Here is a 57,671-nt window from a genome sequence, read left to right on the forward strand (position 1 = left end):
TGCTGCTTACGAAAAGGTAGCAGAAAAAGGATATAGAGAGGAGAAAATGTTCCAGCGACTGGGTAATGCCTATTATTTTAATGGCGAGTTGGTGAAGGCCTTAAAATGGTACAAAGCTCTTTTCGGAATGAATGATCAACAGGAATTTGAGTACTATTACCGATATGCCCAAACACTAAAAGCAACAGGAAATTATGCCAAAGCCGACAAAATATTAGAGCTTTTCAATCAAAAAGCAAGTACGGATAAAAGAGGATTGTTATTTGAAAAGAATAAAAATTATTTGGAGCAGATAAAAAACAATTCAGGTCGATTTGAAATAGCCGATGCCGGAATTAATTCAAGATACTCCGACTATGGAAGTTCTTTTTTAGATAACAAATTGGTATTTGCGTCTGCCAGAGATACGGGCGGAGTTGCCAAAGTAAAATTCAAATGGACTAATAAATCTTTTACCAATATTTATTCGGCAGAATTAAACGCCGATGGTAGTGTTGGAACTCCGAAGCGATTTGAAAATAAGATCAACTCAAAATTTAATGAATCGACTCCTGTTTTTACAAAAGACGGATTAACGATGTATTTTACCAGAAACAATTTTCTGAACGGTACAAAAGGGACAGACGACAAGAAAGTCACTTTGTTGAAATTGTATAAGGCAAGTTTTATAGAGGGTAAATGGACGAATATTGTTGAATTGCCTTTTAACAGCGATCAATACAGTGTAGCGCATCCGGCATTAAGTATAGATGAAAAAAAGTTATACTTTGCTTCAGACATGCCGGGTACTTTTGGACAATCAGATTTGTATAGTGTGACGATTAATACGGATGGCAGTTTTGGTAAACCTGAAAATCTGGGAGCCGCAATTAATACAGAAGGAAGAGAAACTTTTCCTTTTATATCAGGAGATAATGAATTGTATTTTGCCAGCGACGGACGACCGGGATTAGGAGGACTTGATGTATTTGTTTCGACTATTAAAAAGGACTTGACGTTTAGTGAAGTTCAGAATGTTGGAGCTCCTATTAATACAAAACTGGATGATTTTGGTTTTATAATTGACAATAAAAGCAGAACCGGTTTTTTCTCCTCCAATAGAGATGGAGGACATGGTTACGATGATGTCTACCGCTTTTCGGAAACTAGAAAATTACCTTGTGAGGAGATTTTATCAGGTACTGTTATAGATGCCGAAACAAATTTGGTACTCGAGAATGCTAAAGTAAACTTACTCGACAATCAGCTTCAGATAATAGGAGAGGTAATAACCGGAGCCGATGGGAAGTATAGTTTTAAAGTAAATTGCAATAAAGAATACTTTGTTCGCGCTGCAAGACAAGATTATGATACTAACGAATTACCTAAAGCAATCGATAAAACAAGTTTGACATTACCTTTGAAAAGAACACCTCAAAAAGTGGTCGAAAAAACGATTGAAAAATTAATTGTTGGTGATGATTTAGCGAAAATTTTACACATAAAAATGATTTACTTCGATTTAGGTAAATCGATTGTTCGAAAAGAGGCTGCCATTGAGTTAGAGAAAATCCGTCAGGTGATGCTTCAAAATCCAAACATGAAAATTGATGTTCGCTCGCACACCGATAGCAGACAAACTCATGCTTACAATGAAAAACTATCCGACAGAAGGGCCAAAGCAACAGTGGCATGGCTTGTTAAAAAAGGTATAGCTGCTGATCGCATAACCGGAAAAGGATATGGAGAAACACAATTACTGAATAAATGTGCTGATGGCGTAAAATGTACTACAGAAGAACATCAGGCAAATCGAAGAAGTGAGTTTATTATTGTTTCGATGTAATAAAGAGTTAGCTTTTTTAATAAAGTTGAGTTAATTAATTGTTATGAAGGCTGCAGGGTAATCCTGCAGCTTTTTTTTGTGCCGTACAAAGAGATTTGTTTTTTAATGATAGAGATAAAAAATGATTGTATTTAATTTCTTAAATTTATTCTATTAAATGATTTAGAGAAAAAATTAAACAGAAAACATCTGCTAAATCTGCAGACCCGAGCGATAGCGAACAGGCGAAGCAATCAGTGTGAAAATTTAAACCCAACAGTATCTAATTATAAAAAACAATAACTTTGAGTACAACAGAATTTCTAACCCGACTTATAATTGCACTGTTTGCCGGACTAATTATTGGTTTCGAAAGACAGTGGCACCACAAAGAAACCGGTTTAAAAACCAATATGCTGGTAGCAACAGGTGCAGCAGCATTTGTTTTGTTATCGATTAAAGTGGCGGCAACAGCGCCCAATATTGATGTAACCCGTATTACAGCTCAGGTGGTCATGGGGGTTGGTTTTTTGGGAGCCGGTGTTATTTTCAGAGAAGGCCCTAATGTACACGGGCTAAATTCTGCGGCCACAATATGGTGCAGTGCGGCTATTGGATGTATTGCCGCATCGGGTTATTTTATCGAAGCTCTGATTTGTACCTTTCTCGTTACCTTTGTCAATACCGTTTTGGAACCAATTGAAAGATGGCTGCGAAATCGAAAGTAAAAGCAAGCCTTTAAATGTTTTAGAACAATAAAGTAATCAAGGCACCCGACCTGTTTTTCTTCTAATTTTTATAACTTGATTTTTCCAAAAGACTCCTTCTGTTTGTATCAGATACCTAGACAATTGGAGGCTTCGCTATGTCTTGCTGTTTCTCCTTATCGGATAGGAGGCGGAGCCTGATTTTCTGAGAAGCAACAGCAATTGTTTTCTGATCCCGCTTTTACCGTTTATACAGAGTACTGTACCACTTATTACGTCTTTTAATCTGTCTGTCTAATATGGCTAATATGCAGTAAATGAGTGTGGTAAATTTGTACCTGAATTTAAAGGTTAAGCTTAAAGATGAGAAAGATAATTTTGTATGTTATACTATTAGTTCCTATCGTTGCACTTTGCCAGACAGGCACTCAAAAACAAATGTCAGATGTATCATCCCGTTTCGATCTAATTTGTAAAAATAAAGAAATCATGATTCCAAGAGCAATATTAAAAAGTAGGATTGACAGGTCAACAGTAGTAGATAAGGATACCCGATTTATTTTGGTTTTTAATACACTAAGTACTGTAAATCTTTTGTCTGGTTATTATTACTGGTACAACAATAAATGGAACAATCTAAAAAACATGACCGAAGAAAATGGTATTCCAAGAGACAATGGGATGGCAGGAGACATTTTTATAGATTTCTCTACAAAAGATGTTTACTTTTGTAATGGAACAATGTGGCTTTCGATGACAACGCACAACGAAACTTTTATCGGAGCAGTATTTGAAAACAAGAGCGGTATTCTGAGTTACAAGAATAGTGCTGGTGAGGATATTGTAATTCATCTTTCAGAGATAGTCCCTTACTTCAATTACCCGAAGACAATTTCTCTAAATGCAGATAAGGAAACGCTTAATTATATTGACGAAAACGGGAGACAAACCGTTTTAAAACTTGATATTTTGCTGGAAAAGAGCAAAAGTAGCCATCTCACCTCAGTATTTTAAGAAAAAGAGATTCACATAAATATAAAATAACACCATCAGACCCGACAGTTTTTGAAAGCTGTCGGGTCTGATTTTTAAAAGGATACAGTGAAGTTTTGTTCTCTAAAACGGTTTAGTTTCGTAATGTTCGAGTAATGAATTGATAATCATTTGATTTTGTTTTGCTGTTAAGAATAAATGTATTAATTTTGCAGTCCTTTTGGCAAAGAAGAGTTTCCATTAGGTATCAACTATTTATGTAAAACAACTTCTGTTTTTTCTACTGCTTTATGAAACTCGAGAAAAACAGAATACAAATTTTTTATCAGCATGTCTGAACAATTAAAATCACAAGAAGAGTTTTTAGCAAATTTTAACTGGCATAACTTCCAAGAAGGAATTGATGCAGTAGATGAGAAAAACTTACAAGAGTTTGAAGAACTAGTATCAAAAACTTTCATCGCTACAGATCAAGAAGAAGTAGTTGAAGGAGTTGTTGTTAGAATTACAGATAGAGACGTTATCGTTGATATCAATGCTAAATCTGAAGGTGTTATTTCTTTAAACGAATTCCGTTACAACCCAAACTTAAAAGTAGGTGACAAAGTAGAAGTATTAATCGACATCCGTGAGGATAAAACAGGTCAATTAGTATTATCTCACAGAAAAGCACGTACTATCAAATCTTGGGATAGAGTTATTGCAGCTAATGAAACTGGAGAAATCGTTAACGGTTTTGTTAAATGTAGAACTAAAGGAGGTATGATCGTTGACGTATTCGGTATCGAGGCGTTCTTACCAGGATCTCAAATTGACGTTAAGCCAATTAGAGACTACGATGTATATGTAAACAAAATGATGGAATTCAAAGTGGTAAAAATTAACCACGAATTCAAAAACGTTGTTGTATCTCACAAAGCACTTATCGAGGCTGATATTGAAGTACAGAAAAAAGAAATCATCGGTCAATTACAAAAAGGACAAGTATTAGAAGGTGTTGTTAAAAACATTACTTCTTATGGTGTGTTCATTGACTTAGGTGGTGTTGACGGATTAATTCACATTACTGACCTTTCTTGGAGTAGAATCAACCACCCAAGTGAAGTTCTTGAATTAGACCAAAAATTAAACGTTGTAATCCTTGATTTCGATGATGAGAAAACAAGAATTCAATTAGGATTGAAACAATTAAACGCTCACCCATGGGATGCTTTAGATGCTAATTTAACAATTGGTGATAAAGTAAAAGGTAAAGTAGTTGTAATCGCTGATTACGGTGCATTTATCGAAGTTGCTGAAGGTGTTGAAGGTTTAATCCACGTTTCTGAAATGTCATGGTCAACTCACTTACGTTCTGCTCAGGACTTCGTGAAAGTTGGAGATGTTGTTGAAGCTGTTATCTTAACTTTAGATAGAGATGACCGTAAAATGTCATTAGGTATCAAACAATTGACTCAAGATCCATGGACTGATATTACTTCTAAATACCCAGTAGGTTCTAAACATACAGGTATCGTTAGAAACTTTACAAACTTTGGTATTTTCGTAGAATTAGAAGAAGGAATCGATGGATTAATTTACATCTCTGACCTTTCTTGGACTAAGAAAATCAAACACCCATCTGAATTTGTAAATGTTGGTGAAAAACTTGATGTAGTTGTATTAGAATTAGATGTTGAAGGACGTAAATTATCTTTAGGTCACAAACAAACTACTGCTAATCCTTGGGATCAATACGAAGATTCTTTCGCTGTAGGAACTATCCACAATGGTGAGATTTCTGAAATCGTTGACAAAGGAGCTACTGTAGAATTCGGAGATGATATCGTTGCTTTCATTCCAACTCGTCACCTTGAAAAAGAAGACGGAAAGAAATTGAAAAAAGGTGATACTGCTGATTTCAAAGTAATCGAATTCAACAAAGAATTCAAAAGAGTAGTTGCTTCTCACACTGCTATCTTCCGTGAAGAAGAAGAGAAAAACGTGAAAGCTGCAACTGAAAATACTTCATCTGCTTCTTCTACAAATGCACCAGCTGCAACTTTAGGAGATAACAATGATGTATTAGCTGCATTAAAAGCTAAAATGGAAAAAACTGAGAAAAAATAATTCTTAGTTTCCTCTAAATAGAAAGTCCCACAGCAATGTGGGACTTTTTTTTGTTTCATTATTTTTCTTATTTAAATTTTAACAGAAAAAGTTGTGTTATTGTGTTAAAGGGTTATTTTTGTGTAAAAATACCACTTATGAAGAAACTCTACTTTTTAGTTTTATTGTTATGTTTTTATGGTGCTAATGCACAGGTGATTACTTTTGGAAGTACTCCTTTTAAAGATAGATTACTTTCGGCAAATGCAACCAATGGATTTGCAAAAGATATAAACGGAAATAATATCGTTGTCGACACCAACTTTGATAAGGAAATTAATGCTGTCGAGGCATCAAAAGTTTATTTTTTGGAACTGGGTGGAACGAAATCGACGATTTATAACTTAATGGGAATTGAGTTTTTTGTCAGTTTAAAGACTTTGAATTTTTACGGACAAAGAGTAACCGCTGATTTGAGACCGTTGAAAAATTTAGAAAGAATAAATTGTGGAGGGGATTTAGTTACTAAAGATCTCAACATTAACGGGCTTAACTTAAAAGAAATACGCGCAGAAAGTAGCCTTTCAATAATGCCCTATTTATTGGATAATGGCCCGACAGGAATTTCTCAGTTTACCAATCTGGAAACTTTGTTTTTAGGGGGAGATCGATTAGAATCAATCAACCTTCAAAGCCTAAAATCGTTAAAAACACTGATGATTACAAGATCAAAAATAAAAAGCCTTGATTTAAGCAATCAGACTGATCTGGAGTTTTTGTATTGCAATAACAATCTATTGACAGATCTGGATTTAAGCAGTTGTAAGAATATAGTTGGTGTAGAAGCTAATTTGAATAATTTCACTACAATCCTGGTGAAGGACCTGCCTAAACTGGAGTATCTTAGAATTAGTGAGAATAGTACATTAAGCCAATTAAGCCTTGTAAATACCCCAAATCTAAAATCATTAGATGTTTATAAATGTAGTTTAACCGATTTAAATTTATCTAATTTGGTCGCTCTGGAGTCGATTAATTGCAGCAATAATAAACTAACAAATTTGAACATCAAAGGTTCTATAAACTTGTTGAATATATCTTGTGACAATAACTTAATAAAAGAGCTTGATTTGTCTTTATGTAAAAAGTTTGAGTCTTTATATGCTGGTTATAATAAGTTTGAAAGTTTAGAATTTTATGGTAAGCTAGGATCCTATTTTAGTATTTCAAATAATTTAAATTTAAAATATCTTTCCATTAAAAATGGGGTCATCAATCAATCCAGTATGGAATTTGCCAACTGTCCCAACTTGAAATACATTTGCGTTGATGAAAATGATAATGAAATTACTACAGTTCAAAATTTAATCAAAACGTATAAATATACAGACTGTCATGTAAATTCCTATTGCAATTTTCATCCGGGAGAGGATTATTTTGTAATTCAGGGATCACAGAGAATAGATTCGAATAAAAATGGCTGTGACAATTCGGATCCGTTTTATCCTAATTTAAAATTTAATATTGTGGGAGCTTCTTCTGGAACATTTGTTAATAATTTATCGGGTAATTATTCTATTCCTGTTTTAAAAGGAACGCACAAGATAACTCCTGTTTTAGAAAATCCGTGGTATTTTTCTGTAACACCGGCAACCGCAACGATTGTTTTTCCGGCGCAGACAAGTCCGTACACTCAAAATTTTTGTATCACTCCAGTTGGTACTTATCGGGATTTAGAAGTTACGATATTACCAATTGATGTTGCAAGACCCGGTTTTGACGCTAAGTATAAAATCGTATATAAAAATAAGGGTAATGTAGTGCAATCGGGTTCGATAAAATTTGCGTTTGATGATGCTATATTGGAGTATGTTTCTTCCAATACTGCTTTTTCTTCTAAATCAGTTAATGCTATAGAATGGAGTTTTGCAGCTATTCAGCCATTTGAAAGCAGAGAAATAGTATTTACTTTAAAATCAAACAAACCAACAGATATACCTGCTGTAAACAATGGCGATGTTTTAAAATTAACAGCAACTATTGCTTCTCAGGACAAAGACGAAAGCCCAATCGACAATGCTTTTACACTTAATCAGGTAGTGGTAGGTTCTTACGATCCAAACGATAAAACCTGTTTAGAAGGTTCTGTTATTACACCAGAATTAATAGGAGAGTATGTGCACTATATGATTCGTTTTGAAAATACCGGAACATTTGCTGCAGAGAATATTGTAGTAAAAGACATGATCGATTTGTCTAAATTTGACCTTACAACTTTAGTTCCAACCAGTTCAAGTCATCCTTTTACAACTAAAATTACAGCAGGGAATAAGGTAGAATTTATTTTTGAGGGTATCAATCTTCCCTTTGATGATGCCAATAACGACGGTTATGTAGCGTTTAAAATCAAAACAAAATCAAATTTAAGAGTTGGCGATACCTTTACGAATGAGGCTAATATTTATTTCGATTATAATTTCCCAATTTTGACCAATAAAGCGACTTCAACTTTTAAAACAGTAACACTGGGGACTCCCGATTTTGAGTTTTCAAACTATTTTACGTTGTATCCGAATCCGACAAATCATACTTTAAATATTAATGCAAAGGAAGGCATAGAAATACAATCTCTATCTATTTATGATATGTTAGGGCAATTGGTAATTGCGGTTCCAAATGCAAAATCGGCTTCAAGTATTGATGTTTCAAGACTTACTGCAGGCAATTACTTTATAAAAGTAAAATCGGATAAAGGAAGCTCGGGTATGAAATTTATTAAATATTAAGAATGTCTTTTATAAATAGAAAGTCCCACAGCAATGCGGGACTTTTTTTATGTATAATATTTAATTTTAAGAAGCTGTTTCCTGCTGTTCGCTCTATCTTTTCCTGGCTAAAGAAGCCAGAAAAAGGATGCTACTACCATCAGGGCTAAGGGCAAACCGTTTCAAAAGAAATTTTATTTTGCAGCCAGTAGCTTGGTTTCTTCAGGAGTAAAATCGTTTACAATTGCATAAGTATCAATTTTTGCCAGTGCCATTTCGTCGAGAATATCAACAAGATTTTTGAAATTGCTTTTTTTGCTGGGTTTAATAATTACAATCGCACCGTTTTTTGGTTTCCCAAGCGCGGTCGAGTATTCTTTTATTTTTTTATTTCTTTCAAATAATTCTTTTCTAATTCCATTTTCTCCATAAACGATACTTTTTGGATTTTCATAAAGAGAAAGTAACCCTGAATACGAAACAATTTTGTTATTATCATCCAATAATATGGTATAAATACGATTAATATCAACACAAGCTATAGGCCCGCAAGTGATTTCCCCATTATCCGGTAAAGCTAAATCAATACCTTTTGGCTTCGCCAATTCGATGGTTACCATAAAAAAGATAATCAGTAAGAATGAAACACTGACCATTGCAGTTAAATCAATCTTTGTACTTAATTTTTTACTTCTGATTTTTTGAGGCAGATTTTTCATGTCAGTCAATTTATTAATTTGAAGCTAATAGTTTTGTTTCTTCGGGAGTAAATTCGGGTACAATAGCATAGGCCTCAATTTTAGCAATAGCCATCTCGTCCAGTATATCAATTAAGTTTCCATAATTTGAATTTTTGCTGGGCTTAATAATTACTGTAATTCCTCTTCCAGGTTTTCCTAATGCAGCTGAATATTCTAAAACTTTTTTATTTCTTTCAAACAGCACTTTTCTAATTCCATTTTTCCCATATTTTGTTGTTTTGGGAGCATCAATAGGAACGTATGGCAATCCTGTATAAGTAATGATTTTGTTGTTTTCACCTAACATTATGGTCATGGATCTATTCTCTCCGTGATGAGGAGGTGGGCAATCACAACAACCTCTGTCTCCAGTATCATATACTATAACTTTTGGCTTCGCCAATTCGATCGTTACCATAAAAAAGATAATCAGCAAGAATGAAACGCTGACCATTGCAGTTAAATCGACTCTGGCACTTAACTTTTTACTTCTGATTTTTTGAGGCAGATTTTGCATAATGGTTTGATTTATAGTTAAAGTTATTACTAAAAATAAAACAAATTGTGATAAGATTTTAAAAATAATCAAAAATAATTTGGAGTGGTAAAAGCTTGTTTTACAGTGCTATTTGAGGATATTTTAGTTTTTTCTAAAAATTTTTCAATTTTTGTTAAAACCAAAACAAATATTCCAGCGTAAATGAGCTTATAACTTAAAATATTAATTATGAAAACTAGAAAATTTTTAGCCGTAGCAATCTTAGCATTGGGATTTGGATTTACATCATTTGCGCAAAAAACAGTAATGGTTGGTGGGGCTGCAATGTATCCCAATAAAAATATTATTGAAAATGCTGTTAACTCAAAAGATCACACCACATTAGTAGCAGCCGTAAAAGCCGCCGGCTTAGTTGAAACACTAGAAGGAAAAGGACCATTTACCGTTTTTGCCCCAACAAACGCAGCATTTGATAAATTACCAAAAGGAACCGTTGAAACATTATTGAAACCAGAAAACAAAAAAATGCTTCAAAATATTTTGACTTATCATGTTGCAGCAGGAAAATGGAATGCCTCTGATATTGCAAAAGCAATTAAAGCCGGTAAAGGTAAAGCAGTTATTAAAGCTGTTAACGGAGGAACTTTAACTGCCTGGATGAAAGGAAAAGATTTATACCTTACTGACGAAAGCGGAAACAGTGCTAAAGTAACTATCGCAGATGTAAATCAGTCAAATGGGGTGATACATGTAGTGGATACGGTATTATTACCAAAAAGCTAATAGAGCTCTTAAATCTCAAAGTTCAAAACCCAAATTCCAAATTCCAATTTGAAAGTTGGGTTTTGGAATTTGGGTTTTGGAATTTGAACTTTTGGTACTTAGCGCTTTGCAGTTAAGGTTGATCCGACCGAAGCAATTACAACACAGACTATCGCCAGAATTTCATAAAAATTTAAATGCTCCTGCAGGAAAATATAAGCGCAGACTGCCGCAGCGGCAGGTTCCAGGCTCATTAAAATACTAAAGGTACGGGGAGGCAATTGTCCCAAAGCCTTCATTTCGAGCGTAAACGGAATTGCACTGGATAAAAGTGCCAGAGCAAAGCCCATCCCAAGGAATTTAGGAGTAAGATTTGCCAGTCCGTTTTCGTATAAACCAAACGGTAAAATCAAAATAGCTCCAAATAACATTCCTGTAGCAACTGCTTGTCCGTCATGCATAATTTTAGATACTTTTCCTCCCAGAATAATATAGGTAGCCCATAAAGCACCAGCTAAAAGAGCAAATATAACTCCTATTGGATCAATACTATCATTTGACCAGGGTGCTATCAAAACGATTCCGATTGCTGCCAATAGTACCCAGTAATAATCAAGCAGACGTTTTGAACCGATAATAGCCACTAGCAACGGACCAATAAATTCAAGTGTTACGGCCAAACCAATCGGGATTCTTTCAATAGCGGTATAAAAAACCAGATTCATGGCACCCAGAGTTAAACCATACGGGAGCACTATTTTCCATTGTTTTGGAGTGATTGCTTTTAAATTTGGTCTGTAGGCTAATAGTAAGAGGATAGCCGAGATTCCGATTCGCAAAGAAGCTGTTCCGGCAGCACCTATGGTTGGGAATAAAGTTTTGGCAATTGCCGCTCCACACTGAACGCTTATGATGGCTAAAAGCACCGCGTAAACAGGAGGGATATTGAATTTTTTGTTTTGCATGGAAATGTAGTGGAAGGGGGAAACTACCACTCAGAGCGGTAGCTTATGTTGTATACTAAGAGTTTAGTATTTTATTTTGGAATAGGGTATCGAATTATTCTAATGCCCGTTTGGTAACAAAAGCACGATAACCGATGACCGCCATCTGCCATTTTTTTGCTTTCGAAATGTCTAGTCCTTGTCTGGTAAAACTCGGTAATAGGATTTTGTTGAGTTTGGCTAAAATTTTATACATGAGCGGTAGATTTTTTGCAAAGATATAAAAAAAAGACTTTGCGGTTAAGCAAAGTCTTTGTTGTTGATTTTTAGGTATTTATTTGGTTTCTAAAGATGTCCCGAATTACGATTTTTTGCTCTCTTTCTCAAGCTTTTTCATTTCTTTCTCGTATCTCTTCATTTCTTTTTCATGTTTCTTCATATCGGCTTCATGCTGCTTCATGTCTATCTCATACTGCTTCATGTTGATTTCGTATTCTTTAGAGTCTTTACCATATTTTACCTGAATGTCCTGTGTATATTTGTCCATTTCGGCAGTAAATTTATCCATAGCAATCTCGAATTTTGCCATCTCCTTTTCGTAAACCGCTTCTTTTTGTGCCATCACAGTGTTTATCTGCTTTTCATAAGCTGCTATGCTAGGCTCGATAGATTTAATTTTCTTTTCATATTCAGCCATTTCTTTTTTAAACTTAGCCATTTCAGTTTTGCTGTTTGGATTTCCCGGAGGCATTGGTGGCATCGGTACATCCATCGAAGGAACTTGTGGCATCGATTCAACAAGGAATGCAGGGGGAGTTGGCGGAGTCGGTGGAGTTGGAGGCGTCAGGGATGAATGATCGCTGTCGCTATCGTTATCATCGCTTTCGTCGCTTACTGTAATCTGATTTCTACTTACATTTCTCTTGTCTGGAGCAGGAGCATCATCCGTGATTAACGCTACGCTTTTAGAGCCGTTGTTTTGGGTTGATACCATAATTCCACAGCCTTTAATAGGTTTGTTGCTTTCGATGTGGATGGTTTGCGTTTTTCCATTTTGTCTTTTTACATCTACTTTAATAGCAGTCAGCTCGTTTTCGCTGTTTCTTTTTACATCCGAAATAACAACATCAATATTGTGTTTTTGTTTTAGATCTTCTGTGATTTTTTTAAGTTCCTGATCGGTTGTGTTTTTCTGAATTTTAATAAGATCAATAGGATCCGTTTTCTCGGCAATTGCTTTAGGTTCTTTTGATTCTTTTTCCTGTGCAATTATTTCAATTTGGAATAAGAAGACAAAACCTATAAGTGCAGGAATTACGGCATAGTACTTCCAGTAGTTTCGTTTTTTTGATTGATTTTTGTTTAACATGACAATTCGTTTTTTGATTAATGATTGATAAAAATGATTGGTGATTGCAACACAACTTTCATGTGCTGTTATTTTTAAAAGCGTGTATTGATACGCTTTTTTGTCGGTTATTTTTTTAGAAGCTTCACTGTCAGCAATAAATTCAAGGTTTTGAAGGATTGCTTTTTTGTACAGCCACATAAAAGGATTGAACCAAAATAAGACACAAAAAACTCTTGAGATCAAAACATCTATAGTGTGGTTTTGATCGCTATGTACTTTTTCGTGTTCGATAATACTCTCTAATTCCGAAGGGGTGTACATTGATGAGTTGTACACGATATAATCAAAATAAGAGAAAGGAGCAATATTTTCGTTGATATCGACGAATTTGAAATCGGCCTGTTGCAGTACTTTTTTTCCTTTTAATACCGTATTCAGACTGTAAAAGTCAATCATAAATTTGATGACCAAAGCCAGAAAACCAAGAGCATAAATAGCGAGTACAACATAATTCCAATCGATCTCAAAGGCGTCTTTTTCTACAACCGGTGAAAGATAGGTTTTTGAGTTATCTAAGGCTGCGACAGTAGCGTGTGCTGTAACTGCCGTTGGAGCCTGAACAACAGGAGTGGGCTCGATCCATACAACCTTGGTATAAACCAAAAAAGGTAAAACGACTGAGGTAATGAGTCCGGCCAATAAAAACCATCGGCTGCTGTTAAAAAAAGTCTCCTTGCGCAGTAAAAAATAATACGCAACATAAAACAATACCAACAATCCGCTTGATTTTGCGATAAAAATGAAAATAGCTTCCATATACAAATTATATTACTTCTTTAGGAGTTTCGATCATGGTTAAGATTTCACGCAGTTCAGCTGCCGAAATTTTTTCTTCCTTGGCAAAAAAGGAAACCATACTTTTATAAGAGCTATTAAAATAATTGTCAATAGCGGTATTCATAAATCCTTTTCGATATTCTTCGATACTTACCATAGGGTAGTATTGATGTGTGTTCCCAAAAGCACTATGATTAACATAACCTTTTTCCTCCAGATTACGAACAATTGTAGATAAAGTGTTGTAATGTGGCTGATCTTCTGTAATCTCTGCCTGTATTTCTTTTACAAAAGCTTTTTTGAGCTTCCATAAAATTTGCATGATTTCCTCTTCTTTATTGGTTAGTTTTTGCATTTTAAGCTTTCTTAGTTATGCGTTTCGATATCGATTACACCATTAGATCCTTTTTCGCCATATTTGGCAGTTGCTTCACTTCCTTTGTAAACGCTCATTTTTTTAATGTATTTCGGTTTAAGGTCGTTAAGGTTATAATCAGCAGGCATTTCGACTCCATCAACGATGATAAGTTTAGGCTCTTTTGTATTAGCTTTACCTGAAGTTGAAATAATAATTTTGCCATCATTATTTGTCGTAGACACACTGGTTGTGCCATTATCATCTGTAACTACAGTAGTAGTGCTAGTATTTGTATGAGTATTGCCAGTAATTTTTGTGTCAGTACCAGAATTAGTGTTAACATCTTTAGTTTGTTTAAGGATTACTTTTTTACTTTTTACTTTTTTGGATTCTTTGTGACTTTCAGAATCATTATTTTCGTCAGCAGTCTGAATGCCAACTTTTTTGCTGCCATTCGTATCCGTTGTAACAATTAGCCCAAAATCTTTAATGGTTTGGTTCCCTGAAGTCTGAACAGATTGTGCTTGCTGTGTGCCATTTTTGACATCAATTTTAATTGATATTAATTCGTTATCGGCATTTCTTTTTATTTCGGAAGCTTTAAATTCAATGTTATGAATTGATTTCAATTTTTCTCTGATTTCCTTTAATTCAGCATCTGTAGTATTTTTTTTGATTTTGTAAACGTCTACTGATTCTGTTTTTCTAGAAATTACCTTTGCAGTTTGTTGTTTTTCTTTGGCAATTACTTCTATTTGAAATAATAATACAAATGCAGCCAATGCCGGAACTATTGCTCCAAATTTCCAGGAATTCCTTTTCTTTGATTGATTTTTGTTTAACATAATGATTCGTTTTTTGATTAATGATTGATAAAAATGATTGGTAATGGCAACACAATTTTCATGTGTTGTTATTTTTAAAAGTGTGTATTGATACGCTTTCTTATCAGAGATTTTTCGTGCAGCTTCACTATCGGCGATGAATTCCAGATTTTGAAGAATTGCTTTTTTATACAGCCACACAATAGGGTTGAACCAAAAGAGAACGCAAAATACTCTGGATAGTAAAACATCTATAGTGTGATTTTGTTCACTGTGCACCTTTTCGTGCTCGATAATACTTTCTAATTCTGAGGGCGTATACATTGATGAGTTGTAAACGATGTATTCAAAATAAGAGAAAGGCGCTATGCTTTCGTGGGTATCGATGAATTTAAAATCGGCCTGTTGCGTAACCTTTTTGTTTTTTAGAACAGTGTTCAGGCTATAAAAATCAACGGCAAATTTTAAAAGTAATCCCAGGAATCCAATGGCATAGACCCCAAGTACTACTAAATTCCAATTGATTGCGGAAGCTTCATCTTCAATAAGCTGTGGTTGGGAACCGGTAACGTAATTGAGATTGGATATTGGAGAAGCGTCTACCCAAACCGTTTTAGAATATACCAGAAAAGGCAAAACTACCGAGGTAACCAAACCAGCCAGCAAGAACCATCTGTTGCTGTTAAAAAAAGTTTCTTTGCGCAATAAAAAATAATAAGCACAGTAAAACAAGGTTAATAAACCAGCTGATTTTGCAATAAATAAGATAAGTGCTTCCATAAACAATTATTTTTCTTCTTTTGGATTTTCGATCATGTCTAAGATTTCACGTAATTCTGCCGCTGAAATTTTTTCTTCTTTGGCAAAAAAGGAAACCATATTTTTATACGAACTATTAAAATAGTTGTCGATTGCCGTATTCATATACTTTTTGCTGTACGCTTCTAAAGTAATAGTTGGATAATACTGATGTGTGTTTCCAAAAGCATTGTGCGCGACAAAACCTTTTTCTTCCAGATTACGTACTATCGTCGATAATGTATTGTAATGGGGTTGATCTTCGGTTATTTCTGCCTGAACTTCTTTTACGAAAGCCTTTTTAAGCTTCCATAAAATATGCATGATTTCCTCTTCCTTGTTCGTTAACTTTTGCATGTTTTCTAATTTTAAATCAAACCTACAACTATTTTTCTAGTTACGCAACTATAAAAGTAGTTATTTAACTAAAAAACACGTTCAAGATGATTTTTCGACTTGAAAAAGGATGGTAAATTTAATTATAATTTATTGAATTATAGTTGTTTATAGGTTGTTTTGGGAGTTTGTAATAAAAGGAGAAATTGTTGAAGAGGTACGGATCGATAAAAAATTTAAGAAATTTCTATAAAATAATAAACCCGACAGGTTTTTAAAACCTGTCGGGTTTGCTAAATGATAAACGATATAAGGAAAGAAAGATTTTAAGAAACCTTCTCTCTGACCAATGCTTTTTTTATCCAAAAGCAGCATAGAGTTGCAAAAACTCCAATAGAAGCCATGAAAAGCCAGTTGATTTGGTATCCGAAGCGGGAGATGATTTCGAAGCCTACTTTTGCACTCACAATATGTGCAAGACTAAAGCTCATGGTATAAAGTGCCATATAACGGCCTTCCTGTCCGCGTGGTGCCCGGCTTAGTGCAAAAGCATTAGAGAAAGGGAAGTTGAGAATTTCTCCAATCGAAAAAAGAATCATGCTTATTGCCAGAATCCATGCCCAAACATTAATCAATAATAAAAAGAAACTCAGGGCTATAATGGAAGATCCAAGTGTGATAATTTTTATTTTAGGAAAGCCTTTCCGCTCCATAAAAGCAACAGTTGGCATTTCCAAAGTAAAAATAAGCAATCCGTTTAGTGTCATTAATAGTCCTGTTTGAAACGCACTTAAACCAAATTTTTCATTGTGATACAGCGGTAAAGTGGTAAAAAGCTGGAAGAATATGATAGCCGTCGCGAAACACACAAACAAGAAAACCCAAAAGATTTTATCCTGAAAAACCGATTTTTTAACTTCGGTACTTTCGATTTTATCTTCGTGTATTACTTTTTTCTTCTCTTTAACCAGTAAGGCAAATATCGAAATGGCGATGACACATGATGCACCGTCTACCCAAAATAAGCCCGAATACCCCATACCCATAATAATCAAACCTCCTAATGCAGGTCCGGCCGCAAATCCTAAATTAACGGCTAAACGTACCAAACTAAGGGCGCGCGTTCGGTTTTCGGGTTTAGAATAGGCGCCAAGCGAAACATACATCGCCGGGCGAAACATATCGGCAATGGTCATTAAAGAAAATATTGCGATGCAAAGCGTCCAGAAATGTGTAACATATTGAACAAGGAAAAGGAAAACTCCACTCGTAAACAAACTAAAAATCATGATTCTGTAAAAACCTATTTTGTCTGTTAATTTTCCACCCAGCCAGGAGCCTAACATTGATCCGAAACCAAAAGCCACCATAATCCAGCCTACCTGATTGTACGTAAAATGTAAATCTTCTTTTAAGTACTTGGACAAAAATGGAAGTACCATGGTTCCGGCACGATTGATAAAAGTAATAATAGCAAGAATCCAAATTTCTCTGGAAAAACCTTTAAAATTATTGATGTAGCGGCTAAAAGCGGTCTTGAGCATTATAAATAAGTTATTTGCAACAAAGTTAGCAAACTTTGTACGGATGAGCGGTTGCTGCTTTGTTACTTTTAAACTATTTTTGCTCAAAATTTCTAAGATGAAAAATAGTGTTGTTTTTTTAGTGTTGTTAATGGTTAATTTTTGCTTGGGACAAAATAAATTTGATCAAAAAGAAAGCGAAAAATTTCAGAAGACCATAAATTCAGAATATGCTGATGCTAAGACAAGTCCGTTAATGGAAGAAGATTTGAAAACGTTTAAAAGTTTAGATTTTTATCCTATAAACGCAAAGTATTTTGTGACAGCAAAATTTGAAAAAGCAGAAAACGAAAAAGTTTTCGAAATGAAAACGACAGGAACAAGAACGCCGAAATACATCAAATACGGAACGTTGTATTTTACGATCGACGGGGTTGCGCTTAAATTGAATGTTTACAGAAATATCGAACTTTCGAAAACAAAAGAGTACAAAGACCATTTATTCCTGCCTTTCTCAGATTTAACCTCAGGCAAAGAAAGTTATATTGGAGGAAGATATATTGATTTGAAAATCCCGAAAGGAAATACAATTGCAGTCGATTTTAATCAGGCGTATAATCCGTATTGTGCTTACAATCACAAATATTCGTGTCCGTTAGTTCCTTTAGAAAACGATCTGAATGTAGCCATTAAAGCAGGAGTAAAAGCATTTCATTAATGGAATTCTTTAATTTTCATACCCATCAGTTTAAAAACCAATCCAATGTACTTGAGCTGGTGAATCAATATCCGCAGGAGTTTGATGCTTCGATACCGTTTTATTCTGTTGGAATTCATCCCTGGTACATAAAAGAGGATCAAATAGATGCTGAGCTGAAAATTATAGAAGAAAAATTGCAATCAAAAAATTGTCTGGCTATTGGTGAATGTGGTTTAGACAAGCGAATCGAAATTCCGTTAGAACAGCAAATTATCGTTTTTGAGAAACAGCTGGCTTTGGCCGAAAAGTATCAAAAACCCGTAGTGATACATTGTGTTGCCGCTTTTCAGGAAGTGATTCTCCTTAAAAAGAAAATGAAGATTTCCGTTCCGATGATTGTTCATGGTTTTTCTAAAAATGGTCAGATCGCGGCGCAGTTAATCAAGGAGGGGTTTTACATTTCGTTTGGAAAATATCTGTTGCGAAATCCGGATTTAAAAACAGTTTTTCAGACGGTTCCCAATGATCGCTTTTTTTTAGAAACCGATACCATTGACGAAAGTATAGAGCAGGTTTATGAATTGGCATCAACATACAAAAATATAACGCTTAAAGAATTACAGGATCATATTTTGGAAAATTTCAACAATGTTTTTCAGAAATAAACCTGAAACCTGAAACCTGAAACTTGAAACAAAAGAAACAATTAAAAACAAAAGAAAACATTATATATGGCAGAGTGGACAGAAAGAGCCGAGCTTTTATTTACTAAAGAAGGATTACAAAACTTACAAAACTCAAATGTTTTGGTGGTAGGTTTAGGAGGAGTTGGATCATTTGCAGCTGAATTTTTGGCAAGGGCAGGAGTAGGAAATATGACAATTGTAGATGGTGATGTTGTAGATATTACCAATATTAACAGGCAATTACCGGCTTTGCACTCAACGGTTGGTCAGCCAAAAATTACCATTGTTGGAGACCGTTTGATGGATATCAACCCGGAATTGAAATTAACCCGAGTACAGGAATTTTTATCTCCGGAAAGAGCTTTTGAAATTGTCTCTCCTGATTTTGATTATGTTTTGGATTGCATCGACAGTATCACCCCAAAATTAAACCTGATCATTGCTGCCAAACGCAAAAGAGTAAAAATCATCAGCAGTATGGGCGCAGGTGGAAAAATGCTGGCCTCTAAAGTAAAAGTGACCGATATTTCCAAAACAATAAACTGTTACTTTTCAAAAACTATCAGAAAGCGTTTAAAAGCAGAAAAAATAAACAAACTCAAAGTCGTTTTCTCTTCTGAAATTCAGGACGAAAAAAGTCTGAAATTAACAGACGGAAAAAACTTCAAAAAGTCATTCTACGGAACCAACAGTTACATGCCGGGCTTGTTTGGTTTACATGTTGCAGAAGCGGTGATCCGTCATTTGCTTAAGAAGGAGTAGGGAAGGTGCTAAGCTGCTAAGGTTCTGAGGTACTAAGTCTTTAATCGATAAGTCTCAGAAAAAAAACTCAGAACCTTAGCCCCTCAGTACCTCAGTACCTTTAAAAAAAACTTAGAACCTTAGCCTCTCAGAACCTTAGTAACTAAAAAGAAATGATAAAAACAGTAATTTTCGATATGGATGGTGTAATTGTAGACACTGAACCCGTACATCGTTATGCCTATTACAAACAATTCTCTGAACTAAATATAAACGTAACAGAAGAAATGTATACTTCGTTTACCGGATTTTCGACACGAAATACGTTTCAGACCTTAAAAGGACTTTTTCCTACGATTGAGCACGAAGTAGAAGATTTAATTCAGCGAAAAAGAAGCATTTTTAATGATGCTTTTGATACCAAAGAAGATTTGTATCTGTTAGAAGGTGTTGAGGATTTAATAAAAGATTTGTATGCAAACGGAATACAGCTCATTTTGGCTTCATCGGCTTCGAAAGTAACAATCGAACGTGTGTTTACGAGGTTTAATTTGCATCAGTATTTTACCGACATCGTAAGTGGTGAAGATTTTCCGCAATCCAAGCCAAATCCGGCTATTTTTGTGCACGCAGCTTCTCTATCCAAAGCTCCAAAAGAAAACTGTATCATCATCGAAGACAGTACAAACGGAGTAAAAGCGGCCAAAGGAGCAGGTGTTTTTTGTGTGGGTTATAACAGTCATCATTCAAAACTTCAGGATTTATCAGATGCCGATTTGATTATCAACCACTTTCACGAATTAAATGCGCAAAAAATATCGCAATTAAACGGTTGAATTAAGTTAAATTTAACATTTGTTCGCTAATTGAATTTGTAAATTTGAGGGAACAAAATAAACTAAGAAAATGAAAAAACTACTTATTGCATTGGCCATCGTTTTGGCTCCTTTTGCTTCAGAAGCACAAATAAAAACGCCACAGGCGAGTCCGAAAGGATACATCAAACAAACAGTTGGTCTGACTGATGTTGAAGTTACGTATTCAAGACCAGGTGCCAGAGGCAGAGCCGTATTTGGAAATTTAGTTCCGTTTGGAAAATTATGGAGAACCGGAGCTAACGAAAACACGATCATTAACTTTAGTGATGATGTAGTGATTGACGGAAAAACTTTGAAAAAAGGGAAATATGCAATTTATACCATTCCTAAAATCGAAAGCTGGGAAGTTATTTTTTACCTTTCTACTGATAACTGGGGATTACCTGAAAATTGGAGCGACTCTTACGTAGCTTTGAGAACTACGGTAAAAGAAGATGCATTGCCAACTCCTGTAGAGACTTTTACTATCGGAATTAATGGTTTAGATCCAAATTACGGTTATTTAGAAATGTCTTGGGAAAATTCTCATGTTGCATTAAAATTCGAAGTGCCAACTGCAAAAATCGCAACGGCAAGCATTGATAAAGTTTTAGGCGGACCAAGTTCAAACGATTATTTCTCAGCTGCTACTTATTTGTTTCAGGCTAACGGAAATATCGAAACAGCCAGAACTTATGTAGATAAATCATTAGATTTAAGCGCTGATAAACCTTACTATATCCTAAGATTAAAATCGCAAATTCAGGCGAAACAAGGAGATAAAAAAGGAGCTATAGAAACAGCAAAAGCTTCTCTGGCTGCTGCTGAAGTTGCTAAAAATCAAGATTACGTAAAATTGAATAAAGACAGTATCGCTGAGTGGAGCAGATAATAATTTATTAAATTCCAAAATTTAAAATTCCAAATTCCAATGTTTAATTGGAATTTGGAATTTTTTTTGAAAGTACGTCCCCTGATAAATAGAATTTGCATGAGTGGAATGGCATTAAAAGATAATTTTTTAAAAAAAAATAGACAGACTGGTCTGTTTTTGTAAAAAATGCATACATTTGTACTTTCAAACAAACTATATACATGCAACCCAAAGAACGAATTTTAGATAAAGCTTCTGTTTTGTTTCATACCCAGGGATATAATTCGACCGGGATAAATCAAATCATTGAAGAAGCGAAAGTAGCAAAGGCAAGCTTTTATCAGCATTTTAAATCAAAAGAAGATTTGGGTGTTGCCTTTTTAAACCAACGGCATGAGTATTGGTTTGATCAACTGGAAAGTTTTACTTTAGATAAAAAAGATACCAAGCTAAAGATTTTGGCTTCTTTTGACTTTTTGATCTTTATGAATCAGAAGGAAAATTTCAGAGGGTGCAGTTTTCTGAACCTGCTTTCGGAAATACCAGCAGACAATGTAAAAATGCTTGCTGTAATTCAAAATCATAAATCAGATTTGCAAAAGTATTTCAAAAGAGGCATTGACAATGAGCTTGTCGCAGCTCATGTTTATTTACTTTTTGAAAGTTGCATTATCGAAAGTCAGCTTTTTAAATCCAATCAGCTTATAGAACAATCCAAAAAAATAATTCAAACTTTAATTTTTTAGTTATGGAACAGAAGTTACCATTGCCGCCTTTCACTTACGAAACGGCTTTAGAAAAAATCCAATTGGCCGAAGATGCCTGGAACAGCCAGGATCCTGAGCGTGTTTCAAAAGCCTATACGGTTGACAGCGAATGGCGCAACAGAGATCAGTTTGTAAACGGCAGAGAAGCAATCGTTCAGTTTTTAACCCAAAAATGGGAAAAAGAAAGGCATTACAAACTTAAAAAAGAGTATTGGGCACATACCGAAAACAGAATTGCAGTGCGATTTGAATACGAATATCAGAATCCGGATGGAAATTGGTTCAGAGCATATGGAAATGAAAACTGGGAATTTGATGTCAATGGACTGATGCAGAAGCGATTTGCTAGTATAAATGATTTGCCAATTAAGGAAGAGGACAGGAAATTGAAATAATAGATAGCGTTAGTTTTAGTATTGACATATATACTTTGGCTTTACTTTGCACGCGGATTACACGGATTCGTTTCACGAAAACGCTGATTTGCGCAGATTTTTAAAAGGTTTACTCCTTTGGGGGTTTAGTTTTAATGTTGCCATTGCCATTGATACAGAGTTATATACTTTGTCTTTAAACGCTGATTGCGCGGATTCGTTTCACGAAAACGCGGATTTACGCGGATTTTTAAAAAAGGTTTACTCCTGTAGGGTTTTAGTTTTAATGTTGCCATTGCCATTGCTATTGCTATTGCTATTGCTACAGAGGTATATACTTTGGCTTTACACGCAGATTACGCAGGTTCGTTTCACGAAAACGCGGATTGACACGGATTTTTTTACTGGTGGCTCTCCATAAAAAATGGAATGAGCTCCGAAGGAGCGGAATATCTATAGCGCAATTATCCTCCACAACAAAAAAACTCCGGAGGAGTGTCATAATTTATAAAAGGAGAATGTCGGTTAAAATTCTAAAAAAAAGAGATCTGCGAAAATCCGCGTTTTCGTGAAACGAATCCGCAAAATCCGCGTAGGATATCCACAACATTTTTGGTACAACACCGCTTCAATTAATTTAAACTTGGCGGCTCCGGGATTTTGATGCTTTTTTTGATTTTTTTGACAATCAGCAAGTAAAAAGTAATTCCGCCCAGAATAATCAGTAAGGCGATCTGAAGCTGCCCAAGGCTATTATTTTTACTGTACATGGCGTTTGCACCTGCAAGTTTTGCCTTTCCTTCCTGAATCTGAATTTGCGACAGGGCTTCGAGAGTTTTTAGTGCCTGATCACTCGAAACGGCAATTTTGTTCCAGTTTTTGTTCGCAACCTGATTGTTTATTTCTTTGCAGGAACTTAAAAAAGCATCAAAATATTGTTTTTCGGTATTGGTTAAAACCGTTTTGGCATACAAATCATCAATCGTGTGAATGACATTTAGAGTCTGAATAATCTCGTCTTTTTTGATCGTATCGCTCAAATCCAGTTTTTCGGCTTCTGCTTTTATAAAATGCAGCTCTTTAGAATATTGAAAAATGTAATGTGCCACAACCAAACGGTCCTTGTAAATGGCGTTAATATTTGCATTTACATTTTTTGAATTTTGAAGTGTATTGAAATTCCCCAGTAGAATCAGAAGCATTACAATCAATAAAATAAAGGCAGCTTTGGTTTTATTGCTGTATTTTTTAAGGTCTTTCATAGTGCTTATTTAAGGGGTAACTTTTTCAAAGATAGAGAATTTGTAAAGAATTCCCAGTCTTTTAAAAACTCAAATGTAAGACCGTATATTTAAATTTGATGGCTTGTTTTTTTGTAGCTATTCCTGCTGTCCGCTGTATCTTTTGTGCCGAACCCCGGCACAAAAGGATGCCGCTCCATCAGGGCTAAGTCATCCCGATCCAAAAAAAATTATGTTTGGATAAACTAATCTTTATCCAAACATAATTTTTTTAATACTTATTTCTTTTGCTTCAACTGAAACACATTTCCTTCAGGATCTTCTCCATCGCAGAGCCAGTAATCGTAAGTATCAAAAGTATTGACTTCGCGCATTATTACATCTTGATCCAAAAATACTTGTCTCAGCGCATGAATGTCTTCATCAATTTCAAAAACGATTTTGGTATTATTGTCAAATTTATAACCGGATTTAATTTGAGCCAAATAAGGAGCGCCAATTTTATGAAGTCCGATTTTAGCGTTACCTGCATTCAAAAGCACCCATTCGGCTTCGTATTCTTCCAGTATTTCAAAACCAAAAATGGTAGTGTAAAAAGATTTTAATCGGTTTACATCCTGAACAAATAGGACAATGGTATCTAAATTCAGTTTCATTTTTTTGGGTTTTAAATTAAACTATTCCAAAACTACCTCCTCAGCATCGGGCTCGTTTCTAAAAAAGGCAAACTGCATGAAGAGTGCGAGGACAATGGTTAAAATGGCTCCGATAAAATTCAGCCACAAATACCCCAGTTTTTCCTGACCGCTTGGGTAAATAGCAATCATAAAATAATAGATGATAAATATGGTAATCTGACTGATAATAGCACTGAAAAACATGGCTTTAGCCTTTACACGGCGCAGGTAAAAACCAACGAGGAAGATTCCCAAAACCGTTCCGTAGAAAATAGATCCGATAATATTAACCAACTGAATTAAGTTTTCGAACAAGGTTCCTACACAGGCAAAGAGTATTGCTACGATTCCCCAGAATAAGGTGAAAAACTTAGTCGCATTCAGATAATGTTTTTCAGACTTTTCGGTCTTCAGATTTCGTTTGTAAATATCGATAGCTGTTGTAGAGGCTAAGGCATTCAATCCGGAAGCTGTTGAAGACATAGCGGCCGAAAGAATTACAGCCAGTAACAAACCAATAAGCCCTTTTGGCAAATAATGCAATATAAAGTGGAAAAAGACATAATCTTTGTCGTTGGTTTCGCTATTGCTGTCTGCTTTTGAAATGATCTCTTTGGCACGGTCACGCAGGTCTTTTTCTTTATTCGATAAAGTTACCAGTTCTTTTCGCAAAATCGGATTGTCGAAATCCTGATTCAACTGGTCGATGTACAACAGATTAATCACTTTTTTATCTTCCGAAAGATTACTTAGTTTTTTCTCCAGAGCGTGATATTCCTCTTTATAAGCTGACTTTTCAATCACAATTTTATTATTGGGATTGAAATTTAAAGGAACAGGATTGAATTGAAAAAAGACAAAAACCATCACTCCTGTTAACAGGATGAAGAATTGCATAGGTACTTTTAAAAGTCCGTTCATGATAAGTCCCATTTGACTTTCGCGAACTGATTTTCCGGATAAGTAACGTCCCACTTGTGACTGATCGGTTCCGAAATAGGCAAGCGCAAGGAAAAAACCACCGGTAATTCCACTCCAAAAAGTATATTTTTCCTCGGGATTAAAGGAGAAATCTACAATATTCATTTTGTCATTGGCACCGGCAATATGCAGGGCACTTGTAAAAGTCATATCGTTTGGCAGGTAGTGCAGAATTAAGAAAAAAGTAATAAACATTCCCGACATGATCACAAACATTTGTTGTTTCTGCGTTACATTTACTGCTTTTGTTCCTCCTGAGAAGGTATAGATAATAACCAGCAAACCAATCACGATGTTCATTACCGTTAAATTCCATCCCAAAAGAGCCGAAAGGATAATCGCCGGAGCGTAAATGGTTAATCCGGTTCCTAAACCTCGCTGTACCAAAAATAAGATCGCAGCTAAAGAACGGGTTTTTAAATCGAAGCGTTTTTCCAGAAATTCGTAAGCTGTATATACTTTGTTTTTATGGTACAAGGGGATAAAAGTCACACAAATCACAATCATGGCAATCGGCAATCCGAAATAGAATTGTATAAAACCCATTCCGTCATGATAAGCCTGTCCGGGAGTTGACAAAAAAGTAATGGCACTGGCCTGAGTAGCCATAACCGAAAGACCAACAGTATACCATGGAGTTTCATTGTTTCCGAGAATAAAATCCTCGACGTTTTTACTTCCTTTGGTTTTCCAAGAGCCGTACCCAACAATAAATAAAAGAGTAACAATCAGTACGATCCAATCAAATAGTTGCATAGGTTATGAGTATAATTTCATGATTAAGAAAAAAATCAGAATGTAAATGGCATTGGCCACCAAAACGTAGGTGTAGCTTTTTTTCCATTTTTTTATTTTTTTAGCTTCCATAATTGGGAATGTTTTATTTTTTTAATTCTTGTTTAGGAGCTTCTATGGGCTGTTTTAATGAAATCATATTCGATAGCAGTCGATAAGCACCGGCAACACCTTCGGGCAATTCTCTAAAGAAGCTTAGACCGGTGTAAATATAGTATCCTTTTCCGTAGGGAGCTACCAATAAAGCACCATTTTTAGCCGATTCGCCTTTATCGTGCGAAGAGAGAATAGGAGTGAAGGCAGGATCATACTGATCCGGATAATACAAACCTTGTTCTTGTTTCCAGCCTTCAAAATCTTTAGTACTGATTTTGTTTGGCGTATTTAAAATGGGATGATTGGGCGCCAGAAAAGTAATTTTAGCATTTTCTTCTGTAACACGATCGTTGGATATTTTTAACGGATAAGGTGCAATCTGATCGGTAACGGTCTGGCCATACGTATTGTACTGTACGATCATGTTTTTACCGCTTTTTACAAAATTAAAAAGGATGTTTTGTTTGTGTGCCAGAGCATTTACGGTATTGTAAGCACGTACGCCGGTCATCACCACGTTGAAGGAATCCAGTTTTTCAGGTGTGATTTCTTCCGGTTTAATGACTGTAACTTTGTACCCCATTTGTGCTAAACTTTCCGGCACTTCGTCGCCGGCACCCATGATGTAGGCGATGGAGTCACCATTTGTTTTTAACTCAATTCGAATACATTTTGACTCCGCAGGTTTTAAGACCATCTGTTTGGTAATATGACTGTAATCAATAATAGTCTGGTCTTTATCAAAACGTTTGTTGTCGACAATAGCGATGCTTTTCGCAACCGCTTCTTCCGGATTTACAGGAGGTGTAACTTCAAAATAAAAGATCTGCTCGTTTCCTTTTTTCTCCAGGGTGAAAGGAATTTCTTTTGGAGAAACGCTCCAGCTTTTTGGTAATTCCAATTGTAAATTTCCTTTGATGCCGTCTTTTCCGGCACGTACTTTCACCGGAACCAGTTTGCTTTGTGTGCTTCCAAAAATTAAAACTTTTTCGAGAATTGAAGTCGTAACTTCGGGAACGATGTCCAGAAAATTATACATTTCACCTTTTACGCCGTCGTTATATTTGTAAATGACAGTGCGTTCAAACGGAATTTCTACTCCATTTATTTTAACATTAAAAACAACTTTTACCTGTCTGATAATATCGGGAATCCCAATGTTTTCCTGATTGGAAACGGTATACATTCCCTCAGTTGCTTTTTCTTTTAGCCAATAAGGCTGCGTATATTCCAGTGTAGTGGGAAGCTGAAGGGCCAAACTTATTTTTTGATCCTTATTGTTTTTCAGCAGTAGGTTTTGCGCGGTGTTTTTTTGATCCGGCAGCGAAGTCACGCTGCTCAGCTGCATTTCAATCGAAGATCGGTTAATGGCTTCCAGAGTTACTTTTATGGTGTTTCCGGGTGTTGCCTCCTGTTCGATGGCGGCAGCTTCGAGATACAATCCGGTGCAGGAAGCGATAATGTTTTTAAGGGCAGCCGATTTTACGGTTTTCCAATGATCGTCTTCCAAGGCCTCAATCATGGCATAAGCTTTAACCAGATCCGGAATACTGGCCGATGGATTGCTGAAATCGTATTTAGCGATAATGGAAGAAATCAGATCTCCAACAGGTTTACCATTTTTAACGCGATTCCACGAAGTATCAATTCCCTCAAATAAATTAGCTTCTGTAGGACGATCTCCGTTAATAAGCTCTAAGAATTCTGTTTCGTCCCCACGGGCTCCGGTACTTCCGAAACCTTGTGATTGGTGACGGCTGCGGCTTAAAGCAGCTATTTCCTGATTTGATTTTCCAATTCCCGGATAATAAACGCCGGTTTCCAATTGAACAAAGTTTGATTTATTGGCTGCGTTAAATCGCTCCTGGCTTCCGTAAAACCACCAGGATGTATTAAAAAACTGGCGTTTAACCTGCCACGGTTTTACATATTTTAATTGTTCCGGATATATTTTCGGATCGTTTGTGAGCTTAAAACTCTCCACACTTAACATCGCCGAGGAGGTGTGATGCCCGTGTGTGGTACCCGGTGAGCGATGATCAAATCGGTTGATGATCACATCGGGTTGAAATTTTCGGATCGTCCACACCATATCCGCTAGTACTTTGTCTTTATTCCAGATTTCTAAAGTTTCATCAGGGGTTTTAGAGTACCCAAAATCATTTGCACGGGAGAAAAACTGCTCACCACCATCAATTTTTCGGGCTTCAATTAACTCCTGAGTTCTTATCACTCCTAATAATTCACGCAATTGCGGTCCAATTAAATTTTGCCCTCCATCGCCACGTGTCAAAGACAGATACCCTGTTCGGGCGTTTACTTCGTTGGCCATATAGGAAATTAAACGGGTGTTTTCGTCATCCGGATGTGCTGCAATGTACAATACGGACCCCAAAAAGTTTAATTTTTTAATTTGATTGTAAATTTCGACAGAACTTGGTTTTTGTGGTTGTTGTGCAAAAGATAGCGTAGTACCTAATAAAAAAAGAAGAAGAACTTGTATCTGAATTTTTCGCATAGTGTGGTTAGGTGTTTTTTGATAGAAGTTCAAAAATACTAATTAAATTATTGTACAGTATTTAAATGAAATGTTAATGTTTGGTTATTGATTTCCTTTTTTAAGAAAATTAACTCCAAAAAAAAGCTGCCAGATTTAATCTGACAGCTTTAAAGAAAATTGATCTAACACCTTAGATCATGTGGTATTTCTTAGGATTACAGCACTTATTTCAACTTGTTTTCTGTGTCTTTATAGTTTCCTGTAATGGTGACATTACTGTTCTTCGTTACTTTTCCATAAATCGTAATAGAAGAGTTGTTTCCTGTGAAATGGATTTTCGCACCACTATTTAATCTTAAATCTCCCCAAATCACTACAGTACCTTCAATTTGTAATACGGCGTTACTGTTAATGATAAATTCTGTTGGGTTAGACTGTTGGTATTTCCCCTGAGACAGCGTTCCGCTCATATTAAAAGTTCCTCCGCTATTTAAAGTCAGACTATTTTGAATGGTAAGCGAACCACAATGTGTTAATACTGCTCCCGAATTAACAATAGCAGTGTTAATGGCTGTAGCACCCGAATAAGATTTCACTTCATTTGAATTTAAAATCAGGTTTTGTCCCTGATTGTAAGTTCCGTATCCGGTACATCCGGCGAAAGTTGTATTTGGTTTTTCCATCTTGATGATTTTCAAACCACCTTTTCCGCTCGCCACATAAATAAAATCACCGCTGGATTTTACATAGTTAGACGAACCTAAGATATCAACGGTTCCCAGTAAACTTAGTTGTGAACCTGTTTTGTATACATTTAAACCTGCAGCACCATTGGCTACAAAGGCATATCCGTCATTTACAGATACGGCATTGGTTACATTTTCTTCACCGGCAGTTGCAAGTGAGATGGTTTGCAGTTTAGAACCGCTATTAAGGTCGTAAACACCTAAACCGTTATATCCTTCTGATACTAATAATTTGGTACCATCAAAATCCATTGTTCTTTTTGAAGCTTTTACATCTGTTGTGGTTGTAAAGCTTTTTAGCAGATTAAGGGTAGATTCATTGTAAATATTTACTCCTTTTGTACCACTCAAAGTCACAACTTTATCTCCGCTGATCGCTACAGAACGTAAATCTTCTATTGCAACTTTGCCTGAAACAACTTTGGAAGTCGTATTGATTTTAAATAAATTTCCCTGATCTCCGGTTACGGCAAAATAAGAGCCTGAATTTGAAGCAATGTCAGTAGTTACTTGACCTTCAAGATTAGTTATGGTATATTTATCAGTCAGCATACCTGAATTTAACGTCATGTTAATTACAACCGCTGGACTTGTTAGTGTCGGATTTTTATCAACATCTGCCGCAGCGCCAATAATTAAACTGCCATTGGAATAGCTTAATGATGTAATATCAGTGTTTGCGATCAATGCAGACGTAATCAGTTTTGGTTTGTACGGATCAGAGACATCGATAACATCAATAGCTCCCGAATAGGCTTCACCACTCATGGTGTAAGCAACATATGCATAGTTTCCGTTTACCGCAACATGATTGGCCTGTAACGTTCTTCCGTTGTTATCTTTTGGTGGATTGATCTCGGCAATTTGTACTAATGGTAAATCAGTCGCAGAAGATGGATTGCTTTTTGAAAATTTAGCTGTTGATGCAGATGAACCAGTGATGGAGATTACTCCCGAATTGGTATAATCAAGTCTCTTGCTTAAAGCGGCAACATCGCTATTGATTTCGATGTTGTTATTTTTAGCCTGATCATTCGTAGCGGAGTCTTCGTGATTGGTACAAAATGTCAAAAGGGACAACGCTAATAATGAAAATAAATAAACTCTCTTCTTCATAAACTCTGTTTTTTAGTTTAAATTTCGTGCAAAATTACGATTTTTTAATACATTTTTAAAAACGGTTAGGAATACTTTAACTTTTTCAATCGTTTTAGTGATTATTTTTAAATTATATTCAATAAATTAACTTTTTCCTTATTTAGTATGCATGCATAAAAAAAGAGTATCATGATTTTGATACTCTTTTGTGTTGAAAATTAATGATTTAGCAAATATTAGCCTCTTCTGCGGCCGTAGTGACCATCGTGATCATCATGATCGTCATCGTCATCATCGTCTCTGTCGTGTTTGTTACGCTTTTTATCATAGTGTTTATGGTTTCTGCGCTCATAACGATCGTCATTGTATCCATAAGCTGGTCTTGGTTTGTAACATCTTTGCGGTGCACCATGATATCCTTTGTAATACTTTACCCTATGACGATCAAAGTAAGTATAAGGTGTTCTGCCGTGGTAATCGTTTAAAACTACTTTGTAACCTCCGTACAAATCATAGTTTCTATATTGTCTTGGCAAGTAATTTGTTCTAACCCATCTTCCTCCTCCAAAATAGATAAACTGGGAAGCTCTTACATCATAATAAGCTTCGATATCGGGTAAATAATAGTACTCCATTTCTGCATATCCCGCAGGTCCCCAAGCCGGAGGGCTTCCGATGTTCACATTTATAGATACCTGCGCTTGCGTGGCATTTGCAACCAGGAGAAATAATCCTGCGATTGCTAATTTTATTGTTTTCATTTTTCTAATTTTAAAGTTATGGTTGATCCTGTTTAGGGATATTCATATACTGTGCCAAAAATTAAAGCACTATGCATTTCATCGGATAAATTATGCATTTTAACGATTTTGCAAAACAAGAAAGTTTGCTAATCTTTTGGTAGTGAAGTAGTTTTGTATTTTTTGTTTTTTGAAAAAAAAAGTGAAATAAAATGTATTTCCATTATTTATATTCCACAATCCTTGGTTTGGCTAGCTCAAAGTTTTGCAAACCAAAATCACTGGTCTCAAAAGTATTCGTTTTAAAAACACTATCTCCCTGATAAGGAATGGTGGGGTAGTAGGAGAGCGAAAGCTGAAAGGAACTGAATACCAGATAATCATTGCTGATCAGCAAACCTAAAGTCACTTTTTGGTAGCCTTTATTTCTTCCTATAGCATCATTTGGATTTCCGAGTACCGCAACCGAGTAATTAAAGAACGGATTTAGACGAAATCCCCAAAGCGCATAAGGAGAATAGGTTTGTGTTTGAAGCGACAAAACCATTTTATTTGTACCGTATAAAGCGGTATTGAACCCGGCTAAACCATTTTGATTATTAATATTAAGTTGATCCCCGATGATATTTTCCCGATTGGCACCAATAACCACAATTGGGTTCACAAATTGACGCAGTTTCCAGTTTCCAATACTGAATAGTTTTGTAAAATAAGTAGATTCAAATGAAAAGGCTGTTTGATACGTTTTTGAATCATGAAAAAACGTACCCACCTCAAAATTCATACTTAAAAACCCCCAACGATAGTAATTACCAAACGAAAACTGACCTCCGGCATAAGGTCTCCATTGGGCATTTTTGTACTGATAACCTAATGTAATCCCATAAATTCTTCCAATGGGAACGTCTTCAGTCTGACCATTTCTGAAAATATAGTTGTCTTTTATAAATTTACGTCGGTTTAGACCTATTCCGCTTAAAAACAGCTTTTCATCTGAATAAAAATGGGTAGGATCATAGAGATCAGCGGGAGCATCGGTGTAGTTGACGTTCAGGAAACGTGCGGTTGCCACCAAATTGGTTATGCCATTTTCATCTTCAAATACTTTACTGGCATGTCCTGCCCAGAAATCCTGAAAGTTATTCTTAAAGGGCTGAAAGGCATAAGACTTATCGGGTGCTTGCAGACTGTCTTTTCTGTAGTTTTGGCCTGTAGAAACACCGCCTGCCCATTTGGTCAAAGGGGAATAAAAGAGGCGTTCAACGTTGATGCTTTTGCTGTAATTATTGTCAATATCGATCTTATAGAACAAGGTGGTTCCTATATAAGTGTTTTTGATGTTAGGAATGGTATAGGTTGCTTCATTTGCAGTCCGGCCATCATTAAATCTGCTGGTATGTTTGTATTCCAGCTGCTGTCCCCATCCAAAAAAGTCTTTTTCTTTAATACCAAAAGAAACCTGATTGCTCGAGATCGCAAATTTAGGAATCGTACTCCAGGAGTCCAGAACCCTAATCGTTACATCAACTGAATCGGAAGCCATTCCCGCCACTTTATTCGTGATTCGTACAGCTGTCACATATCTTTGAGATCGTATCAAACGTTCAGATTCCTGTACCTTGTAAGTGTCGTAGGGGGTGTTTTTTTTAAAAAGGAGCAGGTTGTAGATTGCAATTTTCTTGGTTTTTAAATGCAGTCGGTTTCCTGTTCGTTCGCCCCAGTTTTTAGGTACCTGAGTGGTGTCTGTAAGCGAGTGTCCAAAAGGATCCAGTGTAATAATGTTGATGTTACGAATTATTTTTCCGCTAAAATCAGTAGTGTCATTTTGCACCAGAATTTCTTTTTTTTGAGGCCTGTTTCCTCTGAAGAATAATTTGTGCAGGGTTTGTGTAAATTTGTTCTTCTTCGAATAGTTTTTGATTTTCTGATAGACTTCGGTGCTGTCCTTTTTTTCTTTGGGCTTTTTTTGAGGTGGAGCGACCTGAGCATAAGTGCCTTGTAAACAAAAGCATAATAAAATAAAGACTGCTATTTTTCTGATTACGGACATTATATAATTTTTGACTGGCTTAAAGGTCGATTTGGAGTTGAATATAAGAAATTATTGCGATTCTATTCTGAATTTACAGTACTATTTAATTTTCGACCTTTAGTTTTCGGATTCTCCAGCTGAATTTTTTAGGCATATGATTGCCCATCAGGTACCCCCAGGGCGCTAAGGATTCAATTCTTTCGAATATAATTTTTAGAATGGCTAAAAGCGGAATGGCCAAAAACATTCCCGAAATTCCGGCAGCGGCACCTCCAATAATAATTCCCATAATCGAAACGAAGGCATTAATTTCAACTTTCGAATTGATAATCAAGGGTACAAGTATATTGTTGTCAATCAACTGCACGATAATGTTTACAATCAGAATTCCAAGAATAATAGAGTTTTCGGGTGTTCCTGTTAACGATGCAACTACTGTGATGATACCAGCGATTAAGATACCAATGTAAGGTATCATGTTTAAAATTCCGGTAATCAATCCCAATAAAATAAAGTATTTAACCCCAATGATCCACAGCCCTAAACTTGTCAGTATAGAAACGACTATCATTTCAAAAATCAGACTGACTATATAATTATTAATCGAAACTTTTATTTGTGAAAGAATGTCTTTTAAAATCGCATGATCTTCATTAGGGACTAATTTAGCGAGGAAAAGAATAAAATGATCTTTATACAGTAGAAACAAAAAAGTATAAATAGGGATGATGGTGCAATCTAACAGCAGATCGGTTATAGAGATAATAGCAGAGCCTATGGAGCTTTTTCCATTTTGAACCGAGTCTTTGGCTACATTATCGAGGTATTTTTTTTGTTCGCCGATGCTGACGTGAAAATGATCTTTTATAAATTTATGAATGTCGGTAATAAAAGCGTTTGCATTTTTCTTTATCGCATCAAAATCGTTGGCGATATCACTAATCTGATAAGAAATAAAAACTAAGATGCCAACAATGCACAAAGCAAAAAGCAGAATACAAGCCGCGGCAGCAAGGTGTCTGGGAAATTTTAATCGGGAATGCAAAAAAGTAAAAATCGGGACCAGTAAGACCGCAAATAAAAATGCCAGTAAGACAGGAGTAATAATATCTTTTCCAATACAAAAAATAAAGGCAAAGCTTATAAAACTTACCAGAATGAAAGCAAGTTTAGCATAAAAAGGCAATTTTACGGAGCGATTCATTGTTGCGGGAATTAAATAAAAACTAAAATTTAGTACAACAAATATTATATTTTATTACCAATAATACGTTTTACCTTTTTAGCAATACGTTATAAAATTCCCATTCTTATTTAATCAAAGAACTCTTTTTCTTCGTATTGTACCGGCATGATAGAGATCCCTTTTTGCAGCAATAAGTTATTTGGAAAAATAATTTTTTCACCGTCTTTTGTTTTCAGATTAACATGAAAGGCGCTTATATCCTCAATTTCGGCTTCGATCGGAAAGTCTTTATCGTGAATTTTGATGGTATCTCCAATTCGGAAAGGAAAGGAGAAAAACAAAATCATTCCTGAAGTTATATTGCTCAGAATGGACCATTGCGCAAACATAGCCACTCCAATAACTGTAGCAATAGAAGAAACGGTTATGAAAATATCTTTGGTTTCAACACCCCAAATTACAATTAAGCTAATCAGAACCAGTATGTTCATAAGTAAATGAATGTACTTGATGACCAAATTGGTCCGATGTTCTAATAACTGACTTGTGCTGGCATAACGGCGAATTAGTTTCGCAACGATAATGCGCAAGACTACAAGAATAAAAAGTAGAATTACGGTGGTTAAGATTTCCTCGCTATATTCTTTAAAAGAAAACATAAATAAAATTTTACACTAAAGTACTCAAATATTCATAAACTTTTGCGGTCGGCAATCCCATAACATTGGTATAAGAGCCTTCTACTTTTGCAACTGCCATAAAACCAAACCATTCCTGAATACCATAAGCTCCGGCTTTGTCATAAGGTTTGTAATTTTGGATGTAATACAAAATAGCCTCATCAGATAAATCATTGAAAGTAACCTTTGTAATATCGTTCAATAGCGTTGAAGAATGGTTTGTTTTAAAGCAAACCGATGTTATTACTTCATGGGTTGTATTGGATAGCGATCGGATCATTTTAAAGGCTTCTTCAGCATCTTTTGGTTTGCCTAATGCTTTATTCTGATGCCATACAATAGTATCGCTGGTTACTAAAATTTCATTTTCGTTAAGTTCGCCCTCAAATGCATTGGCTTTTAGTTTTGCCAGATAATCGGTTATTTCGACTGCTTTTAATTCAGGTGGGTAGATCTCCTCAATGTCTTTTAACCTAATTTCGAAGTCAAGATCGAGGTCCTTAAAAAACTGTTGCCTGCGAGGCGATCCGGAGGCCAGTATTAAAGTATATTTTTTTAGTTTTTCTTTAAGCATTATACTTGATATTTAGGGTGATAACGAGAATCGATAAAATTCCGAAGAATAAAATGAGTTTTAAAATGCGGCTTAAATGATGAAATTCTTTTGGATGTTTTGCACCAAATATTTTTACAATAAAGTAGAGCAGAGGCGCTAAAACAAAGGCAAAAGCATAAAAAGTAGCAATAAAGAGCTTATTTTCGACAAAATAGGTATTGATGTAAAGCAGACAGGAGATAAAAGGAACGATGGCAAAACCTAACGCTATTTTTGACGCTCTGCTAATTCCGATTGCAATAGGAAGGGTATTCATTCCCTGATTGTAATCACCATTCACATCTTCAATGTCTTTGACTATTTCTCGAATAAAATTGATCATAAAGGCAAATAAAGCATAATCGGTTAAAATCGAGAACATACTCGCCATCTGTGCCTGATTTTCAGAAGTTGTGGCAGGAAAGAGGTCGAAAACCCCGATAATCAATACACTTGCAGAAAGCAGTAACGCGACAACAAAATTCCCCAGTATCATAATTTGCTTTAAAGTGGTCGCATAAAAATAAAGAAGCGAGGCAATCAAAATAAAGAACGAAGCAAACATGGGCCTAAAAATGATATTAGACAATAGGAATCCAATAGCAACACCAGTAATGTTTAGTCCGATATAAATGTTGTAGGCGGTGGTTTCAGAAATTCCTTTACCAATTACAACATCATTGGGCTTGTTGATGCTGTCGGTCGCAACATCATATATATTATTGATGACATAACCCGCTGCAGCCAGTAAAACGGTACTTAAAACCAATAGTCCATATTGCCAGTCGGCCAAAGCTAAAGGGATGTTTTGTTGTTTTAAGAAAGCATAACGAAATAATACCTGCATAAAAGCAAGCATCAGTAGGTTTTTGTATCGAATGAGTTTGAGGAATTTCATTTTTTTGAGGTACTAAGGTTCTGAGGGGCTAGGTTTTTTTTGTGAGATGTAGATTGTAAGATGTTATATGTGAAATGTAATCCGCAATCTATAATCTAAAATCTACAATCTGCAATCTGCAATCATTAATCGTGTTTCCCGCTAAAATGTTCCATCCATTTTCCCTGAACTTTCATTACTTGTTCGATTACATCACGGGCAGCGCCTTTTCCTCCATTTACATGTGAGATGTAACGGCAAATGTTTTTGATCTCCGGGCTGGCATCTTGCGGACAGGTTGGCAAACCTACTAATTTCATTACGTGAAAATCCGGTATGTCGTCACCCATATACAAAACCTGCTCCGGTTTGATGTTGTAAGTATCGGTGTATTCTTTAAAAGTTTCTACTTTATCAGGAGTTCCTAAATGAATGTCTGTAATTCCTAAATTACGCAAACGAACACGGACTCCTTCATTGCTTCCGCCTGAAATAATGCAAACATTATAGCCGCTTTCAACTGCCGCTTTCATTGCATAACCATCACGAATATTCATCGTACGCAGGATCTCTCCTTCATTGGTTACAAAAACCGAACTGTCTGTAAGTACGCCATCAACATCAAAAACAAACGTTGTGATGTCATTCATTATTTCTTTATAATTTTTTGCCATTATGCTGTATAGATTGTGTTAGTATTTTATAAATATTCTTTTGATTTTCATGGGTTAAATACTCCAAATGCGCTTCAATTGTGGTAGAATCTTTGCGTTTTGCAGGTCCCGTTTGTGCATCCGCCGGGGCTAAAGTATTTATTTTTTGAGCAGTTTCCTGAATTAAAGGTTTTAAAACTTCAAAGGGCACCTGATGCTCTTTGCAAATCTCCTGTCCGATTTGATAAAGATGATTGGTGAAATTATTCACAAAAACGGCTGCAACATGCAATGCTTTTCTTTGGCCGGAATTTATGGGATAAACGGCTTGCGAAATGCTTTTGGCAACACTTTCTAGAACGCGATAATCAAAGGTGTTTTCGGCCTCCAGACACATTGGAATGGTGGAGAAATCAACTTCCTTATTTTTTGAAAATGTTTGAAGCGGATAAAAAACACCTTTTCTGTTTTTAGCATCCAAAACATCAAGCGAAGCTGCGCCTGAGGTGTGAACTATAACTCGGTTTTGAAAAGGCAGTTGTTTTGAAACCTCTGAAATCGCATTGTCAGAAACAGCAATGATATAGAGATCAGCTTCAAGGAGGGAGTCAAAATCATTTACAATTTTTTCAAAACTAACTAAAGAAGCAAGAGCTTCTTTTTTTCTGGAAAACACCTGCACAATTTCTACCGCTTCGCTTTTAGAGAAAGCTTTTATCAAATGTTGGGCAACATTTCCGGAACCAATTATTGAAATTCGAATCATAGTGCAAAATTAGCATTATTTTTTTTAAAGAGAATAAACACGATGGAACTTTAGCCATAGATGATACTGATTACAATGATTCTGCTGATTTGTTCAATAAGGTAATACTCTAAATGAAGTTTATAAAAGGAGATGAATCTTTCTTTTTAATCCTATAAACTGTGGTATAAAAAGCAAATTTCTGATGCCGGATTATAGCTTTGTAAAGTTTAGCGTACGCTTTTGCGAAATCAATTTAGTTTGATGGGCTTTTTTAGTTTTTATTAACAAATCACAAATATTGAGAGTCAACATTTTTAAGTACTTTTGTGGCACTTTTATACAATGTAATTCCTTAAAAATGGATAAAAAAATATTCTCTTTTTTGTTTTCTACACGATTAATGGCTGTTCTTTTTTTAACATTCGCAATTGCAATGGGTGTTGGAACTTTTATCGAAAGTAAGTACAACACAGATACAGCCCGAATTTTAATTTACAATACCTGGTGGTTTGAGGCGATAATGGTCTTTTTCCTGATCAATTTCTTCGGAAACATCAAACGTTACCAACTACTAAAAAAAGAAAAATGGGCAACGCTGTTATTGCACCTTGCTTTTATCTTTATTCTTTTGGGAGCTTTTATTACCCGTTATATCAGTTACGAAGGTATGATGCCTATTCGTGAAGGTGCTGCCGAAAATCAAATTTACTCCGATAAAACATTCTTAACGGTTTTTGCAGATGGAGAATACAAAGGCGAAATGAAACGCAGAGTTTTTGAAAAAAACTTATTGTTTTCGCCGGTTACTAACAATGATTTTACGCTTTCCGGAAAATTCGACGAAACTCCTTTTGAAGTGACGTATGTGAATTATATCATGGGAGCTACCGAAACCATAAAACCGGATCCAAAAGGAACTTTATACCTTAAAATGGTAGAAGCAGGATCTGGCGGACGTGAAGAACACTTTTTGAAAGAGGGTGAAGTACAAAACATCCATAACGTACTATTTGCTCTGAACAAACCAACTGCCGGAGCGATCAACATCAATACTACAGGTGAAAAATATACCATTCAAACGCCTTTTGAAGGAGAGTTTATGCGAATGGCTGATAAATTAAAAGGTGCTGTAACCAAAGATAATGTGCAGCCATTGATGATGCGTTCTTTGTACAGTATTGGTGATATTAGAATTGTATTTCCGGATCCTGCTGTCAAGGGAGTAATAGATTATCAATCGAATAACGACTTTAGAGCAAAATCACACCATGATGCTTTGATTGTAAAAGTTAAAGCGGACGGACAGGAAAAAGAAGTAAGACTTTTGGGTTCTAAAGGTAGTGTAGGGGAGCCTCAGACCGTTAAAATCGGAAAAATTGAGTACAGTTTATTCTACGGAAGTAAAGCATATATCTTGCCTTTTAAAATAAAATTAAACGATTTTATTGCTACAAAATATCCGGGAACTGAGAAAAGTTACTCTTCTTTTGAAAGTAAAGTAACCGTTCAGGATTCTACAGAAACATTTAATGCTGATATTTATATGAATCACGTTTTAGATCATAAAGGATACCGATTCTTCCAGTCATCCTTTGATCCGGACGAGAAAGGAACTGTATTGTCTGTAAATCACGATTCATGGGGAACTAACATTACTTATTTCGGTTATTTTATGTTGTACATTGGTTTGATGGCTATTATGTTTACCAAACATTCCCGTTTTGGCGACTTGAAACGCAAATTAGAAGGCGTGAAAAAGAAAAAAGAAAAATTGATCACGATATTGGTTTTAATGATTGGTTTAAGTGGTTTTGCTCAGGCACCGCATGTTCATACACCGGGTCATGAACACAATCACAACACGGATCCTAACGATCACGCCAATCATGCACCTGCTCCGCCAAGTCAGAAACAATTAGACTCTTTATTGACTATTTACAAAGCTCCTGAAGCTCATGCCGCTAAATTTGGTCGTTTGATCATTCAGGATGCTGGTGGTAGAATGAAGCCTATTAATACTTTCTCATCTGAATTACTTAGAAAAGTGAGTCAGAGCGATACGTATAACGGAATGAATTCGGATCAGGTGTTTTTGTCTATGACACAATATGCTCAGGTTTGGATACAGGTTCCACTTGTTTATTTGAGAGCCGGAAATGACAGTATTCGTAAAATTATCGGGGTAGAGAAAACCGCTAAACACGCTCCTTTTGTTAAGTTTTTTGATGCCAATGGAAATTATAAACTTTCACCATTTTTAGACGCAGCATACAAAGTAGGAAATCCAAATCAGTTTGAGAAGGATTTTATGGATACGGATAAAAGAGTTAATTTAATGGAATCTGCTTTAAGCGGTAGTATTCTGAAAATATTCCCTATTCCGAATGATCCAAATCACAAATGGGTTTCGTATCTGGAAAGACAGCAGGGAGGATTTAAAGGAATGGATTCGACTTATGTTACTCAGATTCTGCCAATGTATTTTAGTGCTTTGAATAATGGTTCGATTTCTAAAAACTTTACTACAGCCGATCAGTTGGTCGAAAGTATTAACGGTTTTCAAAAGAAATTTGGAAGTAAAGTACGACCAAGTGAGGAAAAAATTGACGCTGAAATAGCCTACAACAAATATGATATTTTCAAAAAATTACCGTTTTGGTACCTTACTGTTTCGGCTTTCATGTTGATTTTTACCATTGTAAATATCTTTTTTGAGAAGAAATGGCTTCGCATAACGATCAACGGTTTTCATGTACTGGTAGGATTACTATTTGCTCTGCATACTTTAGGGCTTGTAGCGCGCTGGTACATTTCAGGTCATGCTCCATGGAGTAATGCTTACGAGTCTATTATCTATGTAGCCTGGGCGACGATGTTCTTTGGGTTGGCTTTTGACAGAAAATCGAAACTTACCGTAGCTTCATCCGCTTTTGTGACTGCAATGATCGTAATGGCTGCTTATATGAACTGGATTGATCCGGAAATTGCAAACTTACAGCCGGTACTGAATTCTTATTGGTTAATGATTCACGTAGCAGTAATTGTAGGTAGTTATGGTCCGTTTGCGTTAAGTATGATTTTAGGTTTTGTAGCTTTGGTATTGATTTTCTTTACCAATGAAAAAAACAAAACCAAAATGGATTTGAACATTAAAGAGATTACTTATATCAATGAAATGTCACTTACAATTGGTTTAATCATGCTAACAATTGGTAACTTCCTGGGCGGTCAATGGGCCAACGAAAGTTGGGGACGTTATTGGGGATGGGATCCAAAAGAAACCTGGGCTTTAATCTCGATTATGGTATATGCTTTTGTTATTCACGCTCGTTTTGTACCGGCTCTTAGAGGAAAATGGTTCTTTAACTTAATGAGTATGTATGCTTTTATCTCTATTTTGTTTACCTATTACGGGGTAAATTTCCACTTAGTAGGCTTACATTCGTATGCTACCGGAGAAGCACATTCTTTAAGCTGGATTTGGTATTCATTAGGAGTGATCTCGATTATTGGAGCAATCACATATCCTAAGCACCGCAAGCATTATAAAAGCAAGAAAAAGTAAGAAATAATAATTCACATAAAAAAAAGATTCAGTTTTTAGCTGAATCTTTTTTTTATGTCTAAACTGAAGTATTTAGTTTTCTTTTTTTAACCCATTAGGATACATAATTGCCAGTAATACGACAATGAGTAAAAAATTATACTCCATACCATTTCTTCCGCCACCCACTACAAACCAGCCTTCCTGAAAATGAACCAGAATTATTCCCATAATTAAGATCAGTATAGTGACAAATCCAGCCAGTTTAATGTATTTATTAAAAAGTAGTAGCAGTGCCGCCACAACATGCGACAATTTAATAGACCAGGCCAGAAAAACGCCAAAAGGTGCGAAACCAATCTGATTGAGGTATAAATTTCCAAAATCGTTAATTCCGTTATTAAACATTCCGAAAACAGAATGGGTAAGGAGGATAAGAGCAACTGCAATTCTTAGAAGTAAAGTTCCATTCATGATTTAATTGGTTTATTGGTAAGGTTTATATATTGAAAGTAATAAAAAAAAAACGCATATTGAATTGAATATGCGTTTTTTAAGTTTTGTGATAGGCTGTTTTAAACTTTTCCTAAAGTATACAATTGTTCCATAGTAGGCGTTAAGCTTCCTCCTGCAGGTTCTAAAGTAATTCCAAAAGCCTCTGCTGAGTCGGTTTGATTTACAGCAAATATTTTTTGATTGTTTCCTTCAAAGTTATCTAGTAAACCAATACTGGTAGGGGTTAGTACCGGACTTAGTTTTAAAGCCCAAACCTGATACACCATACCTTTTGGCGGTTTAGGTAAACCGGCAGCATCGATATAGGTAGTTTTCGTTTCTTTGTTCCAGTACACTTTTGCAAATGAACCTGGAGAAACCGCTTGTCCGCCAAGGGTTACACCTGTGTTTTTGATGTCTCTTACAATAGTCAGACTTTTTTCGGTTTGCTTGTTCTGCTGATCTAAGAAAGCATAATCTTTTTCAATTTTGTTTTTCTCCGTACCAACAGTTGCAATAGCTTCTTTTGATTTTGTCAATTCTAAAGTTTGATATCCAAAACCTAAGAGCAGCAATACTGCCGCGGCCCAGCCTACATATTGAGACCAGCTTGAAGCAGGTTTCATTTCGACTACTTTGCCGTGTTTCAGCTCTAAACGGGCTTTTATCTTCTCAAAGTTGGCTACCGAGTGAAAAGGAGAGAAACTTGATGATAAAGCTACGATAGCTTTTTCGATCGAAACAATTTCCTCTTCAACTTCCGGGTTTTTCTTAGCCAGCTCGGCTATTTCCAGATTTTCAGTTTCGGTCAATAAACCGTAAACATATAGTTCCAGAATTCCTGATTCTATGTACTCTTTTGCTTCCATTATATTTTTAGATAATTTCTTAAATCGTTAATACAGTTTCTGTTTTGCGTTTTGATCGTTCCCAAAGGCAGTGCCAATTCTTCTGAGGCTTCTTGTTGGGTATATCCTTTAAAAAATAATAAATCTATAATCTCAATACATTTTGGTTTCAATTTTTTTACAAATTCTTGTATTCCAATAGTATCAATTCTATTAACGAGTTTATTACTGTCGTCTAACAGATTTACGAAATTATCTGAAGAAAGGTTTTTTTGACTGTTATTAAAATTTTTGGATCTTAACTTATCGATGGAAGTATTGCGGGCAATATTAAGGATCCAGGTGTAAAACCTTCCTTTACTTTCATTATAGGAGTCGATGTTTTTCCAGATTTTAACAAAAACTTCCTGCAAAACATCTTCGGCTTCTTCCCGGTTTTTGATCAGAACATTGATCACCGAAAATAAACTTTTCGAGTACATATCGTACAAATGGGTAAAAGCTCTTTCGTCTTTTTTGTAAATTAAAACTAATAATTCTTCCTGACTCATAAGCTGGGGTTTTTAAGTTGAAACAAAATTTTGGAAATATATTGTGTAACCTGAGATAAAGATAATTTATTTTTTTCTGAAATTTTACTTTTTTTTAACAGTCCAAAACCTAGTAAAATAAGGGTTTTGAAAAAAATATCACTTTTTTTTGATTTTTTTAAAACCAAAAACAATCCAATTACGTAAATGCTATTATAACATCAGAATAATAATTACGAAAATAGCAAGAGGCTGAAAATGAAGATGATTTCGATTATTTAAAAGTATTTCTGAGGACAGAAAGGCTGATAAAAATTAACATTTAAAAAGAATTAATTGTAAAGTAAATCTCAATAAATAAAATTTGATTGTCATGAACGGCTTAAACAAATTAAAAATACTGATCGTAGGTCTGACCGCAGTGTTAGCATTCCAGGGATTTAATAAAAGTGATTTTCGCAGACAGCTTGCTCAGTATGATCATAAGAATTCAGAGATTGTAACAAACGATAATACATTATTTAGGAATTAGTAGATAAGTTGATGTCATCGGACTTCCACAGTAAAATTGAATTTAGAATTCCGGAAGCCCACTTCTTGCCCAGAATGAACATAAACGCCATAAAAAAATATACTCCAAAGGGACTGGAATTTTGAAAAGTATCCGCACTATAACCGGGACATCAACTGTATTTAATATAAAAATATAAAAGATAAGAACGATTAATTCATGGTTTGATTTGTTTGTATGGGGGGAAGCCTAACGTCTGATTAACGTTAGGCTTCATTTTTTTATTTAACTTATGTTTAGTAAAAATATAGCAAGTAAAGTCATTTGGAGAAGGAGAATTTAACTAATTTTATAAAAAATTAAACAATGAAAAAAGTCGTATTTATAGTCTGTAGTGTAGTTCTTTTGTTCGGCACAAATACACAGGCGCAAACCAGTAAAGAAAAATTATCTAAAACAGATAAAACCATGGCAAAAGAAACCATTTATCAATTTAAGGTGGAAGATTTATCAGGAGACACTTTTGATTTTGCTTCGCTAAAAGGAAAAAAAGTGATGATTGTAAATACAGCATCAAAATGCGGTTTAACTCCTCAATACAAAGATCTTGAGGCAATCTACAAAGAGTACAAAGACAAAGGATTTGTGATTGTAGGATTCCCGGCTAATAATTTTGCATCGCAGGAACCGGGTACAAACAAAGAAATTGAGACCTTTTGCCAACAAAACTACGGGGTAACATTTCCAATGATGGACAAAGTTTCTGTAAAAGGAAATGATATGTGCGAAATCTACAAATTTTTGACGCAAAAATCTAAAAACGGCTTACAGGATTCTGAAGTAGAATGGAACTTTCAAAAATACCTGATTAACGAAAAAGGCGAATTGGTTAAAGTAATTAAACCAAGAACATTACCTACAGATCCGGAAGTAATAAACTGGATCAAGAGTTAATAGCACGATCTGAACCAATAAAAAAATCCACAAACCTAAATTCTAGGTTTGTGGATTTTTTTTATGATGTGTCAGGTTTATTTGAGTATCAGTTGCATGAAAACCAAATCGAGCCAATGGTCAAACTTGTATCCAACTTCACAAAGGGTTCCGGTTGCAACAAAACCAAATTTTTCATGAAAAGCAATACTTCCGGCGTTATCAGCATCAATTGCTCCAATCATCACTTGATAGCCCTGTTCTTTGGCCAAACGAATCAATTCTGATAGTAACTGAGAACCGATACCTTTTCCAATCACATGATCAACCACATAAACCGAATGTTCTACTGTATATTGGTATCCAATCTTCTCACGAAATTGCCCGTAGCTCCCAAATCCAACAACCTCTCCCTCTAATTCTGCCACTACTACAGGCAGTTTTTTAGCCTTTTTATCTTCAAACCATTGGGTCTGAATTTCGAGAGTTTGAATCTCATAGCTGTAGTTTGCTGTGGTATGCAGGATCGAATGGTTTACAATATCCAGAATCTGCTCTAAATCGTTTGTCGTTGCTGGTCTAATGTTAAGGCTCATGGCTGTTTTTTAGATTATTTGGTATTGAGTTCTGTCAGTAAGGTATCAACTTCTTTGGAATTCCAGTTCATTTCTTTTGCAATTTCTTTGGCATCCCTGGCATATTGCAAGGCAGATTTTTTATCTTTTATTTTGTTGTAAAGCCTTGCCAGCAGTAGATTTCCGTCATAAGAATCATTTAATTCTATAGCATGTTTTACCCAGGAAATCGACTTTTTCAAGCTCTCTGTATCTGCAATATGTTTTAAATACGTTTGCCCGATATCTTTTAGGACACTGGCGTCGTTCCAGACTAATTTTTGTGCATTATCGAGGGTGACTTTCTTGTAGAACTGCCATTTTTCGGTTCGTTCGGCAAGGGTTAAATCAAACTTAAACACCATCGAATCGATCTTCTGCAGGCGTACCGATTTTGCAATTTCTCTTTGTTTGTAATAGTTTGTGGTGTCTAAATTATCAACATAGGGGCGAAGTGACTCGGATACGATACTTTCAATTTTGCGGTCGATACGACTTTGCGAAGCCACAGCGGCAAATTCTTTTTCATGACTTAAAACGTACTGAAATTCTCTTGATTTTATATCGGTAACCCCGTTGGCAATCACACGCCAATTGGTTTCACTAACCAACTGTGCATCCGATTGTGTATTGAGGTAAATATGTGTCGGGACCGATAAATCGGTGCGGTCTTTTCCTTTTTTCAACGTATTCAGATAGTTGAAAAACTTTACGGCATTACTGGGGTCTGCAAGAAACTCTTTTTCTAAGTAAGGCAATTGCAGCTTAGGGTTTAAGGAAGCGTTTACCTCCGCCATAAAAGCCTCTTTTTTTAATTCTCCTTTCAAGGCATATAAAAGCGTTTCATTGGAAGGATCTATAAATAAAAAAGTGGGAAGCGATTTGGTATTGAATTTATTCTTAAGTGCAGTGCCTTCTTCTTTTTCAATGTTTTTCCAGACACAAACATAATTTTTGTTCAAAAAAGCCAGCACAGCAGGATCGCTAAAAACTTCTTTTTTCATCAGATTACAATGCGGACACCAATCGGCATAAAGCATTACAAAAAGTGGTTTTCCTTGTGTTTTGGCATTCTCCAGAGCAGTTTTGTAAGGGGTATCATCAGGAACAAACTGATTTTGTGCTTGTATAAACGGTACTGAAACAAAAAGAAAGAAGAGATATAGAAAACGCATAACGGCTTTGTTTGATTGAAAAAAATCGTTTTTACAAATATATCCCCTTTTTCCAGAAACTCGTTTCAATATCTTCATATTTATAAGTTAAATCCAATGCGAAGTTCGTAACTTTGTGCCGTCAAAAAGAGCCTTAAAAACAGTAAGACTCTTTTCAAAAAGTAATACACCATAAGAATGATTTACCCCAAAATAGCGCTTGCACAAAGCATTATCGAAATTTGTTCAGGCAAAGGAATCACGAATATTATAATTTCTCCGGGATCAAGAAATGCGCCTTTGACCATAGGATTTGCCCAAAACCCTAATTTTAACTGTTATAGTATTGCCGACGAGCGTTGTGCTGCTTTTTTTGCATTGGGAATTGCGCAGCAAACCAAAATACCTACCGCAATTGTTTGTACTTCAGGATCAGCATTGTTAAACTACTATCCGGCTGTTGCTGAGGCATTTTACAGTCAGATTCCGTTAATTGTGATTTCGGCAGATCGTCCGCAAAGTAAGATTGATATTGGTGACGGACAAACGATTCGTCAGGAGAATGTATTTCAAAACCATTCTGTGTATAACGCCAATTTAACCGAGGAAGCTTCTGCAGAAAATGATTTAAAGATCAATAAAGCCATAGAAACCACTATACTTCAAAAAGGACCTGTTCATATTAATGCTCCTTTTGAAGAGCCTTTATACGAAACGGTTTCAGAACTTTCTGTAGCGCCAGTAATTACCAATTCAGAGGAAATTCTGGGAACAACAATCATAGAAAACGAAGCAGAAGCTGTTGCTGTTTGGAATACTTCAAAAAGAAAATTAATTCTTATTGGAGGTATAAACGAAGTCAATTCTGTTGATAAAGAAATTCTGGAAAACTTCGCCAAAGATCCCTCAATTGTTGTGCTTACGGAGACCACATCAAATTTACATCATCCAAGTTTTATTAATAGTATCGATACTTTAATTACACCATTTGACGATGCTGATTTTAAAGAGCTTGAACCGGAAGTTTTAATCACTTTTGGAGGTATGATTGTTTCAAAGCGTATTAAGGCTTTTTTACGAAAATACAAACCCGAACACCACTGGCACATAGATACTTTACGTGCTTATGATACCTTTAATGCTTTAAGTAAACATTTTGTAATGGAACCGGATACTTTTTTTAAAGAACTGCTTCCAAAAACAACATTTGCGACAAGTGATTATTTTTCTAAAATTGATAAAATTTACGATTTAAGAAAAATCAAAAAAGAAGAGTATCTGCGTAAAATTGGATTTTCAGATTTTAAAGTATTTGAAAAAGTAATCGGATCACTTCCTAAAAACAGTCAGCTGCAAATTAGCAATAGTTCAGCCATTCGATATGCACAGTTAATTGAGATCGATCCTTCAATCGAAGTTTATTGTAATCGCGGAACAAGCGGTATTGACGGCAGTACATCAACAGCAGTGGGCGCAGCGGTAGGAAACGATAAACAAACCGTTTTTATTACGGGCGATATCAGCTTTTTGTATGATAGCAATGCTTTGTGGAATGCTTATATTCCTAAAAACTTCAAAATTGTTCTAATCAATAATGGAGGAGGAGGAATTTTCAGAATCTTACCGGGTCATGAAGAAAAACCGGTTTTTAACACCTATTTCGAAACATCACATCATTTAACAGCCGAACATCTGGCTAAAATGTATAAGATGAATTATTTTGTAGCTACTGATGAGGATTCTTTAGCTAAGGGGATTGAAGTACTTTACACAACTAATGAAGCTCCTTGTATTTTGGAAATATTCACACCAACTGCGGAGAACGATGTTATTTTAAAACAATATTTTAAAGAGCTGGTTTAAGCTCCAAAATAATAAATAAAAAGACGCAAAGATTATTATTTCTTTGCGTCTTTTTAATTTTTACAGCAAATTCGAAACTAACGAATTGGAACTGGGAATACCGGTAAACTGGCATGTCCTAAAGCATCGACGCTTTGCACGGCAAAAAAGTAATTGTCTTTAGAATAGGGGATTTCGGCTTTGGTATCTTTTACAAAAAAAGTTTTTTCCCAGTGTGGAGAAGAAGTTTCTCTCATTAAAATCTGGTAGCCAAAAGGAGTTTTTCCTTCGGGCACGCTCCACGCTAAAGTGGAAGAGTTAGAAAGCTCTTTTACTTCGATCCCTACATTTAAAGGCGCTTTTGGTGACCATGCTAAATTGGCCAGCGTCGCTAAGTTGGAACAGGTGTTTTTTCGCAGATATTCAAAATCCATAAACTCAGCAAGATCGCCATATTGAATACCATTTTCAGTTCTTAAATCCTGATGCTGATGATTGAAATTTTCATTCATTTCGCAAAAACGAACAGCGGTAAAGCCATTTTGACTAAACGGAGTATGATCACCACCACGAAGGAAGCGGTCATTTCGATACACCAATTTCACTTTTAATTGGTCAACATACTGTTCAGTCACCGTTTTGATATATCGTGCCAACAAGCGCGACGGACTGTCGTTGTCACGGTTTGTTGCTTTACGCATTTTAGCTTCCTCTTCGGTTTCTAAAAACGGAATGGTTTCGCTAAAAATTCTGATTTGAGTATTGTCTCTTAAATTAGTACCGCTGGAAAGACTGTTTCCGATCATGTCATTGTTTAGCATGGCAACAATATTCCAATTGGCTGCTTTGGCCAGTTCCGCTAAATGACGTGCACCATACAAACCTTGCTCTTCACCGGTTACAGCAACGAAAATTATAGTGGCAGGAAATGCTCTTTTACTCATTACTTTTGCCAATTCGATAACGGCAGCAACACCGGAACCATCATCGTTGGCACCCGGAGCATCAGATTTTACATTCATAACGTCTGAAACTCTCGAATCCAGATGTCCGCTTATGATAAACACACGATTATCGTTCGGATCGGTACCTTTTAGAGTTGCCATAACATTTCCGAGTTGGCTGTCTTTGGCAATTCGTTTTCCATCGGCTTTCACATCAAAATAATCGATTTTAGAAGTTAGCCTTCCGTCAGATTCCAGAGCAAACCTGTCAAACTCGGCTTTTACCCATTGCTGGGCGGCACCAATGCCTCTGGTTTTGCTTTTGGTATCACTAAGCGTATGTCGGGTGCCAAAAGAAACTAATTTATGAATGGTAGCTTCCAGGTTTTCGGCTTTGATTTCGCTGATCATTTTCTTTATTTCGGGATCTTCGGCAACTTGTGAAGTAGAAATATGGGTAAAGAACAAAAAGGTAAAAATGGAATAGAAAATGGTCTTTTTCATTGATTTGAGATTAATTATAGGTTCTCAAATTTAAAGAAAAGGAATAAACTACAACATGATCCGGAGGGCTTTTTTTAATTAGAAACATTTTTAGGATTACCATTTTCAAACTTCGTACATTTGCAGCTGGAAACTTAGCTGCTTAACAGCTTAGAATTTTAAGAATATGATTGAAATAGGAAAATACAACACCCTTACTATACTGCGTGATACCAAAGTTGGTTTGTTTTTAGGTAACCCTGAGAAAGACCCTGAAGGAATTCATGATATTTTATTACCAAACAAATACGTTCCGAACGAATTCGAAATCGGGGAAGAATTGATCGTTTTTGTTTATTTAGACCACGAACAACGTCCGGTGGCGACCACTTTAGAACCTTATATTTTATTAAATGAATTTGCTTTATTGAGAGTGAATTACATCAATAATGTAGGGGCTTTTATGGATTGGGGAATGGAAAAAGACATACTTGTTCCGTTTAAAGAGCAAGCCCGCCCGATGGAAAAAGGAAAACGTTACCTGGTGTATTTGTACATGGACGAAAAAACAAATCGTCTGGTAGCTTCAAGTAAAACCAATCAGTTTTTGAGCAACGAGCAGCTGACCGTGGAAAAAGGGGAGGAAGTAGAATTGATTGTTTCTCATATTACCGAGATTGGGATTAATGTGATCATCAATGAAAAGCACAAAGGATTGCTGTACAAAGACGAAGTGTATGATGACGCGATCAGAACCGGAGACAGAATGCGCGGTTATATTAAAAACATACGTCCTGACAACAAAATCGACGTAGCGCTGCAAGTACAAGGTTATCAAAGTATTGAGCCAAATGCCGAAAAGATTTTAGACGAATTAAGAGCCAATCGTGGTTTTTTGCGTTTAAATGACAACTCGCATCCCGAAGACATCAAAACGGTACTCAAAATGAGTAAAAAAACGTTTAAAAAGGCGATTGGATCTTTGTATAAAGAAAAACTGATCGAAATTAAGGAAGACGGGATTTATCTGGTAAAGGAATAAAAAATTCCAAATCTCAAATTCCAAATTCCAAGCTCCAAATTCCAAGCTCCAAATTTTACATAGGGCGCATACTCTTGGTATTTGGAATTTGGAATTTGATTTTTGGAGTTTAAAAATATATTGATATAACAGGAAAGGCTACTCATTACAAGTAGCCTTTCCCTTTTTATTCTAGTTTTAAAAAAAATTGTAATTAAAAAAAAACAGAAATAAAATAAATTCGAATCCATTCAAAAAGTAACAGCTTTAAAAATTTTAGAAATTACTTTCTGAAACGGTATGTCTTTTAAACAATCTATGCATCCATATTAAAAACAAAAACTCAATTTCACGGCTAGACCATTTGGTTTGATAAAATAACTTGTAGAAAGTTTTAGTTAGCATTTTTTCCTCTTTTCGTAATCAATTCGATACTAATTACTAAACAATTCCAGCTTTTAACCTTAGGTGTTACTATCTCCTTTTTAAAGTTTCAACAAACGAATAAATCATTTGCTCATTCTTCAGTGGTTTGTGAATAAAAACCGTAAAAAAATGAGCGACAAATTTTTTAAATTTTCTCAAAAAAATCATTTTTTAGGTTAGTAAATCAGTGAAAGAAAATCAATCTTCGACCAATGAAATAAAATGTATCTCATTGATTTCTAGGGTGTAAAATTAAATATTATTTTTTAAAACTACTGTTAAAAAATATTATTTTTTGTAAGAGTATACCAATTGTTAACATTGCATATGATTTTAGTCAACACTAAAAGCAAATAGGGATAGGTAAAAATATAAAAATGCTTTATTTTTACACTATCAATTATTTAAAACTAAACAAACAGAAATGGATTGGATTACTGCCAGAGAATTTGAAGATATCACTTATAAAAAATGTAATGGAGTTGCGAGAATTGCTTTTAACAGACCAAATGTTAGAAATGCCTTCCGTCCAAAGACAACTTCAGAATTGTACCAGGCTTTTTACGATGCACAGGAAGACACTTCGATAGGAGTGGTACTGCTTTCTGCTGAAGGTCCGTCAACCAAAGACGGTGTTTATTCTTTTTGCAGTGGGGGCGACCAAAATGCACGCGGACACCAGGGTTATGTAGGTGAAGACGGTCAGCATCGCTTAAACATTCTTGAAGTACAACGATTGATTCGTTTTATGCCTAAAGTTGTCATTGCAGTTGTACCGGGTTGGGCCGTTGGTGGCGGACACAGTTTACATGTAGTTTGCGATATGACTTTGGCAAGTAAAGAACACGCTATATTCAAACAAACAGATGCCGATGTAACCAGTTTTGACGGTGGTTACGGATCTGCTTATTTAGCTAAAATGGTGGGACAGAAAAAAGCACGTGAAATTTTCTTTTTAGGCCGTAATTACTCTGCTCAGGAAGCTATGGATATGGGAATGGTGAATGCCGTAATTCCACATGACGAACTTGAAGCTACGGCTTATGAATGGGCACAGGAAATTCTGCAAAAATCGCCAACTTCTATCAAAATGCTAAAATTCGCCATGAACTTAACAGACGACGGTATGGTTGGTCAGCAGGTTTTTGCCGGAGAAGCCACTCGTTTAGCTTATATGACCGAAGAAGCTAAAGAAGGACGAAATGCCTTTTTGGAAAAAAGAAAACCAAACTTCGGAGAGAATAAATGGCTTCCATAGGGAGGTTTAAAAAAAAATAGTTTCAGGTTTCAAGTTTCAAGTTTCACTTTCGCAACCTGAAACATGAAACCTGAAACAAAATAATCTAACAAAATAAAACAGAATGAAACATTGGATCGAAGCCGCTCGTTTGCGTACATTACCTTTATCAGTTTCCGGAATCATAGTAGGAAGTATATATGCCTTATCCAACCCGACGGCCACCATCAACACACCGACAGAAGTATTTAGTTGGAAAATTTTTGGCTTTGCACTTTTAACAACGCTTGGTTTACAGGTTTTGTCCAACTTTGCAAATGATTACGGTGATGGTGTAAAAGGTACTGATAATGCTGACAGAGTTGGTCCGCAACGTGCCATTCAGAGTGGTGTTATTACGCCACAGGCTATGAAAAAAGCCATTATAATTACTTCGTTTTTGACGTTGTTGTCTGCCATGATACTGATTTATTTTGCTTTTGGCGAAAGTAATTTTGGGTATTCTATCTTTTTCTTATTGTTGGGAATAGCAGCGATAGTTTCGGCAATTCGTTATACAGTGGGCAATTCGGCTTATGGATACAGAGGATTTGGAGACGTATTCGTTTTTGTTTTCTTCGGATTGGTAAGCACCTTAGGAGTAAACTTTTTATACTCGAAAGAAGTAGATCCGCTTTTGATTTTACCGGCTATTTCAATTGGATTATTAAGCGTTGGAGTACTGAATCTGAACAATATGCGCGACGAGGAATCAGACCGTAAATCGGGGAAAAATACCATTGTAGTTCAGATTGGTGGTGCAAAAGCTAAAATTTATCATTTCACTTTGATTATTACAGCCATGCTGTTGGTCGTTATTTTTGCTTTTTTGAGTGATTATAACTTCGATCAGTACTTATTCTTACTGGCTTTTATTCCGTTAACAAAACATTTAATTACCGTTTATAAAAACCAAAATCCAAAGCTGTTGGATCCCGAATTGAAAAAACTGGCACTTAGTACCTTTTTACTTTCGATACTGCTAACGGTATGTATGATTTCATTGATCTCAGACATTATTGTGAACCTCTTTTTAGGAGGGAGATAAAACAAAGTTCAATTTTAAAAATCAATTAAAATGAAAATAACATTTTACGGACACGCGTCTTTAGGCATTGAAGTTGGTGGAAAACATATTATTGTAGATCCTTTTATTACAGGAAATCCGCAGGCAGCCGGAGTGGATATAACGACTTTGAAAGCTGATTATATTTTACTTACGCATGCACATGGCGACCATATTATGGACGTTGAAGCGATTGCAGGACGTACTAAAGCGGTGATCGTTTCAAATGCTGAAATAGCAGACTACTATGCTAAATTAGGCTTCAGTTCGCATCCTATGAACCATGGCGGAAGCTGGCAGTTTGATTTTGGAAGAGTAAAATATGTAAACGCTATTCATTCCAGCAGTTTTCCTGATGGAAGTAACGGTGGAAACCCGGGCGGTTTTGTCATCGAAGGCGAGCATAAAAATATCTATATTGCCGGAGATACAGCGCTTACATGGGATATGAAATTAATTCCGATGCGAACCAAACTCGATTTGGCGATACTTCCAATCGGGAACAATTTTACCATGGATGTCGAGGATGCTATAATCGCTTCCGATTTTGTAGAATGCGACAAAATCCTTGGCTATCACTTTGATACTTTTGGTTACATTAAAATTGATCATGAAGATGCTATTCGTAAATTTTTCAATAAAGGAAAAGATTTGATGCTTCTTGAAATTGGAGAATCAATTGAATTATAATTACAATGACCGATATTAAATATATTTGCGACTGCTGTGGTCAGGAGCATGAAAGCTGGCCTGCAATTGCTTACAGTTCGCCTTCCGCTTACAACAAGCTTTCAGAACAGGAAAAAGAAGAAATTGCAGTTATTGATCAGGATTTTTGTGTTATTAAATATGAAGATCATATCAATCGTTTTATAAGAGTGGTTTTGGTTCAGCAGGTTAACGATCATTGTGAAGATCTGGAGTATGGTTTTTGGGTTTCTTTAAGCGAAAACAGCTTTGAAGATTATCTGGAAAATGGCGAAGATGAAAATCATGAAGCACAATATTTTGGATGGCTTTCCAATTACATTCCGCAGTATGAATTTTCAAATAGTATTCCAACAACAGTAGTCACCAAACCGGGCAATGAGAGACCTGAAATTTTTCCGCATAAAGATTTTGACCATCCTTTTGTGAAAGATTATTATAATGGAATCACCAAAGCCGAGGCTGAAAAAAGAATTCAGGAAATCTTAAAAAAATAAGGCCCGAATTTTGTAAGTGATCTTTAAATAAATTTTTTAAAATGATTTTAAAAAAAATTGCCCTATTTCTTTTTAGCACCGCTTCCTGCAGCATTTTTGCGCAAAAAGATGGCTATTGGGACAAAGAACGTGCTACGACAAAAGAGATTATAGTTTCTGCCCGTGACAGAATTATGCTTAAAACAGAAGATTTACCTGTTGGAACCACAGAAATCGTCTACAGAATCACGCTTCTGGATGAAAACCAGGAAATGGCCAACAGTTTGGTTTCCGTTTTAAAATCAATTCCCGATCCAACCGGAATTAGTCAGGGATCGGCAGGAGCTGTTTTTCTGATGTCTAAAATTTCAGGCGACGATACCTGTACTTATGCCTTGTTTACGTCGAATGAAGCAGCAAAAAAGTACATTACTGACGGTAAAACCGATAAAGCCTGTTACGATCAGAAAGACCCTCTGAGTAAAGATGCTAAGCGATTGTCACTCGATAAATCGTCTTGTCTGGGACAGAATGTAAATACACTCTGGTTTGGTTTTCACAGTAAAAACTGGCTTTTAAATCAAAAAATAGTTCTGGAAGTCGTACCATGGGTAGATACCAAGCTTAATCGCGGATGGAATCAGGACAATAAAAATGAAATTATAAGTCTTTGTAAAACCTCTACAATGGCTCAGAAAATGGCAAATTCTGATGATTTTTGCGTTTGTATTCTTGAAAAAATCATGAAACAGTACCGCTATACAGAATTTCAAAAACTGTTGCCAATGGAGAAAAATAAAGCATATAAAGACTTTGGGAACAGCTGTTATAAAGACGCTGATATTTCTAAAAATGTTTATAATGACTTAAGAACTCAGGCGGCTTCTTTGGTTAGACTTCAGAAATACAACGAAGCGATTCCAAAATTGAATACAATCATTAACGACGGTAAAGCAACGGCACTGGATTACAGTTCTATCGGATATTGCTATATTTTGACAAAACAATACGGTAAAGCCCTTAAATTCCTAAAAGAAGGAGAGAAACTGGACGATACGGAATTGTTGGTAAAATTAAATCTGGCACACGTTTACCTCATTAACGATGATTACAGTGAAGCGAAAGCCATTTACAAAAAATACCAGTCGCAGAATGTTACTGACAGCCTGAGCTGGAAAGAGAAAACAAAACAAGACTTCTTAGTTTTTCAAAAAGCCGGATTACCTTCAAAAGACTTTGAGAAAATCTTAAAACTATACAATTAAAAGTAAAAAACTGTATAAGTCTGCCGCTTGCTTTACCGTGGTGGTACTTATGTAGTTGGAGTTACACTATGAAAGCAACCTGTCACAAATACATGCTTGAGTTTAAACGACCTTCCGGGACTTCCAGAGGCGTTATGACGGAGAAAGAAACCTGGTTTATCGTTCTGGAAGAGAACGGTAAAAAGGGGATAGGAGAGTGTGGGATTCTTCGCGGACTGAGTGCTGATGACCGTGAAGATTACGAAGAAAAACTGCAATGGACGTGCCAGAATATTCATTTGGGAGAAGAAGCGCTCTGGAATGCTTTGTTGGAATTTCCATCCATACAATTTGGAGTTGAAATGGCGTTTTTGTCTCTTAAAAATGAAAACCCGTTTGTTTTGTTTCCTTCGCACTTTACAGCTGGTTCAAAATCGATTGCCATAAACGGTCTGGTCTGGATGGGGGAAGCTTCCTTTATGAAAGAACAAATTGAAGAGAAATTAGCGACTGGATTTAATTGCATAAAACTTAAGATAGGCGCTATTGATTTTGAAAAAGAACTCGAATTGTTAGCTTATATCCGCAGTCATTTTTCAGCAGAGCAGATTGAAATCAGGGTAGATGCTAATGGAGCTTTTCGTTTAGACGAAGCTTTAGATAAACTGAAGCAATTGAGTGCATATCAATTGCATAGTATTGAGCAGCCTATAAAAAAAGGGAATATTGCTGCAATGGCTGATTTGTGTAAAACAACGCCGTTTCCAATTGCTTTGGATGAAGAATTGATCGGTGTTTTTTCGTTGGAAGAAAAAGAAAGTCTGTTGCAAAAAATCAGACCGCAGTATATTATTTTGAAGCCTAGTTTTATTGGAGGTTTCAAAGGCACGAAGGAATGGATTGATCTGGCAGATAAGTATCAAATTGGCTGGTGGATTACTTCGGCATTAGAAAGTAATATTGGTCTCAATGCAATTGCACAATGGACTTTCCTGCAAAACGCTACCATGCCTCAGGGTTTAGGAACCGGAGGACTTTATACCAACAATTTTGATTGTCCGCTTGAAGTTTCACAAGGACAGTTATGGTACAATACTACAAAAGACTGGGATTTTGATTTTCTCAGTAACGCATAAAAAAAACTGGCTTCAAGCCAGTTTTTAAGGTTATATTGATTTTGGATTTATTCTTTTCCGCCCTGTAAGTTGTCCTGCCAGTCTTTTAATTCCTGCCATTTACCCTGATAGGCAAGTAATGCTTGTCTCGCCCAGGTACTTGGATTGTGAATAGAATAATTTTCACCTCCCGCATCCAGTATGGATTGTAGCTTTTCGGTGGAAGCTTCTGATAATTCATGCCACGTTTTAATACCTGCAGCATTGAATAATGCTTCAATTTTTGGACCGATTCCTTCCACTACTTTCAAATCATTCTCTTTTATTTTCTTACCGTACACAGTTGCGGCCAATGCGCCGTCAAAAGGTATTAGAGCTGCTGCTGCTGTAGCGGCAAATGATTGTGGTGCTGCATTAACCTTAGCTTTTGCGGCCAATTCAGCTTCCAGCGTAGAAATTTTAGCATTC

General features: G+C 35.8%; 52 protein-coding genes (2 of these 52 cut by a window edge). 23 read left to right on the plus strand and 29 right to left on the minus strand.

The features are described from left to right. The 5 genes from OLM61_RS16995 to OLM61_RS17015 form a co-directional block, all read left to right on the plus strand. A protein-coding gene (locus OLM61_RS16995) for an OmpA family protein (RefSeq protein WP_264523796.1) crosses the window boundary here: on the plus strand, positions 1–1,825 show its 3' portion. Its footprint begins 125 nt before the window's first position; only the last 1,825 of its 1,950 coding nucleotides appear in the window; the start codon falls outside the window, past its left edge; the stop codon is at positions 1,823–1,825. A 284-nt stretch (positions 1,826–2,109) separates the two neighbouring features. Beyond that, positions 2,110–2,532, plus strand: a complete 423-nt coding sequence (locus OLM61_RS17000; protein WP_264523797.1) for an MgtC/SapB family protein — start codon at positions 2,110–2,112, stop codon at positions 2,530–2,532. 342 nt (positions 2,533–2,874) lie between these two features. Continuing rightward, on the plus strand, positions 2,875–3,525 hold the full coding sequence (locus OLM61_RS17005; protein ID WP_264523798.1) for a hypothetical protein: 651 nt from the start codon (positions 2,875–2,877) through the stop codon (positions 3,523–3,525). A 309-nt stretch (positions 3,526–3,834) separates the two neighbouring features. After that, a complete protein-coding gene (rpsA, locus tag OLM61_RS17010) occupies positions 3,835–5,613 on the plus strand; it encodes a 30S ribosomal protein S1 (RefSeq protein ID WP_264523799.1) in 1,779 nt (592 codons plus the stop codon). A 137-nt stretch (positions 5,614–5,750) separates the two neighbouring features. Then, positions 5,751–8,378, plus strand: a complete 2,628-nt coding sequence (locus tag OLM61_RS17015; RefSeq protein ID WP_264523800.1) for a T9SS type A sorting domain-containing protein — start codon at positions 5,751–5,753, stop codon at positions 8,376–8,378. A 173-nt stretch (positions 8,379–8,551) separates the two neighbouring features. On the opposite strand, the gene OLM61_RS17020 is transcribed toward OLM61_RS17015, so the two are convergent. Continuing rightward, entirely contained in the window at positions 8,552–9,076 is a 525-nt protein-coding gene (locus OLM61_RS17020; RefSeq protein WP_264523801.1) for an ExbD/TolR family protein, read from the minus strand. A 13-nt stretch (positions 9,077–9,089) separates the two neighbouring features. Then, positions 9,090–9,614: an ExbD/TolR family protein gene (locus OLM61_RS17025; RefSeq protein WP_264523802.1), complete on the minus strand. Its 525-nt coding sequence runs from the start codon at positions 9,612–9,614 to the stop codon at positions 9,090–9,092. A 210-nt stretch (positions 9,615–9,824) separates the two neighbouring features. Here OLM61_RS17025 and OLM61_RS17030 point away from each other — a divergent pair, with 210 nt between their 5' ends. Beyond that, entirely contained in the window at positions 9,825–10,379 is a 555-nt protein-coding gene (locus OLM61_RS17030; RefSeq protein WP_264523803.1) for a fasciclin domain-containing protein, read from the plus strand. A 98-nt stretch (positions 10,380–10,477) separates the two neighbouring features. Here the strand turns inward: OLM61_RS17030 and OLM61_RS17035 are convergent, their stop codons facing one another. From OLM61_RS17035 to OLM61_RS17065, 7 genes are all read right to left on the minus strand, one after another. Beyond that, positions 10,478–11,323: an EamA family transporter gene (locus OLM61_RS17035; RefSeq protein ID WP_264523804.1), complete on the minus strand. Its 846-nt coding sequence runs from the start codon at positions 11,321–11,323 to the stop codon at positions 10,478–10,480. 94 nt (positions 11,324–11,417) lie between these two features. Further along, positions 11,418–11,558 (minus strand): SsrA-binding protein, encoded by a 141-nt coding sequence (locus OLM61_RS17040; protein WP_264523805.1) that lies wholly within the window; start codon positions 11,556–11,558, stop codon positions 11,418–11,420. A 105-nt stretch (positions 11,559–11,663) separates the two neighbouring features. Continuing rightward, positions 11,664–13,469 (minus strand): M56 family metallopeptidase, encoded by a 1,806-nt coding sequence (locus OLM61_RS17045; protein WP_264523806.1) that lies wholly within the window; start codon positions 13,467–13,469, stop codon positions 11,664–11,666. A gap of 7 nt (positions 13,470–13,476) precedes the next feature. Next, on the minus strand, positions 13,477–13,845 hold the full coding sequence (locus tag OLM61_RS17050) for a BlaI/MecI/CopY family transcriptional regulator (RefSeq protein ID WP_264523807.1): 369 nt from the start codon (positions 13,843–13,845) through the stop codon (positions 13,477–13,479). An 11-nt stretch (positions 13,846–13,856) separates the two neighbouring features. After that, positions 13,857–15,452: a M56 family metallopeptidase gene (locus tag OLM61_RS17055; protein WP_264523808.1), complete on the minus strand. Its 1,596-nt coding sequence runs from the start codon at positions 15,450–15,452 to the stop codon at positions 13,857–13,859. Between the two features lie 6 nt (positions 15,453–15,458). After that, positions 15,459–15,827 carry a BlaI/MecI/CopY family transcriptional regulator gene (locus OLM61_RS17060; protein WP_264523809.1) on the minus strand — a complete coding sequence of 123 codons (369 nt, stop codon included), beginning with the start codon at positions 15,825–15,827 and terminating at the stop codon, positions 15,459–15,461. Positions 15,828–16,132: 305 nt separating this feature from the next. After that, positions 16,133–17,350: an MDR family MFS transporter gene (locus OLM61_RS17065; protein WP_264523810.1), complete on the minus strand. Its 1,218-nt coding sequence runs from the start codon at positions 17,348–17,350 to the stop codon at positions 16,133–16,135. A 97-nt stretch (positions 17,351–17,447) separates the two neighbouring features. On the opposite strand from OLM61_RS17065, the gene OLM61_RS17070 reads away from it, so the two are divergent. From OLM61_RS17070 to OLM61_RS17100, 7 genes are all read left to right on the plus strand, one after another. After that, positions 17,448–18,047 carry a DUF1684 domain-containing protein gene (locus tag OLM61_RS17070; protein ID WP_264523811.1) on the plus strand — a complete coding sequence of 200 codons (600 nt, stop codon included), beginning with the start codon at positions 17,448–17,450 and terminating at the stop codon, positions 18,045–18,047. Further along, entirely contained in the window at positions 18,047–18,694 is a 648-nt protein-coding gene (locus tag OLM61_RS17075) for a TatD family hydrolase (RefSeq protein ID WP_264523812.1), read from the plus strand. The genes OLM61_RS17070 and OLM61_RS17075 overlap by 1 nt, the downstream gene beginning before the upstream one ends. Positions 18,695–18,760: 66 nt before the next feature. Beyond that, the gene (locus tag OLM61_RS17080; protein WP_264523813.1) at positions 18,761–19,477 is read left to right on the plus strand and encodes a tRNA threonylcarbamoyladenosine dehydratase; all 717 of its coding nucleotides are present in this window, start codon (positions 18,761–18,763) and stop codon (positions 19,475–19,477) included. Positions 19,478–19,629: 152 nt separating this feature from the next. Further along, positions 19,630–20,292 (plus strand): HAD family hydrolase, encoded by a 663-nt coding sequence (locus tag OLM61_RS17085; protein WP_264523814.1) that lies wholly within the window; start codon positions 19,630–19,632, stop codon positions 20,290–20,292. Positions 20,293–20,362: 70 nt separating this feature from the next. Further along, the gene (locus tag OLM61_RS17090; protein ID WP_264523815.1) at positions 20,363–21,205 is read left to right on the plus strand and encodes a DUF2911 domain-containing protein; all 843 of its coding nucleotides are present in this window, start codon (positions 20,363–20,365) and stop codon (positions 21,203–21,205) included. Positions 21,206–21,408: 203 nt separating this feature from the next. Beyond that, positions 21,409–21,933, plus strand: a complete 525-nt coding sequence (locus OLM61_RS17095; RefSeq protein WP_264523816.1) for a TetR/AcrR family transcriptional regulator — start codon at positions 21,409–21,411, stop codon at positions 21,931–21,933. A gap of 2 nt (positions 21,934–21,935) precedes the next feature. Next, on the plus strand, positions 21,936–22,349 hold the full coding sequence (locus tag OLM61_RS17100) for a nuclear transport factor 2 family protein (protein ID WP_264523817.1): 414 nt from the start codon (positions 21,936–21,938) through the stop codon (positions 22,347–22,349). 611 nt (positions 22,350–22,960) lie between these two features. Here OLM61_RS17100 and OLM61_RS17105 read toward each other — a convergent pair. From OLM61_RS17105 to OLM61_RS17165, 13 genes are all read right to left on the minus strand, one after another. Beyond that, positions 22,961–23,590 (minus strand): MCP four helix bundle domain-containing protein, encoded by a 630-nt coding sequence (locus tag OLM61_RS17105; protein ID WP_264523818.1) that lies wholly within the window; start codon positions 23,588–23,590, stop codon positions 22,961–22,963. Between the two features lie 257 nt (positions 23,591–23,847). Next, complete coding sequence (locus OLM61_RS17110; protein WP_264523819.1) at positions 23,848–24,225, minus strand: VOC family protein; 378 nt, start codon at positions 24,223–24,225, stop codon at positions 23,848–23,850. A 21-nt stretch (positions 24,226–24,246) separates the two neighbouring features. Then, positions 24,247–25,983 (minus strand): sodium:solute symporter, encoded by a 1,737-nt coding sequence (locus OLM61_RS17115; RefSeq protein WP_264523820.1) that lies wholly within the window; start codon positions 25,981–25,983, stop codon positions 24,247–24,249. Between the two features lie 124 nt (positions 25,984–26,107). Further along, a complete protein-coding gene (locus tag OLM61_RS17120; RefSeq protein WP_264523821.1) occupies positions 26,108–28,636 on the minus strand; it encodes a PIG-L family deacetylase in 2,529 nt (842 codons plus the stop codon). Between the two features lie 206 nt (positions 28,637–28,842). Continuing rightward, complete coding sequence (locus OLM61_RS17125) at positions 28,843–30,480, minus strand: hypothetical protein (protein ID WP_264523822.1); 1,638 nt, start codon at positions 30,478–30,480, stop codon at positions 28,843–28,845. A gap of 218 nt (positions 30,481–30,698) precedes the next feature. Next, the gene (locus OLM61_RS17130; RefSeq protein ID WP_264523823.1) at positions 30,699–31,223 is read right to left on the minus strand and encodes a hypothetical protein; all 525 of its coding nucleotides are present in this window, start codon (positions 31,221–31,223) and stop codon (positions 30,699–30,701) included. Positions 31,224–31,425: 202 nt separating this feature from the next. Continuing rightward, a complete protein-coding gene (locus OLM61_RS17135) occupies positions 31,426–33,252 on the minus strand; it encodes a hypothetical protein (RefSeq protein ID WP_264523824.1) in 1,827 nt (608 codons plus the stop codon). A gap of 85 nt (positions 33,253–33,337) precedes the next feature. Beyond that, complete coding sequence (locus tag OLM61_RS17140) at positions 33,338–34,438, minus strand: AI-2E family transporter (RefSeq protein ID WP_264523825.1); 1,101 nt, start codon at positions 34,436–34,438, stop codon at positions 33,338–33,340. A 110-nt stretch (positions 34,439–34,548) separates the two neighbouring features. Beyond that, positions 34,549–35,079 (minus strand): mechanosensitive ion channel family protein, encoded by a 531-nt coding sequence (locus OLM61_RS17145; protein WP_264523826.1) that lies wholly within the window; start codon positions 35,077–35,079, stop codon positions 34,549–34,551. A 10-nt stretch (positions 35,080–35,089) separates the two neighbouring features. After that, on the minus strand, positions 35,090–35,674 hold the full coding sequence (locus tag OLM61_RS17150; protein WP_264523827.1) for a Maf-like protein: 585 nt from the start codon (positions 35,672–35,674) through the stop codon (positions 35,090–35,092). After that, positions 35,667–36,593 carry a geranylgeranylglycerol-phosphate geranylgeranyltransferase gene (locus OLM61_RS17155; protein ID WP_264523828.1) on the minus strand — a complete coding sequence of 309 codons (927 nt, stop codon included), beginning with the start codon at positions 36,591–36,593 and terminating at the stop codon, positions 35,667–35,669. The genes OLM61_RS17150 and OLM61_RS17155 overlap by 8 nt, the downstream gene beginning before the upstream one ends. Positions 36,594–36,718: 125 nt before the next feature. Then, positions 36,719–37,246, minus strand: coding sequence for a KdsC family phosphatase (locus OLM61_RS17160; RefSeq protein WP_264523829.1), 528 nt, complete (start codon positions 37,244–37,246; stop codon positions 36,719–36,721). Further along, positions 37,230–37,991 (minus strand): Rossmann-like and DUF2520 domain-containing protein, encoded by a 762-nt coding sequence (locus OLM61_RS17165; RefSeq protein WP_264523830.1) that lies wholly within the window; start codon positions 37,989–37,991, stop codon positions 37,230–37,232. The genes OLM61_RS17160 and OLM61_RS17165 overlap by 17 nt, the downstream gene beginning before the upstream one ends. A gap of 340 nt (positions 37,992–38,331) precedes the next feature. Here OLM61_RS17165 and ccsA point away from each other — a divergent pair, with 340 nt between their 5' ends. Next, positions 38,332–41,538, plus strand: coding sequence for a cytochrome c biogenesis protein CcsA (gene ccsA / locus OLM61_RS17170; protein WP_264523831.1), 3,207 nt, complete (start codon positions 38,332–38,334; stop codon positions 41,536–41,538). A gap of 72 nt (positions 41,539–41,610) precedes the next feature. Here the strand turns inward: ccsA and OLM61_RS17175 are convergent, their stop codons facing one another. The 3 genes from OLM61_RS17175 to OLM61_RS17185 all read right to left on the minus strand — a co-directional run bounded on the left by OLM61_RS17175 (position 41,611) and on the right by OLM61_RS17185 (position 43,411). Then, complete coding sequence (locus OLM61_RS17175) at positions 41,611–41,991, minus strand: DoxX family protein (protein ID WP_264523832.1); 381 nt, start codon at positions 41,989–41,991, stop codon at positions 41,611–41,613. 101 nt (positions 41,992–42,092) lie between these two features. After that, positions 42,093–42,881, minus strand: coding sequence for an anti-sigma factor (locus tag OLM61_RS17180; protein ID WP_264523833.1), 789 nt, complete (start codon positions 42,879–42,881; stop codon positions 42,093–42,095). Beyond that, positions 42,881–43,411: an RNA polymerase sigma factor gene (locus OLM61_RS17185; protein ID WP_264523834.1), complete on the minus strand. Its 531-nt coding sequence runs from the start codon at positions 43,409–43,411 to the stop codon at positions 42,881–42,883. The genes OLM61_RS17180 and OLM61_RS17185 overlap by 1 nt, the downstream gene beginning before the upstream one ends. An 856-nt stretch (positions 43,412–44,267) precedes the next feature. On the opposite strand from OLM61_RS17185, the gene OLM61_RS17190 reads away from it, so the two are divergent. Beyond that, a complete protein-coding gene (locus OLM61_RS17190) occupies positions 44,268–44,855 on the plus strand; it encodes a glutathione peroxidase (protein ID WP_264523835.1) in 588 nt (195 codons plus the stop codon). Between the two features lie 77 nt (positions 44,856–44,932). Here OLM61_RS17190 and OLM61_RS17195 read toward each other — a convergent pair whose 3' ends face one another. Further along, complete coding sequence (locus tag OLM61_RS17195) at positions 44,933–45,430, minus strand: GNAT family N-acetyltransferase (RefSeq protein ID WP_264523836.1); 498 nt, start codon at positions 45,428–45,430, stop codon at positions 44,933–44,935. Between the two features lie 14 nt (positions 45,431–45,444). Beyond that, complete coding sequence (locus tag OLM61_RS17200; protein ID WP_264523837.1) at positions 45,445–46,623, minus strand: thioredoxin family protein; 1,179 nt, start codon at positions 46,621–46,623, stop codon at positions 45,445–45,447. Positions 46,624–46,800: 177 nt separating this feature from the next. Between OLM61_RS17200 and menD the strand changes: the two genes are divergently transcribed. Beyond that, positions 46,801–48,465, plus strand: a complete 1,665-nt coding sequence (gene menD, locus OLM61_RS17205) for a 2-succinyl-5-enolpyruvyl-6-hydroxy-3-cyclohexene-1-carboxylic-acid synthase (RefSeq protein ID WP_264523838.1) — start codon at positions 46,801–46,803, stop codon at positions 48,463–48,465. A gap of 77 nt (positions 48,466–48,542) precedes the next feature. Here menD and OLM61_RS17210 read toward each other — a convergent pair whose 3' ends face one another. Further along, positions 48,543–49,892: a M28 family metallopeptidase gene (locus OLM61_RS17210; RefSeq protein ID WP_264523839.1), complete on the minus strand. Its 1,350-nt coding sequence runs from the start codon at positions 49,890–49,892 to the stop codon at positions 48,543–48,545. Positions 49,893–50,058: 166 nt separating this feature from the next. Here OLM61_RS17210 and OLM61_RS17215 point away from each other — a divergent pair, with 166 nt between their 5' ends. The 7 genes from OLM61_RS17215 (at position 50,059) to OLM61_RS17245 (ending at position 57,224) form a co-directional block, all read left to right on the plus strand. Beyond that, positions 50,059–50,913: a S1 RNA-binding domain-containing protein gene (locus OLM61_RS17215; protein ID WP_264523840.1), complete on the plus strand. Its 855-nt coding sequence runs from the start codon at positions 50,059–50,061 to the stop codon at positions 50,911–50,913. A gap of 829 nt (positions 50,914–51,742) precedes the next feature. Further along, entirely contained in the window at positions 51,743–52,576 is an 834-nt protein-coding gene (locus OLM61_RS17220; RefSeq protein ID WP_017498510.1) for a 1,4-dihydroxy-2-naphthoyl-CoA synthase, read from the plus strand. A gap of 103 nt (positions 52,577–52,679) precedes the next feature. Continuing rightward, on the plus strand, positions 52,680–53,642 hold the full coding sequence (gene menA, locus OLM61_RS17225) for a 1,4-dihydroxy-2-naphthoate octaprenyltransferase (RefSeq protein ID WP_264523841.1): 963 nt from the start codon (positions 52,680–52,682) through the stop codon (positions 53,640–53,642). Between the two features lie 30 nt (positions 53,643–53,672). After that, positions 53,673–54,350 (plus strand): metal-dependent hydrolase, encoded by a 678-nt coding sequence (locus tag OLM61_RS17230; RefSeq protein WP_264523842.1) that lies wholly within the window; start codon positions 53,673–53,675, stop codon positions 54,348–54,350. Between the two features lie 5 nt (positions 54,351–54,355). Then, a complete protein-coding gene (locus OLM61_RS17235; RefSeq protein WP_264523843.1) occupies positions 54,356–54,865 on the plus strand; it encodes a DUF2199 domain-containing protein in 510 nt (169 codons plus the stop codon). Positions 54,866–54,906: 41 nt separating this feature from the next. Then, positions 54,907–56,109 (plus strand): tetratricopeptide repeat protein, encoded by a 1,203-nt coding sequence (locus tag OLM61_RS17240; RefSeq protein ID WP_264523844.1) that lies wholly within the window; start codon positions 54,907–54,909, stop codon positions 56,107–56,109. Positions 56,110–56,177: 68 nt separating this feature from the next. Further along, complete coding sequence (locus OLM61_RS17245; protein ID WP_264523845.1) at positions 56,178–57,224, plus strand: o-succinylbenzoate synthase; 1,047 nt, start codon at positions 56,178–56,180, stop codon at positions 57,222–57,224. A gap of 47 nt (positions 57,225–57,271) precedes the next feature. Here OLM61_RS17245 and OLM61_RS17250 read toward each other — a convergent pair whose 3' ends face one another. Continuing rightward, positions 57,272–57,671 carry the 3' portion of a hypothetical protein gene (locus tag OLM61_RS17250; protein ID WP_264523846.1) on the minus strand. The gene runs 155 nt beyond the window's last position, so 400 of the gene's 555 nt are visible here — the last part of the coding sequence; its start codon lies beyond the right edge, outside the window; its stop codon occupies positions 57,272–57,274.

Source organism: Flavobacterium sp. N502536, from assembly GCF_025947345.1.
Taxonomy (GTDB): Bacteria; Bacteroidota; Bacteroidia; order Flavobacteriales; family Flavobacteriaceae; genus Flavobacterium.

What these genes read in the sequence shown, in the direction of transcription:
- OLM61_RS17005 (WP_264523798.1), top strand. Translation starts at nt 2,875, where the DNA reads ATGAGAAAGATAATTTTGTATGTTATACTATTAGTTCCTATCGTTGCA.
- rpsA (WP_264523799.1), top strand. Translation starts at nt 3,835, where the DNA reads ATGTCTGAACAATTAAAATCACAAGAAGAGTTTTTAGCAAATTTTAAC.
- OLM61_RS17015 (WP_264523800.1), top strand. Translation starts at nt 5,751, where the DNA reads ATGAAGAAACTCTACTTTTTAGTTTTATTGTTATGTTTTTATGGTGCT.
- OLM61_RS17020 (WP_264523801.1), bottom strand. Translation starts at nt 9,076, where the DNA reads ATGAAAAATCTGCCTCAAAAAATCAGAAGTAAAAAATTAAGTACAAAG.
- OLM61_RS17025 (WP_264523802.1), bottom strand. Translation starts at nt 9,614, where the DNA reads ATGCAAAATCTGCCTCAAAAAATCAGAAGTAAAAAGTTAAGTGCCAGA.
- OLM61_RS17030 (WP_264523803.1), top strand. Translation starts at nt 9,825, where the DNA reads ATGAAAACTAGAAAATTTTTAGCCGTAGCAATCTTAGCATTGGGATTT.
- OLM61_RS17035 (WP_264523804.1), bottom strand. Translation starts at nt 11,323, where the DNA reads ATGCAAAACAAAAAATTCAATATCCCTCCTGTTTACGCGGTGCTTTTA.
- OLM61_RS17040 (WP_264523805.1), bottom strand. Translation starts at nt 11,558, where the DNA reads ATGTATAAAATTTTAGCCAAACTCAACAAAATCCTATTACCGAGTTTT.
- OLM61_RS17045 (WP_264523806.1), bottom strand. Translation starts at nt 13,469, where the DNA reads ATGGAAGCTATTTTCATTTTTATCGCAAAATCAAGCGGATTGTTGGTA.
- OLM61_RS17050 (WP_264523807.1), bottom strand. Translation starts at nt 13,845, where the DNA reads ATGCAAAAACTAACCAATAAAGAAGAGGAAATCATGCAAATTTTATGG.
- OLM61_RS17055 (WP_264523808.1), bottom strand. Translation starts at nt 15,452, where the DNA reads ATGGAAGCACTTATCTTATTTATTGCAAAATCAGCTGGTTTATTAACC.
- OLM61_RS17060 (WP_264523809.1), bottom strand. Translation starts at nt 15,827, where the DNA reads ATGCAAAAGTTAACGAACAAGGAAGAGGAAATCATGCATATTTTATGG.
- OLM61_RS17065 (WP_264523810.1), bottom strand. Translation starts at nt 17,350, where the DNA reads ATGCTCAAGACCGCTTTTAGCCGCTACATCAATAATTTTAAAGGTTTT.
- OLM61_RS17070 (WP_264523811.1), top strand. Translation starts at nt 17,448, where the DNA reads ATGAAAAATAGTGTTGTTTTTTTAGTGTTGTTAATGGTTAATTTTTGC.
- OLM61_RS17075 (WP_264523812.1), top strand. Translation starts at nt 18,047, where the DNA reads ATGGAATTCTTTAATTTTCATACCCATCAGTTTAAAAACCAATCCAAT.
- OLM61_RS17080 (WP_264523813.1), top strand. Translation starts at nt 18,761, where the DNA reads ATGGCAGAGTGGACAGAAAGAGCCGAGCTTTTATTTACTAAAGAAGGA.
- OLM61_RS17085 (WP_264523814.1), top strand. Translation starts at nt 19,630, where the DNA reads ATGATAAAAACAGTAATTTTCGATATGGATGGTGTAATTGTAGACACT.
- OLM61_RS17090 (WP_264523815.1), top strand. Translation starts at nt 20,363, where the DNA reads ATGAAAAAACTACTTATTGCATTGGCCATCGTTTTGGCTCCTTTTGCT.
- OLM61_RS17095 (WP_264523816.1), top strand. Translation starts at nt 21,409, where the DNA reads ATGCAACCCAAAGAACGAATTTTAGATAAAGCTTCTGTTTTGTTTCAT.
- OLM61_RS17100 (WP_264523817.1), top strand. Translation starts at nt 21,936, where the DNA reads ATGGAACAGAAGTTACCATTGCCGCCTTTCACTTACGAAACGGCTTTA.
- OLM61_RS17105 (WP_264523818.1), bottom strand. Translation starts at nt 23,590, where the DNA reads ATGAAAGACCTTAAAAAATACAGCAATAAAACCAAAGCTGCCTTTATT.
- OLM61_RS17110 (WP_264523819.1), bottom strand. Translation starts at nt 24,225, where the DNA reads ATGAAACTGAATTTAGATACCATTGTCCTATTTGTTCAGGATGTAAAC.
- OLM61_RS17115 (WP_264523820.1), bottom strand. Translation starts at nt 25,983, where the DNA reads ATGCAACTATTTGATTGGATCGTACTGATTGTTACTCTTTTATTTATT.
- OLM61_RS17120 (WP_264523821.1), bottom strand. Translation starts at nt 28,636, where the DNA reads ATGCGAAAAATTCAGATACAAGTTCTTCTTCTTTTTTTATTAGGTACT.
- OLM61_RS17125 (WP_264523822.1), bottom strand. Translation starts at nt 30,480, where the DNA reads ATGAAGAAGAGAGTTTATTTATTTTCATTATTAGCGTTGTCCCTTTTG.
- OLM61_RS17130 (WP_264523823.1), bottom strand. Translation starts at nt 31,223, where the DNA reads ATGAAAACAATAAAATTAGCAATCGCAGGATTATTTCTCCTGGTTGCA.
- OLM61_RS17135 (WP_264523824.1), bottom strand. Translation starts at nt 33,252, where the DNA reads ATGTCCGTAATCAGAAAAATAGCAGTCTTTATTTTATTATGCTTTTGT.
- OLM61_RS17140 (WP_264523825.1), bottom strand. Translation starts at nt 34,438, where the DNA reads ATGAATCGCTCCGTAAAATTGCCTTTTTATGCTAAACTTGCTTTCATT.
- OLM61_RS17145 (WP_264523826.1), bottom strand. Translation starts at nt 35,079, where the DNA reads ATGTTTTCTTTTAAAGAATATAGCGAGGAAATCTTAACCACCGTAATT.
- OLM61_RS17150 (WP_264523827.1), bottom strand. Translation starts at nt 35,674, where the DNA reads ATGCTTAAAGAAAAACTAAAAAAATATACTTTAATACTGGCCTCCGGA.
- OLM61_RS17155 (WP_264523828.1), bottom strand. Translation starts at nt 36,593, where the DNA reads ATGAAATTCCTCAAACTCATTCGATACAAAAACCTACTGATGCTTGCT.
- OLM61_RS17160 (WP_264523829.1), bottom strand. Translation starts at nt 37,246, where the DNA reads ATGGCAAAAAATTATAAAGAAATAATGAATGACATCACAACGTTTGTT.
- OLM61_RS17165 (WP_264523830.1), bottom strand. Translation starts at nt 37,991, where the DNA reads ATGATTCGAATTTCAATAATTGGTTCCGGAAATGTTGCCCAACATTTG.
- ccsA (WP_264523831.1), top strand. Translation starts at nt 38,332, where the DNA reads ATGGATAAAAAAATATTCTCTTTTTTGTTTTCTACACGATTAATGGCT.
- OLM61_RS17175 (WP_264523832.1), bottom strand. Translation starts at nt 41,991, where the DNA reads ATGAATGGAACTTTACTTCTAAGAATTGCAGTTGCTCTTATCCTCCTT.
- OLM61_RS17180 (WP_264523833.1), bottom strand. Translation starts at nt 42,881, where the DNA reads ATGGAAGCAAAAGAGTACATAGAATCAGGAATTCTGGAACTATATGTT.
- OLM61_RS17185 (WP_264523834.1), bottom strand. Translation starts at nt 43,411, where the DNA reads ATGAGTCAGGAAGAATTATTAGTTTTAATTTACAAAAAAGACGAAAGA.
- OLM61_RS17190 (WP_264523835.1), top strand. Translation starts at nt 44,268, where the DNA reads ATGAAAAAAGTCGTATTTATAGTCTGTAGTGTAGTTCTTTTGTTCGGC.
- OLM61_RS17195 (WP_264523836.1), bottom strand. Translation starts at nt 45,430, where the DNA reads ATGAGCCTTAACATTAGACCAGCAACGACAAACGATTTAGAGCAGATT.
- OLM61_RS17200 (WP_264523837.1), bottom strand. Translation starts at nt 46,623, where the DNA reads ATGCGTTTTCTATATCTCTTCTTTCTTTTTGTTTCAGTACCGTTTATA.
- menD (WP_264523838.1), top strand. Translation starts at nt 46,801, where the DNA reads ATGATTTACCCCAAAATAGCGCTTGCACAAAGCATTATCGAAATTTGT.
- OLM61_RS17210 (WP_264523839.1), bottom strand. Translation starts at nt 49,892, where the DNA reads ATGAAAAAGACCATTTTCTATTCCATTTTTACCTTTTTGTTCTTTACC.
- OLM61_RS17215 (WP_264523840.1), top strand. Translation starts at nt 50,059, where the DNA reads ATGATTGAAATAGGAAAATACAACACCCTTACTATACTGCGTGATACC.
- OLM61_RS17220 (WP_017498510.1), top strand. Translation starts at nt 51,743, where the DNA reads ATGGATTGGATTACTGCCAGAGAATTTGAAGATATCACTTATAAAAAA.
- menA (WP_264523841.1), top strand. Translation starts at nt 52,680, where the DNA reads ATGAAACATTGGATCGAAGCCGCTCGTTTGCGTACATTACCTTTATCA.
- OLM61_RS17230 (WP_264523842.1), top strand. Translation starts at nt 53,673, where the DNA reads ATGAAAATAACATTTTACGGACACGCGTCTTTAGGCATTGAAGTTGGT.
- OLM61_RS17235 (WP_264523843.1), top strand. Translation starts at nt 54,356, where the DNA reads ATGACCGATATTAAATATATTTGCGACTGCTGTGGTCAGGAGCATGAA.
- OLM61_RS17240 (WP_264523844.1), top strand. Translation starts at nt 54,907, where the DNA reads ATGATTTTAAAAAAAATTGCCCTATTTCTTTTTAGCACCGCTTCCTGC.
- OLM61_RS17245 (WP_264523845.1), top strand. Translation starts at nt 56,178, where the DNA reads ATGAAAGCAACCTGTCACAAATACATGCTTGAGTTTAAACGACCTTCC.